The organism is Streptomyces sp. NPDC054757, assembly GCF_053612185.1.
The window spans coordinates 1-54,077 of the sequence record NZ_JBSHBW010000011.1; the positions used below are offsets into that span (position 1 = coordinate 1).

Sequence of the window (54,077 nt, forward strand, 5' to 3'; positions counted from 1 at the left end):
GGGGGGGCGGGGGGGGGGGGGGCGCGGGCCCCGGGCGCCGCCCCCCGCCCACCTGCCGCATCAACGTTCGTCCTCGTCTTCTCCTTCTTCCTCGTCCTCGTACTCGTCTTCTTCGCCTTCTTCGCCCTCCTCGCCTTCGCCCTCCTCGCCTTCGCCCTCCTCGCCTTCGTCTTCCTCGTCCTCGCCCTCTCCGTCCTCGTACTCCTCGTCCTCCTCCTCCTCGTCGGCGTCCTCGTCTTCGTTGTCGTTCTGGTCGTCGTCCTGCTCGTCGTCCTCAAGGCCCTCTTCGTGGCTGCGGACGACCTCGCCCTCGCGGATCTCCCCGCGCCAGCCCTCGACCTCGTCGTCGTCCCCGGTCAGGGTCACGTAGCGCTGGAAGTGTTTGAGGTCCAGACGCAGCCTGCGCCCCTGGGCACGCCAGATGTTGCCCGTCTTCTCGAAGAAGCCGGCGGGCGTGTACTCGACGACGGCGACGATCCGGGTCAGGCTCGGGGCCAGTTCGTGGAAGGTGATGGCGCCGCGGGTGGTCCCCTTGGCGCCCTCGGAGGTCCAGACGATCCGGTCGTCGGGCACCTGCTCCTGCACCGTGGCCTTCCAACTGCGGTTGGAGAAAGCGACCTTGAGCTTCCAGTCGCTCTCGATCTCGTCCGACTGCTTCACCCCGGTGACGCCCTTGGTGAAGGAGCTGAACTCCTCGATCTCGGTCCATCGGTCATACACCGTGCGCAGCGGCTTTCCGACATCGATCATCTCGATGATGTTGGTGACCTTGGGAGTCCCGGCCTTACTGCTGCCGCCACCCCCGCCGAAGGCGTTCTTGACCGAGTCCACGGCCTTGTCCTTCACCGCGCCGGCCTTCTCGCTCGCGAATGCCTTGACGGGGTTCTCGCCGCCCATGACCCGTTTTCCGACGTCGAGGAGGCCCCCGCCCCCGTCGCCGGAATCGCCCAGGCCCTCCGCCAGATCCGAGAGCTTTCCGGTGGCGGAATCCATCAGCCGCTGCCCCTTGGCGCCGACATAGGCGGAAAACTCGTCCTTGACCTTGTCGAGGGCGGACTTGTCCTGGTCCGCGGATGCGTCCTCCTGTTTGGCCATGAGAGCTACCTCCTACGGCTGTTGCGGCTCGACGTCTTCTTGGCGGCAGCCTTCTTCGATGCCGTCTTCCTGGCCGCGGGGGCCGCGGTCTTCTTGGCCGCGGTCTTCTTGGCGGCGGTCTTCTTCGCCGGTGCCTTCTTGGCCGGCTTCTTCCCAGGAGGCTTCTTCTCGGCGGACTTCTTCCCGTCGGGCGCGGACGCGCTCTTCCTGGCGGGTGCTTTTTCGGCCGGGGGCCGCTTCGCGGGACGACTACGGTGCGGCGGCTCTTCTTCCTCCCCGCCCTCTTCCTCCGCGTCCTCCTGCTCCGCGTCCTCTTCCTCCCCGCCCTCTTCTTCTGCCTCGTCCCCCTCGCCGTTCTCGTCCTTCTCGTCGTCCTCCTCGTCCTCGCCGTCCCCCTCGTCCTCGTCCTCGCCCCCGCCCTCGTCCTCCGGAGGCTCTTCCCCGTCCTCGTCGCCCGGTGGTTCGCTGAGGGCGCTGGTCCGTTGCTGGAGTGCTCCGGCCAGGGATTCGAGGCGGCGGTTGGCCGTCGCCGACAGGGCGGTGCGGCCCGCGTTCAGCACTTCACTGCGGGCTTGTTCGATGAGGGGTGCGACCTGCGGGTTCTCCGCCAGCTTGCGGACACAGAAGCCCACGAGTTCGCGTGGATTCAGCGGCAACTGCTGGCCGGCCACCAGGGAGGCGGCACCGAGGGCCAGCTTTCCCTTCTTCGTCCGGCCCAGGACATATCCGGCCGCCACGGCCGCGGCGAGAGAAACCTTCGTGCTGTTTTCCATGAGTGCCTCTCAGAGCGAGAGAGAAGCGGTCCGGGCAGGCCCCGGCAGGGCCGGGCGCCTGACTCCTTCACCGCCATGGGCTCCCCGGTGCACGGGCCTTCTCAGGGTTCGCAGCCGCAGCCCAGTGCCGCCCCTGGAGCCACGAGAAGGTCCGGACCGTCATCGGGGTCATCGGACGCGGGCGCTGCGGCCGCTGTCCTCGTCGTCCTCGTCCTCGTCGTCGTCCCCGGCCAGATGGACGTCGGACACCTTGATGTTGATCTCGACGACTTCCAGTCCGGTCATCGTCTCCACCGCGTCCGTCACCCGGTTGCGTATCTCCTTCGCCGCGTCCGAGATGGGTTCGCCGTACTCCACGATGACTTCCAGGTCGATCGCGGCCTGTGTCTCGCCGACCTCGACCTTGACCCCCCGGCTGGGCGAGGGAGCCCCGGACACCCGGTCGCGAACCGACCCGAGGGCCCGTGAAGCGGCGCCGCCCACGGCGTAGATCCCGTCGGTCTCGCGTACGGCGATACCGGCGATGGTCGCGACGACCGTGTCGGCGATGGTGGTGGTGCCTCGCGTTCCGCCACCGCTCTCGGTGGTGCTGCCGGTGCTTTCGATGCTGGCCATCGGAGATCCTCCAGTACGAAGAAGGCTGTGTCGGCGAGCGGCACCGGATGCTTCAGCGACGGGCGCACCCGGCTGATCCACGCATCGCGGCGCGCATCTCTCCTTCCAATGTCCTCCCGCCACCGGGAAGCCGCCATTCGCGTGGTTTCCGGTCGGCCGCTGCGGGCGGAATGCGCTGCTCGGGGCGGGTGCGGCGCAGCCGCTCACCGTTCGGCTCACCCGGAGTGCGGGACCGCCGGAGCGTCAACAGAATGACGAACATGTCAGAGCAGCGAACCCGGGAGGCCAAGACCTCCTCTCGCACGTCCGCCCCTGCCGCGGACGGGAAGAAGCGCGTCAGGGGAGCGGAGGACGCTGCCGAACGCGCTTGCGAAAGCCTGAACCGACTGATCAATCACCACACCGAAGGCGTCTCCGCTGTGTCACGGACCGACAAGGGCTGGCAGGTCGACGTGGATGTGCTGGAGCTCTCGCGCATCCCCGACACGACCAGCCTTCTCGCGACGTACGCGGTGGATCTGGACGAGGGCGGATCCCTGGTGCAGTACCACCGGGTCCGTCGCTACCGCCGTGGTCAGGCGGACACATGAGCGCCCACCGCCCACCCGGAGAGACGGTCATCCCCTTGAGCACATACAGCGAGGAGGTCGTCCGCGTCCCGCGGGCCGGCACTCTTTACGACGTCCTGGAACTCATCCTCGACCGCGGCATGGTCATCGACATCTTCGTGCGTGTCTCGCTGGTCGGCATCGAGATCCTGAAGATCGACGCACGGATCGTGGTCGCCAGCGTCGACACCTATCTGCGCTTCGCCGAGGCGTGCAACCGGCTCGACCTGGAGCACGACGCGACCAGCAGGACCGTCCCCGAGCTCTTCGGCGGCGGCATGGCCAAGAGCGCAGGGAAGGCCGGCGCGAAGAAGGCCGCGCACTCCGTGGGCGACAAGGTGAAGAAGGCCGTCGGAGCCGGCGACGACGACGACGATGACGACGACGGGGAGGACCGCCCGCGCCGGCGCAAGGCCCATTCCAGCAGCGGACGCACCCGCCGTCACGAGGAGAGCTGACCGATGTCCGCATCAGCACCGGCATCAGCGCCGGGCATCTATGTGTACGGCGTGGTGGGCGGCGCCCACCCGCTGCCCTCGGGCGCCAGCGGCGTCGGCGACCCGCCCGCCGAGGTCCGGCTGCTGCCGGCCGGGGACCTCGCCGTCGTGGTCAGCGGGACGTACCCGGGGCTCAGGGCCCGGCGCCGCGATCTCCTGGCCCACCAGGAGCTGCTGCTGACCCTGGCCGCGGGCGGGCCGGTACTGCCGATGCGCTTCGGGGTGGTCGCACCGGACGAGGCCACGGTCCTCGCCGATGTCATGGCACGGCGCGGCGAGCACACCGCCGTACTGCAACGCCTCGACGAGCGCGTCGAGATGAACGTGAAGATCACGCCGGTGCAGGACTGTCTGGAGGCGCTGCTCCGGGAGGACCCCGTGGTCCGGCAGGTCCGCGAGGAGACCCGCCGGCACCCCGGTTACGAAGCCAGCATCCGGCTGGGCGAGGCCGTGGCGGCGGGTCTCCGGCGCAGAGCCGCGGTGGCGGCGGCCCGGCTGCCGGTCGAGTTCGCGGAGATCGCCGACGAGATGCGTCCGGGTCCGGAGGTCGACGGCTGTGTCCTGAACGCCTCGTTCCTCGTACCGCGGGCCAAGGAGACGCTCTTCCGCGAGGTCGCCGAGCGGTTCGCGGCGGCCCACCCGGACCGGCTGGAGCTCCGGCTGACCGGGCCGCTGCCCTGCTACAGCTTCGTCGGCGCCGAACCCGCCCCGGCCAGGGGCTGACATGGGTCTGCTCTCGGGCGTCCTGCTCCTGCCGCTGGCGCCGGTACGCGGCGTGGTCTGGATCTCCGACCGGCTGGTGGACGCCGCGGAGCAGGAACTGCACGACCCCGGGGTGATCCGCGCCCGGCTCGCCGCGCTCAACCGGTCCCTGGACGACGGTGAGATCGGCCTGGCGCAGTTCGAACGCGAGGAGGAGCGGCTCCTCGACCTCCTCGACCGGAGGCCGGCGGCGCCGGCGCGGAGTGTCCACGGACCACCGGGAGCGCGGAGATGAACGAGACCGCAGGGCCAGCACGGAGACGGCCGAGAACAGAGGGAGCAGAGGGAACACCGTGACGGATGTGGACAGTTGGGACTCACCGCCCGAGACCCATGCGCCCTCGACGGCCAATCTGGCCGAGATCCTCGAACGGGTCCTGGACAAGGGCATCGTCATCGCAGGCGACATCAAGATCGACCTGCTCGACATCGAGCTGCTGACCATCCGGCTGCGGCTGTTCATCTCGTCCGTCGAGACAGCGCGGAAGGCCGGCATCGACTGGTGGGAGACGGACCCGGCACTCTCATCCCGCGCCGCGCAGAACGCCCTGACCGAGGAGAACAAACTGCTCCGCGAACGCCTCGACGCACTGGAGGGCGACAGCGCGGGCGAGTCCGGGAGGCCGAGGGAAGTGCGCCGCCGATGACTCCCACCCCGGTTCCCCCCTCGCACCTGCCGCCCGGCCCGGCCGACGACAGCGGCGCCCCGGTCACCTACGTCTTCGCGGTCTGCGGGCCGGACCGTCCCGCGAGCCTCGGCCCCGCCCCCGGACACACCGGGGGCGGGCCCCTGCGCTTCCTGCCCTTCGGCCCGTTGCGGGCCGTGGTCCAGGACGTACCGGCGTACGCCTTCTCGGAGGCCGCCCTGCGCGAGCGGCTCACCGACCCCGCCGAGCTCGAACACTGCGCACGCGCCCACCACGACGTCGTCACCGCGGCCGCCGCCGGAGGCCCCACGGTGCCGCTCCCGCTGGCCACGCTCTACCTCGGGGACGAGCGTGCCACCGCCGCTCTCGACGCCGGCCGGGAGCGCTTCCGTACGGCGCTCGACCGCATCGCGGGACGCGTCGAATGGGCCGTCAAGGTCTACCTGGCGCAGCCCCGCCCCGGGGCCGGGCCGACCGCGCCCGCCGGGCCGACGCCCGCGGGGCCGCCCGCGGACCCGGCCCCCGGGCAGGAGCGCGAGACCGGCCGCGCCTATCTGAACCGGCTGCGCGGCGCCCGGCAGCAGCGGGAACTGCGCCAGGAGAGCGCAATGTCCGCGGCCGAACAGGTGGACAGCGCGGTACGGGAGCTGGCGGTGGGTTCGGTACGGCGCAGGCCGCACGGCCCCGAGGCCACCGGCCGGGGCCGCACCCAGATCATGAACGCCGCCTATCTGCTCGCCGAGGAGCGAAGCGGTCAACTGGCGCGCACCATCGGGCGGTTGCGTACCGCCACGGGCCTCGACGGCATCGAGATCGAGGTCTCGGGCCCGTGGGCCCCCTACTCGTTCACCGACGGAGGCGTTCATGCCGGGCACCCGTAACCCCGTCCCCTGGCAGGGCCCGGAGGCCGCGGCCCCCATCGGCGTCCCGCTGGTCGACCTGCTCGACCGGGTGCTCGGCACCGGCGTCGTCATCAGCGGCGACCTGGTGATCGCCATCGCCGAGGTCCCGCTGGTCAGGCTCTCGCTGCACGCACTGCTGGCGTCCGTCAGCGAACGGGTCCCCGCACCCTGGGCCGACGGGGGACCACTGTGAGCGACGCCCGGATCGACATCGACCCCGAGAGCGCGGGCCGCGACCTGGCCTCGCTCGTCCTGACCGTGGTCGAACTGCTGCGGCAGCTGGTCGAGCGCCAGGCGCTCCGCCGGTTCGACAGCGGCGAGCTCACCGAGGAGCAGGAGGAACGGGTGGGCACCACCCTGATGCTCCTGGACGAACGGATGACGGAACTCTGCACCCACCACGGGCTGCGCCGCGAGGACCTCAACCTGGACCTCGGCCCGCTCGGCACCCTGCTCTCCCACGAACCCCGCTGACCGGGCTCTCCCGCCGGTGTCGCTGACGGCCGCACGCCCCCGCCCCGGGTCCTCCCGCTCTTCCAGGCGGGCGAGCAGGGCCACATACCCCGCCTGGGGCCCACCCCTTCCCAGCCGGGCGCCCCCGGTGCCAGGCTGGGATCATGAATGATCTGCTCGAACGCCTGCGTACCGGGCTCCCGGCCGAAGCCCTGATCAGCGACCCGGACGTGATGGCTTCGTACGCCAGGGACACCGCCGGTTTCTGCGACGCCGGGGCGCCCGCCGCCGTCGTCCTGCCGCGCACCACCGAGCAGGTCCAGCACGTCATGCGGACGGCGACGGCCCTCCGTACACCTGTCGTCCCGCAGGGCGCCCGCACCGGTCTCTCCGGCGCCGCCAACGCCGTCGACGGCTGTATCGTCCTCTCCCTCACCAAGATGGACCGGATCCTGGAGATCAGCCCCGTCGACCGGATCGCCGTCGTCGAGCCGGGCGTCGTCAACGCGGTGCTCTCCCGGGCCGCGGCCGACCAGGGGCTGTACTACCCGCCGGATCCCTCCAGCTGGGAGACCTGCACCATCGGCGGGAACATCGGCACGGCGGCGGGCGGCCTGTGCTGTGTGAAGTACGGGGTGACCGCCGAGTACGTACTCGGCCTTGAGGTGGTACTCGCCGACGGACGGCTGCTGACGACCGGCCGCCGCACCGCCAAGGGCGTCGCCGGATACGACCTGACCCGGCTCTTCGTCGGCTCCGAAGGCAGCCTCGGGATCGTCGTGAAGGCCGTGGTCGCGCTGAAGCCGGCCCCGCCGCGCCAGCTCGCCCTGGCCGCCGAGTTCTCGTCGGCCGCGGCCGCCTGCGACGCGGTCTGCCGGATCATGGAGCGCGGTCACACACCCTCACTCCTCGAACTCATGGACCGTACGACCATCAGGGCCGTCAACGCGATGGCGCAGATGGGCCTCCCCGAGACCACCGAGGCCCTGCTGCTCGCCGCGTTCGACAGCGCCGACCCCGAGGCCGATCTGGCGGCGGTCGGTGAACTCTGCGCGGCGGCAGGCGCCACCGAGATCGTCCCCGCCGACGACGAGGCCGAGTCGGAGCTGCTCCTCCAGGCGCGCAGGCTCTCGCTGACCGCGCTGGAGACCGTCAAGTCCGCGACGATGATCGACGATGTCTGCGTACCGCGTTCGAAGCTCGGTGCGATGCTCGAAGGCACCGCGGTCATCGCCGAGAAGCACGATCTGACCATCGGTGTCTGCGCCCACGCCGGAGACGGCAACACCCACCCCGTCGTCTGCTTCGACCACGACGACGCCGACGAGTCGCGGCGGGCGCGCGAGTCCTTCGACGAGATCATGGCGCTCGGCCTCGAACTGGGGGGCACGATCACCGGCGAACACGGCGTGGGCGTACTCAAGAAGGAGTGGCTGGCGCGCGAACTGGGGCCGGTGGGTGTCGAGATGCAGCGCGGTGTCAAGGCGGCCTTCGACCCGCTCGGGCTGCTCAACCCGGGCAAACTGTTCTGAGCCCCGGCCCCGGTGTGATCTCCGGCCCCGGTGTGTCCTCCGGCCCGGCGCGTCCGAACCCCGGCCCCGGCGCGCCCCGCGGTCACCGGCCGTCTTCGTCGGACTCGTCCGAGGGCCACGGGTCGCACATCCACAGATCGTCGGCGGGCAGCGGGGTGAGCAGCTCCGCCAGGCCGTCGTCGATCGCCAGATGGGTGCTCTCGGAGCCGGGCGGCACGGCCCGCAGGGTCCGCTCCAACCAGGCGGAGACCTGGGCGGTCGGGGCTTCGAGCAGGGCGTTCCCGTCGGGTGAGGAGAGCGCGATACAGACCACGCTCTTCGCGTTCACCTTGGTGGGCCAGATCCGTACGTCGCCGTGGCCGCACGGCCTGAACACCCCCTCGACCATCAGCTCACGGGCGAACGACCAGTTCACCGGCGTGTCCGATGAGATGTGGAAACTGACGTGCACGGCGTAGGGGTCCCCCGTGCTGTAGGAAAGCCGGGCAGGGACAGGGATGCTTCGCTCGGGCGACAGCACCAGCTTGAGCTCCAGTTCACGTTCCACCACGGTGTGCATGGCGTGCGCTTCCTCTCCTCGTACGTACGCCCAACGGCGGGCCGTACAGGGTGAGAGCACCCTGCCCGGCATTCATTACGCGGGTTTCGAGGATGATTTGGCGATGACCGGAAAGTGGTCGATGCGACAGGACCGGTCCGTGGGCCCACGGCGGTCTGATAGATGTGGAGCCTTGAATTGCGGCTCTCAAGGAGATACGGGACCACGGTGATGAGCGCCCCAACCCCGGCAACCGGCGACGGCAGCCCCACCCCTGGCTATTACCCAGATCCATCGATTCCCGGATATGTGCGGTACTGGAACGGTGCTTCGTGGGTGCCGGGTACGAGCCGTCCGGCCCCCGCCGACGGCGACCAGCCCATGCCGGTACCGCCAGGCGGCACGGCATCAGCTCCCGCCGCACCGCTGCCCGCCGTGCACAGACCGTCCGGCGCGTCCGACGCCTCCGATGTTCCGCAGGCCGAACAGACCGGGCCGGTCTTCTTCGACGAGGAGCCGGAGTACGGCGGTCCGCAGGAACCGGCGTCCGCCTGGCAGGCCGACGCCTCCCGCCAGGGCGGCTTCGGCGGCGACCGCGACCGCCGGGTCTCCTGGGGCGGCCCCGACCCGCGCACTCCGGCCGAGGCACCGGCCAGGCCCGGTGGCCCCGAGCAGCAGCCCGGCGGCACCGCGCAGCCCGGGAGCGCCACGCACTCCGGCGGCACCGCGCAGCCCGCGGGCCCGTCCGAGCCCGGCCGGCCGGTGCCGGAGCCGCGCCGCGCCGAGCTGCCCGCCGGACAGGAGGCGTCCCGGCCCGCACTCCCCAGGGGCCGCCAGGACCCGCCGTCGGACACGGTGACCCTGCGGGCGCTGCGCCCGGGGGACGGATCGCGGGGCGGTCCCGGAAGCGGCCCCGCCGACGGCGCGAGCGCCGGGGCGGGTGGGCGTACGGGTGGCGGAGCGGCCCGTACGAACAGGACGGACGGCACCCTGTCGATCCGCGCCGTGTCCCCGAAGTCCCAGCCGCCGCAACAGCCCGTGCAGCAACAGCCCCAGCCGCAGCCGCAGTTCCAGCAGCCGCCCCACCTCCCGCAGCAGGGCCTGCCGTCGGCCCAGGCCGTTCCGACGCAGACCCCGCAGCCGCAGCCCCCGCAGCTCCAGTCCCCGCCGGTCCAGGCCCAGCCGTATCCGGAAGCGGGCAGTCCGCAGGCCCCCTCCTGGCCGCAGCAGGTGCAGCAGCTCGCCCGCTCCGGCGAAGGGGCCGACCAGGAGCGGCTGCCGCCCTGGAAGCCTCCGGTCGAGGACCCGTTCCAGGCGGCGGCCCGCGCGCAGGCCGCCGCCCGTCCGGCGGCCCTGGGCAGGCGGTTCGCTGCCCGGCTGATCGACACCGTGGTGCTGGGGGCGGTGGCCGGGGCCATCGCCGTACCGTTCCTGACGAAGGCCGCCGACCACATCAACAGCAAGATCGACGAGGCGAAGCTCTCCGGGACCACTGTCACGGTCTGGCTGCTCGACGGGACCACGGCCGGATATCTGGGCGCCGTCATCGGCGCGTTCCTCGTCCTGGGCCTGCTGTACGAGGCCCTGCCGACCGCCAAGTGGGGCCGTACCCTCGGCAAACGGCTCTGCCGGGTCCAGGTCCGCGACCTGGAGTCGTACGAGCCGCCGTCCTTCGGTGGCGCGGTCGTCCGCTGGCTGCTGTACGGGGTGCTGGGGCTGCTCGTGGTGGGCGTCGTCAACGTGATCTGGTGCCTCTTCGACCGGCCCTGGCGGCAGTGTCTGCACGACAAGGCCGCACGGACCTTCGTGGCGGCGGGCTGACGCGGCCTCACCCGTACGGCCCCGACCGGATGCGGGGCCCCGCCCGGCGCGGTCGACTCGGGAGATGAGTACCGATCAGCCGCCGCCCGGAGAGCCCCCCGAGGACGACCCGTTCCGCAAGAGGCCGCAGGACGACCAGCCGCCGCCCCCGCCCGGCGGCGGCAGCCCGTACGGATCGCCTCCGCCCCCGCCCGCCGGCGGCAGCGATCCGTACGGGGGCGGGGCGCCCCCGCCCCCGGGTGGTGGTGGCCCGTACGGCGGCGGGATGCCCCCGCCGTACGATCCGAACGCCTACGGCGGCGGCCGGGCCTACGGCGGTGACCAGCCGATCGCCGGGATGCCGCCCCTCGCGCCCAGCGGCAAGCGGGTGCTGGCCCGCATCATCGACATCGTGATCGTGGCCGTGGTGGTCTGGCTGATCTCACTGATCTTCGGCGGGCTGCGGTACAACACGGACCATATGAACTACGGCCGTTCGGTGGGCCAGAGCCTGATCGCGGCGGTTCTCTACATCGGCTACGACACGCTCATGACGGTCAAGCGCAACGGGCAGACCGTCGGCAAGGGGCTCTTCGGGCTGCGGACCGCCAACCTGAACGACGGCGCCGTCCCGACCTCCCAGGCGGCGTTCGTCAGGGCGGCCGTGCTGTGGCTGCCCGCGGTGTTCTGCTGCGCCTGTGTGTGGACCGCGATCTGCGGCGGCTGGAGCTTCTTCGACCGGCCGTACAAACAGGGGCTGCACGACAAGGCGGCGAAGACCGTGGTGGTGGTCACGACACCGTAGGCAGGGGGTCGGTCGGTAGCCGGCCGGTGGGCGGTCGTCCGGACCGGTAGTCCGTCGCCCGGCCGATCGGGCGGCCCTGGGGTTCAGCGGCTCAGCCGCGCAGTGAGTGGCCGCCGACCCGTTCGGCGGTGGCGGTCCGGCCGGTCGCCCGCGGTCCGGGCGGCGTGGCCGCGGAACCGGCAGCGGTGGCCCGGTCCGTACCGGACTCCGCGGCTCCGGCCCGGTCGGCCGGATGGGCCGTCCTCGGCATGGGCACGGTCACCGCGACCAGCAGACCGAGGACCAGCGCCGCCACGACGATGACCGCGACTCCGATGCCCGACGAGGTGCGCGAGAGCAGCAGCATCGCGAGGGTCGAGAAGACGACGGTGGCCGAACCATACAAGTACTGTGCGGCAGTCGGACGCGTCATGGCGATTTCCGTCCTAGGGACAGCGATGGGTGGTCGACTCGGCGGGGCGTGTCGGCGGATACGTCGAGCGCGACTCTAATCCGACGGATGCCCGAGCGGAACCATCAGTAAGCGTCGCCTAACCCACGGTGCCGGTGCACGGGGGGCGCACGGAGTCACGCCCCCACCGCACCGGCCGGGCCGACGCGCCTGTTGACCCTCCGTGAGGTTCACCGCAGAACGTAGGGCTCAGGTGTGCGGCTGCTGTGTGGACGCTGTGAGCCGTCCGGATACCGGAAACGGCGCTCTGCATAATGCAGTTGCTATGTTCAAGTCAAGATCTGTCTTTTCTCTTGCACCTCCGGTCGAATGTCGTCACTTGCGACGCGTTCGGGGAGGACAGCACCAAGTGAATATCAAGAGACGGGCAACGACCCGTGTGGCAGCCGTACTCGTGGCCATCGCCGCGACCACGGCCACCGCTTCGGCGTACGCCACCGCCCAGGCCGACACCAAGGCCCCCACGGGCAGCGCGGCATCGAAGAAGATCGACCGCCGCGACCCGGCGACGCAGCCCAAGGGCCAGAAGCACAATCTGGACGGGCCGTTCTCCAAGCAGCAGAACAAGGAACGCCAGTCGGCGCTGCAACAGGTCATATCCGGCCACAAGAAGGTGCAGTCGCACGGCGGTTCCCGGGTGGTGCGCCTCGACGACAAGAAGTACGTCGAGCTGGGCCGCGAGAAGACCGACAAGATATTCACGATCCTGGTGCAGTTCGGCGACACGGTCGACAACAGCACCATGTACGACCCGGACGGCCCCGACGGGCCCAAGCCGCCGGTGAAGAAGTACGGCGGCACACCGGGACCGGCGCACAACAAGATCGCCCAGCCGGACCGCAAGAAGGACAACAGCACGGCCTGGCAGGCGGACTACAACCGCCAGCACTTCCAGGACCTCTACTTCGGTACCGGCAAGGGCAAGGACTCGCTCAAGTCGTACTACGAGAAGACCTCGTCCGGCCGCTACTCCGTCGACGGCGAGGTCGCCGACTGGGTCACCGTCCCGTACAACGAGGCCCGTTACGGCTCCAACTACTGCGGATCCAGCATCTGCGCCAACGCCGGTGACCTGGTCCGCGACGGTGTCACCGCGTGGGCCAAGGCCCAGAAGGCGGCCGGGAAGACCGACGCGCAGATCAAGGCGACCCTGGCCGGTTACGACCAGTGGGACCGCTACGACTACGACGGCGACGGCAACTTCAACGAGCCCGACGGCTACATCGACCACTTCCAGATCGTGCACGCCGGCGAGGACGAGTCCGCCGGCGGCGGCGCGCAGGGCGCCGACGCGCTCTGGGCGCACCGCTCGTACGTCTACGGCACGGACACCGGCAAGACCGGCCCGGCCGGAAACAAGTCGGGCGGCGCCCCGATCGGCGACTCCGGTATCTGGGTCGGCGACTACACCATGCAGCCGGAGAACGGCGGCCTCGGTGTCTTCGCCCACGAGTACGCCCACGACCTGGGCCTGCCGGACGAGTACGACACCACCAACACAGCCGAGAACAGCGTCGGTTTCTGGTCGCTGATGTCGGCGGGCTCCTGGCTGAGCACCGGGAACAACGCCATCGGCAACAAGCCGGGTGACATGTCCGCGTGGGACAAGCTCCAGCTGGGCTGGCTGGACTACGACACGGCGAAGGCCGCGAAGAAGTCGACCCACAAGCTCGGTGTCTCGGAGTACAACACCAGGAACAAGCAGGCGCTCGTCGTCTCGCTGCCGGACAAGCCCGTCACCACGACCATCACCAAGCCGGCCGAGGGCTCCAAGCAGTGGTGGAGCGGGATGGGCGACGACCTCTCCAACACCCTGACCCGCCCGGTCGACCTGACCGGCAAGTCCAAGGCCACTCTTGACCTTTCGGGCTGGTGGGACATCGAGAAGGACTACGACTTCCTCTACACCGAGGTCTCGACGGACGGCGGCGCCAACTGGACCGCGATCGACGGAAAGGCGGACGGAGCGCAGATCCCGCGCGACGGCGGTGACAAGCCCGCGCTGACCGGTACGTCCGAGGCGTACAAGACCCTCTCCTACCCGCTGGACGCCTACGCGGGCAAGAAGATCGACCTCCGCTTCCGCTACTCGTCCGACGGCGGTGTCGCGGGCAAGGGCTTCGCGGCCGACAAGATCTCGGTGAACGCCGACGGCGCCCCGCTCTTCACGGACAACGCCGAGACGGACGACGCCGGTTGGACGGCGAAGGGCTTCTCGCGGATCGGTGAGTCCTTCACCAAGGACTACCCGCAGTACTACATCGCGGAGAACCGCCAGTACGTGTCGTACGACCAGACGCTGAAGACCGGCCCGTACAACTTCGGCTTCTCGAAGACCCGTCCGGACTGGGTGGAGTACTACCCGTACCAGCGCGGCCTGATGATCTGGCAGTGGGACACCTCGCAGCCCGACAACAACGTCAGCGCCCACCCCGGCCAGGGTCTGATCCTGCCGGTGGACTCGCACGCCAAGCCGATGAAGTGGGCGGACGGCTCGCTGATGCGGAACAAGGTCCAGCCCTTCGACGCGCCGTTCAGCTGGTTCCCGACGCCCGGCTTCACGCTGCACAACGCGGATGTCGCCAAGCGGGTCCTGCCGCAGCTCGGCCGGCCGGTTTTCGATGATCACCAGGGTACGTACTGGTACAAGGAGAACGAGACCGGAAGCGTGAAGGTAACTGACACCAACACCCGGATCTCGATCATCCAGCAGCCCGTGGATGGCTCGACGATCACGGTTCAGGTCGGCGCCTCGCACAGCTGAGTCACATCTTCGCAGGTCAGAGCATGATCGGCCGTCGCCCTCTAGCGGGCGGCGGCCGATCGTGTTTAGGTGCCTCTTGCACGGCTCTTATTGACACAACGTCTCACGGGGGAGATGAACGGTATGCCTGGTGGCGGATTCAGCAGACTTCCGAACGGCAGCGTGGTGGTCGCACTCACCCTGCCGAGCCCGGACCGGATGACCCATGTCCGGATCCTCGTCCATGCCCTGAACCGGGCCCGCGCCCTGACCCGGGTGCGGAATCTGGGGATGCGCGCGGTGTATCTGCGGGGTAACGCGCAGCCACCGACGCCGGACGAGATCACAGCCGTCCTGCACCATCCGGACGGGCTCCTGTGGCGCGCGGCGCCGCAGGAGGAGGCGGAGCTCTGGCATCCGATCAGAGCACTGCTCGGCGAGGGCGTCTGAGTCCGGACAGGACGTGACCTGTACAGGAGATGACCTGGACCGGACGTGATCTGGGCGGGCTGTGAGGCGGGACGTGACCTGGGCGGGCTGTGACGTGGACCGCAGCAGCCTTCAGGCAGCCATCGGCTTGCCGGTCAGCTCCACACCGGCCGCCCGCATCTCCTCCAGCGCCCGGTCCGTCGTCGCCCCGGACACGCCGGCCGTCAGGCCCAGCAGCACATGCGTGCCGAACCCGGCCCGCACCCCGTCGAGCGCCGTCGCCCGCACACAGTGGTCCGTGGCGATCCCGACCACGTCGACCGCCTCGATCTCGCGGGCCCGCAGCCAGTCGGCCAGCGGCACACCGTGCTCGTCCTGGCCTTCGAAGCCGCTGTACGCCGCCGCGTAGGCACCCTTGTCGAAGACGGCGCTGATGGCGCCGGACGCCACGGCGGGCGCGAAGTTCGGGTGGAAGCCCACTCCCTCCGTGCCGGCCACGCAGTGCGGCGGCCAGGAGTGGACGAAGTCCGGGTTCCGGGAGAAGTGGTTGCCCGGGTCCACATGGTGGTCACGGGTGGCCACCACATGCCGGTAACAGGCCGTGGACTGGCCGATCAGGTCGGTGACGGCGGCGGCGACATCGGCGCCGCCCGCGACCGCGAGGCTTCCGCCTTCGCAGAAGTCGTTCTGCACATCGACGACGATCAGGGCGCGGTGCATGGCGGAATCCTTGTCCTGGGGGAGAAGGGGGGTGGCGGAAGGAGGGCGTGCGCCGGAGCGGGAGGCGGTCCCGACAGCCGTTCCATTCCCGCTCACCTGCGGTTCATGCGTACGGGAGTGGTTCATCCGTACGGTCTGTGCGGTACGGGACGGGTCCGTGGTTACCGGGCGCGCCCGTGATTACCCCCGCACCGCGGATCAGACGTACTCGGTCGGGATGACCGGCTCGCCCCGGGACAGCTGGAACGCCGACATGGGCAGGGTGGCCCGGACGGCCAGATGGCGTTCACGCACCGCGTCCAGCGGCTCGCGCTCGACGACCTCGCCGCCCTTCACCAGCTCCACCAGGAGCTGCTGGTCCTGGAAGTCCGCGGGCACCTCGCCGGTGCCGATCACCTCGGCCTCGGCGATCCCGTCGGCGTCGGTCCTGCGCGCCGCCCACTTGCGTCCGCCGCGCGACGTCTTGGCGCCCAGCGACTTCTTCGCCACGGGCCGGAGCGGCGCCTGCGGGTCGGCCGACGTGGCGCGGGCCACCAGCTTGTAGACCATCGAGCAGGTGGGGTGCCCGCTGCCGGTGACGAGCTGGGTGCCGACCCCGTACGCGTCGACGGGCGCCGCGGCCAGTGAGGCGATGGCGTACTCGTCCAGGTCGGACGTGACCACGATCTTCGTCCCGGTGGCGCCCAGCGCGTCCAGCTGCTGGCGGACCTTGTGCGCGACGAGCAGCAGGTCCCCGGAGTCGATACGGACGGCGCCCAGCTGGGGCCCGGCCACATCGACGGCGGTACGGACCGCCTCGGCCACGTCGTACGTGTCGACCAGCAGGGTGGTGTCCCCGCCCAGCGAGGCGACCTGGGCGGTGAACGCCTGCCGCTCGTCGTCGTGGAGCAGCGTGAACGCGTGGGCGCTCGTGCCGACGGTGGGGATGCCGTACCGGAACCCGGCCGCCAGATCCGAGGTGGTGGAGAATCCGCCGACGTACGCGGCACGGGCCGATGCGACGGCCGCCAGCTCATGGGTGCGGCGGGCGCCCATCTCGATCAGCGGCCGGCCGCCGGCCGCCGCGTTCATCCGGGAGGCCGCCGCGGCGATGGCCGAGTCGTGGTTGAGGATCGAGAGGATCACGGTCTCCAGCAGGACGCACTCCGCGAAGGAGCCCTCGACCCGCAGCACCGGCGAGCCGGGGAAGTAGACCTCGCCCTCCGGATAGCCCCAGATGTCGCCGCCGAACCGGTAGGACGCGAGCCATTCGGCGGTGGGTCCGTCGACGATCTCCTGCTCGCGCAGGAAGCGGAGCTGGTCCTCGTCGAAGCGGAAGTTCTCCACGGCGTCCAGGACACGCCCGGTGCCCGCCACGACGCCGTAGCGGCGGCCCTCGGGCAGCCGCCGGGTGAAGACCTCGAAGACCGACCTGCGGTCGGCCGTGCCGGCCTTCAGGGCGGCCTGGAGCATCGTGAGCTCGTACTGGTCCGTGAAGAGCGCTGTCGACGGCACATGCACCGGCAGGCCAAGGTCCGCAACGTTCACAACGGTCAACCTCGCACTTTCGTCCGGGCCGGTCCGGCTCTGCCGGCCGGGTCTCCCGGGGCTGTTCCCCTCTCGATGGGGCGTACGAAGGATGCTACCCCCTATTTCGTCAGAGTGACGAGATCTAGGGACCGGTGTGTGCGCCGCCACTCCACGGGTGGCAGCATGGGAGGCGTGAGTGTCGCCCCCGTAGAGATCGAACGTCCCGAATCGGCCGAGGAGACCTTCGAGGTCCCCGAGCCCGATGTGCCCTGGGTGACGCTCGTCCACAACGACCCGGTCAATCTGATGAGCTATGTCGCCTACGTCTTCCAGAGCTACTTCGGCTACTCGAAGGACAAGGCCCACAAGCTGATGCTCGACGTGCACCAGAAGGGCCGGGCAGTGGTCTCCAGCGGCAGCCGTGAGGAAATGGAACGCGACGTGCAGGCGATGCATGGTTACGGCCTGTGGGCCACTCTCACCCAGGACCGCAACTGATGGCCGGACAGTTCGACGCGGTGCCGGGCGGCGGTGCGGCCGTCGCGCTCGACGAGGTCGAGATGTCCATCCTGCGCTCGCTCGCGGTCCAGCTCCTGGAGCTGGTCGGCCCCGGTGAGGAGCCGGTCGACGGGGAGGACCCGCTGGCCTCGCTCTTCGCCGAGGGTCCGAGCAAGCCGCCGGACGACCCGGCGCTCGCCCGCCTCTTCCCGGACGCGTACGGCGACGAGGAGCCCGACTTCTCGTCCGAGTTCCGCCGCTTCACCGAGAACGACCTGCGCACCCGCAAGCGCGAGGACGCGCTCGCCCTCGTACGGACGCTCGATGAGGCAGGGGCAGGGGCAGGGGCAGGGGCAGAGGCCGCGGGTGCGGCAGGCGGTGCGAAGGGCGCGGACGGTGACCGCGAGCGCGCCCTCCCCGACGGCACTGTGCTGGTCACGCTCTCGCCCGACGACTCGCGCCACTGGCTCGGCGCGCTCAACGACCTCCGGCTGACCATCGGCACCCGCCTCGAAGTCTCGGACGACGAGGAGGCCGAATCCGCCGACGGGGGGCTGTACCGGCTTCCGGACGACGATCCCCGCAAGCCGATGGTGATGGCCTACCTCTGGCTCGGCGCGCTGCAGGAAACGCTCGTCGAGACGCTGATGCCGTAACGGGTCCTGAGCCGTCCGCCCCCGTCGCCCCCCGGGGGCGCGGTCCACCCGGTCACCACCTGATTGTCCGCCTGACCGTCCGCTCAAAGGACGCTCAAATCCGGATAACGATGACGTCACCGTGGCGGAATGCTTTGCTCCGCCCGGTGCTTTTCGTCCGGTTCTTCCAGTGGCGTGAGTCACATTTTCCCGGGAGGATCTCTTTCCCGGCCGTGTTAAATCTTACGACCACCCGGGGTCACCACCCCCCGCCCCCGGGGCCGCCACGTCAGGCCGACCGCCGACAGCACTCCACCATCCGCGGGTTCTGCCCTCCAGGATCGTCACAGTCGATCCGAGCCTCGTCAGGCCGGATCGGCATGGAGAAAGGCGCAACACCATGACCTCAGTGCAGGTCGACCAGGAGCACGACGGCATTGCGGCCGAGGACGCCGGATCGGGCGAGGGATACAAGCGGGGCCTCGGGGCCCGCCAGATCCAGATGATCGCGATCGGCGGTGCCATCGGCACCGGCCTCTTCCTCGGCGCCGGCAAGGCCATATCCAAGGCCGGACCGAGCCTCATACTCGCCTACGCCATCGCCGGCCTGGTCATCTTCTTCATCATGCGGGCCCTGGGCGAACTGCTCATGTACCGCCCGGTCTCCGGCTCCTTCTCGGAGTACGCACGCGAGTTCATCGGCCCTTTCGCGGGCTATGTCACCGGCTGGACGTACTGGCTCTTCTGGGTCGTCACCGGCATCACCGAAGTCACCGCGGCCGCCACCTATATGACCTTCTGGTGGAACATTCCCCAGTGGCTCTCCGCGCTGGTCTTCACGTTCATCCTCTACGGCGTGAACCTGATATCCGTGAAGCTCTTCGGTGAGCTGGAGTTCTGGTTCTCGATGGTCAAGGTCACCGCGATCATCGGCATGATCCTCATCTGTGCCGGGATCCTCACCGTCGGCTTCTCGGACGCGGGCGACACCGCGAGCGTCGCCCACCTCTGGGACCAGGGCGGTTTCTTCCCCAAGGGGATCACCGGCACCCTGATGACCCTGCAGATCGTGATGTTCGCCTTCCTCGCCGTCGAGCTGGTCGGGGTCACCGCGGGGGAGTCCAAGGAGCCCAGGAAGGTTCTGCCCAAGGCCATCAACACCGTGCCCTGGCGTATCGCGGTCTTCTACATCGGCGCCCTGATCATGATTCTCTCGGTCGTCCCGTGGACCGAGTTCCACCCCGGAGTCAGCCCCTTCGTCGCCGCCTTCCAGAAGATGGGCCTGGGCGTCGGCGCGGGCATCGTCAACTTCGTCGTGCTGACCGCCGCCCTCTCCTCCTGCAACTCCGGCATGTACTCCACCGGCCGGATGCTGCGCGACCTGGCGCTCAACGGCCAGGGTCCGAAGGCGTTCACGTCCCTGACGAAGAGCGGCACCCCGCTCCTGGGCACCACCGTCTCCGCCGCACTGATGCTCGTCGGTGTCTGGATCAACTACCAGTGGCCGGGCCAGGCGTTCAACTACGTCGTCTCCTTCGCCACCATCTCCGGTATGTGGGCCTGGATCGTGATCCTCATCTGCCAGATCCGCTACCGCGCCAAGTCCGAGCGCGGCGAACTCCCGAAGTCCAGCTTCCGGGCACCCGGAGCCCCCTGGACCAGCTGGTTCTCGCTCGCCTTCATCGCCCTCGTCATCGTGATGATGGGCATCGACAAGGACACCCGGGTCTCGCTGTACGCGGCGCCCTTCTGGGCCCTGCTGCTCGGCGTCACCTATCTGGTGCTGCGGGCCCGCAACCCGCAGGGCGCGGCCTTCGCCAAGCGCGAGAGCTGACCGGAAACGGCCTTCTCGCCACCCTTTTCCCAGCATGTGGGCAGGCTCGTACCACACTCCGGTACGAGCCTGCCCACCCGTCGCCCACCGCCACCCTGCCTGACGCGTGCCCGCGGCCCCTTGGTCCTGCTGCTTATCCTGACGGCATGCTGACCCTTACCCAGGCCCTGTACGACCAGATCGTGGCGCACGCCCGCGCCGACCACCCCGACGAGGCATGCGGCATGGTCGCGGGCCCGGAGGGCTCCGGCCGCCCCGAGCGGTTCATCCCGATGCTGAACGCGGCCCGCTCGCCCACGTTCTACGAGTTCGACTCGGCCGACCTGCTCAAGCTCTACCGCGACCTGGACGACCGCGACGAGGAGCCGGTGATCGTCTACCACTCGCACACCGCGACTGAGGCGTACCCCTCCCGTACGGACATCACATACGCGAACGAGCCGGGCGCGCACTACGTCCTCGTCTCCACCGCCGACACGGACGGCGCCGGGCCCTTCCAGTTCCGCTCGTACCGCATCGCCGAAGGCGTGGTCACCGAGGAGGAAGTGACCGTCGTCCCCTGAGACCTGCCGGGTCCGGCGACACCTGCGGTCACTGCGTGAGGGCTTCTCAGCGCACAGCCGAGATCTCTGCAGCCGGAGGATTGACATGTCCTCACGGCAAGCCGTCGTATGAAGGCTCGTCGGGCCCGGAGACAGGTCAAGGAGCTTTCTTGTGAAACGTATATGGCGGCCACTTGTCGCGGTGGCCGTAGCCTTCGGCGCGATGGCCGCCGCGCCTGCCGCGACGGGTGCCGGAAGACCGGCGGCCGGCACTCCGGTGAGTGCCGCGGCCGACGACGCGAAGGTCGTCCCGGTCCAGGTGACCGGCGACCCGGCCAATCGCTGGAACCTGGTGGTACTCGGAGACGGCTACACCGCGTCCGAGATGCCCACATTCCTCGACCAGGTCGACCAACAGCTGAACGTGCTCTGGAGCCTTGAGCCCTACAAGAGCTACCGGAACTACATCAATGTCTACGCCGTCGAGACTCCCTCCAAGGAGTCGGGAATCAGCTGCGACCCTCAGCTGAGCTCCCCGAAGCGCAACACCCCTCTGGGGATGAAGCTCTGGAGCGGCTGCTCCACGAGCGGAATTCAGCGGCTGCTCGTGATGGACGACAACGCGGCCAAGAAGTACGCGGCCCTGGCCCCGAAGACGGATCAGATTCTCGCGCTGGCCAACAGCGACACCTATGGCGGCGCGGGCGGCTCCTACGCCACCGCGACCGGCGGCAACGCCATGTCGGCACTGATCGCCCCGCACGAGCTCGGCCACTCCTTCGGCGGTCTCCAGGACGAGTACGACTACTACTCCCGGGGAGTGACCAGCGGAACCTACAGCGGTGGTGAACCCGACTCGGCCCACCACACCCTGCTGACCGAGCAGCAGATGCGTGACCAGAAGGCCAAGTGGTGGCGCTGGCTCGGGGAGAAGAGCGAATCGGGCGGCACCATCGGCCGGTACGAAGGCGGCATGTACTACACCGAGGGCGTCTGGCGGCCGAGCCAGCACTCGATGATGAAGACGCTCGGCTACTCCATGGACCAGGTGAGCCGTGAACGGATGACGGCGGGCCTGTCGGGGGCCGTCAACCTCATCGAGGACTCGACGTCCACCGATGGACCCGTGGGCCCCGCCGACGAGTTGTGGATCGACACCGTTCACCCGGTCCACCACGAACTCGACGCCATCTGGAGCGTCAACGGCAAGGTGGTCCACTCCGTCGCCGGCGCCCGCAGCGTCAAGGTGCGGGACCTCCACGCACGCGCGGGCGACACGATCGGCGTGAAAGTCGTCGACGACACGGACTTCGTCCGCGATCCCGCCCTTCGGGACAGCCGCAAGATGACGGCCACGCGCGAGTGGACGGTCGGGACACACGCTGCACCGTCCGCGCACTCCGCACCATCCGCACACTCCGCATCCTCCGCCGACGGTGCTCCGAAGATCTCCCTGGCGACGCCCACCGAGCGGCCCGTCGGAGCGACTGACGTCCTGTGGGTCGACCCGAGTCACCCGCGCGACCACGCTCTGAACGTGGTGTGGCGGCTCGACGGCCATGTCGTGGCGCATTCGACGAGTCTCGATCTCGGCGGCCTCCGGCTCAGGAAGGGCACCCACCATGTCAACGTCAGCGTGAGCGATGCACGCAAGCCCTCCTCGCCCGCGGCAACCGAGCGGTGGACCGTCGACAACACGGCGGCAACCACCAGCTACCTCGTGTCGGACCCGGTCAGCGTCTCGCGGAACAGCGACGGCACACCGCACTACACCGTCAAGGATTCCTTCAGCCTCGGCCTCACGGCACACGACGACCAGCCAGGGGCGCTGACCTCGGAATTCCGGGTCGACGGCGACGGGTGGTTCCACTACTTCGGCTGGCCTACGGACGGTTCCAAGCCCTTCCTGTTCACTCCCACCGGAACGAACGTGGACGACCTCATCTACGGCAACCTCGGCACGGGAGGTCTGTCCACCTCGCCGTTCACCAAGCGGCTGCCCGGATACGGCACCCACCAGATCGAGTACCGCTCCGTGGACGCAGCGGGCAACGTGGCACCGCTCAAGAAGTTCACCGTCACGGTGCTCCCCAAGGACCCGACCCCGCCGGGCTCCGTACCCGTCACATCGAGTGCGGTGACCCGCTGCGTCAAGGACCAGACACAGATCCAGGTGTCCGCCCGGAACCGGTCGGCACACAAGGCCACCCTCACCGTGAAGACGTCCTACGGCGAGCGGACCTTCAAGAACGTCCCCGCGAACGGCAGGGTCTCGGCGGTCTTCCGCACCGGCGAGCCGACCACCGAGACCGGCAGCGCGACGGTCACCGCGCACGCGAAGGCCAAGGGCTCCAGCAGCACCAACGCCCATGAGCTCGACGCCACCTACCAGGTCCCCTACAACCGGTTCGCCTGCGACTGAACACATCCCGCGGTTGGGCGGCGGTCCCCGGCGGGGGCCGCCGCCCAAGACCTTTCAGTGCAAAGTCAGGCTGAACAGCGCGAGCGAGTCTCCGTTCCTGCGGCCCCTCACGCTCTCGGGTTCCGGGTCGGCGGTGCTTGCCCCTGCGTTCGGTGCTCGCAGGCCGTGATCGTGGTCGGGCGGGCCGCGGCGGCACCGTGCTCGGCCTCGCCCTCGTCGGGCGTGGCGGCGCCGACCCGGCTGAGAGCTGTCGCGGAGCTGTGCACCGAGCGGTGACCGGTCGGTGCGGGCTCGGTCTACCGGTTCGCGGTTTCGCGAGAGGCGATCCGGTTCGTGCGGCCGACCGCGCCGGCCACCGTGTTGCGCACCGCGAGGCCCGGCCGGGTGCGGGGCACCATGAGCCTGGAGAGCAGACCGACGCGTCGCTGCCGCGGACCCACCTCACGGCGGAGCCGCGACTCGTAGGCGGCGAAGGCGCGGGCGTGATCACCGGGATGGGCGGCGAGCTCTTCCGCGAGGGCGTACGCGCCCGCCATCGCCATACTGGACCCGTCCCCCAGCAGGGCTGTCGCCGCCGCAGCGTCCCCGAGCAGTACGACCCGTCCGCGGGACCACGAGGGCACTCGGACGGTGGTCAGGGGGTCGAAGAACGGAGCGGGGTGGTCGAGGAACGCCGCCACGAGTTCCGGTGCCCGCCACCGCACGTCGGCGTAGGCGTCGGCCACGGTCTGCTTGTGAAGGGCGATGTTCTTGCGGTCGTGGGGGGCCGGCTGTGTGGCCCGGAAGGTGAAGATCGCGAGCGGAGTGGTCCGCGAGGGGTGGACGACCAGCATCCGGTTCGGCACAGTCAGCATCGTCATCTCGCTCGGGTCCTCGACGGCGCCGGGTTCCAGCGGGACGGTCGCGCCGTACAGGCCCAGGTCGCTCGCGAACTGCCGCTCGGGTCCGAATATCAGGCGCCGTACGGTGGAGTGCATCCCGTCGGCACCGACGACCAAGTCGAAGCGCCGTGGGGCGGACCGCCGGAACGTGACGTCGACCCCACCTCCGTCCTGGTCGAGGGCGGTGACCGTGTCGTCGAACAAGAACTCGGCCTCGGTCTGCGCCGACCGGTGGAGCACCTCGGACAGGTCGGCCCGGGTCACCTCGACCGTCGGCGCCTCGTCCGAGGTGAGCGGGAGTCGCAGGATTCGCCTGCCGCCGGGGTCGAGCAGGGTCAGTGACCGATTGCGGGTGGCGAGTCCGCGGAGCTGCGGGAGGATGCCCATGCGGTCGGCGACCGGGATCGCGGGCCCCTTCACGACGATGGCGCTACCGCCGGAGCGCAGCTGCCGGGCGTGTTCGACGACCGTCGGCCGGTAGCCGTTCCGGGAGAGCCAGTGGGCGAGTGCGGGCCCTGCGATTCCGGCACCGACTATCAGCACCTCGGGCTTCTTCATGACGATGACCTCTCGGAGTGTCGATGACCAGGTCCCCGGCGAGTGCGGAGGCCGGGTCTCAGGGAGTGGCGGCACGGGGCCGCGCATCCCAACCAAGGTAAAAAAGATTTGGTACCTCAGTGGAGCACATCTTTCAGGTACGATGCAAGACGTACTTAAAGGAGGTGCGGCATGGCCGGGAGGAACCTGGTCGGCCCGGAGGCCGATGCGCTCGATCTGGGGGCGGTGTTTCGCGCCCTCGCCGACAGACACCGTCGTTCGGTGATGACGGAGTTGGCCGCCGACCGCAGCGACAGCGAGCGGGGCTGCAACTCGTTCGATCTTTCGATCTCGAAGCAGAGCCAGACCCACCACTTCCGCGTCCTGCGCGAGGCGGGTCTCATCGACGAGGTCGACTACGGCAACCGCAAGGGCATCCGGCTGCGACGCGCGGACATCGAGAAGAGATTCCCCGGGCTGCTCGCCCTCCTGGGAGCAGAGCCCCCGGGCGGTACCGCTCCGCGCTGAGCACGGGCGGGCGCAAGTGTTCGCGCTGTGACCTCTCGGCTCCGGGGTCGTGTGCTTGATCCGTCTTCGCGCGGACAGTCAGGCGACAACCGTCCGGCTCGGGCTTCCCTCCGAGGGCCGCTCCGGTAGCGGTTACGCGGTTCCGGCAGCCGCCTTTCCCGTAGCGTTACGGCGGGAGAAGGCCCGGTCCGCCCGGCAGGGCCGGGCGCGGCAGACCGACGTGGAAGAGAGCGTATGGACGCGGACGACTGGGACGAGCGTTACCGGGCCGTGGAGCGCGTGTGGTCGGTCGAGCCGAACAGGTGGGTGGTGCGTGAGACCTCCGGTCTGAAACCCGGACGGGCCCTGGATCTGGCCGCGGGGGAGGGGCGCAACGCCCTGTGGCTGGCCGACCGGGGGTGGCGGGTGGACGCGATCGACTTCTCACCGGTCGCCGTCGGCCGGATCAGGGACGCGGTCGGCAGCGGCCAGGAGCCGGTGCGTGCCTCGGTGGCCGACGCCACCCGCTACACCCCCGAAAAGGCCGCCTACGACCTGGCCCTGATCTCGTATCTGCAACTGCCCCGGCAGGACATGCTTGCAGTGCTGGCGAGTGCCTGCCGGGCGGTCCGGCCCGGCGGCACGCTGCTGCTGGTCGGCCACGATGCCGGCAATCTTGAGTACGGCACGGGGGGTCCGCAGGACGCGCGCGTGCTGTCCAGCGTCGAGTTCGTACGCGAGGCGTGGGAGCCGTATGCCGACCTCGTCGTGGCCGAGGTGGTCCACCGTCCGGTCGGTGAGGCCGAGGCACTCGACACGGTGGTCCGCGCCGTGCGCCGATGAACCGGCGGTGAGCTCTGCGGTCCGTCCGGCGGTCCTCCCCGGAAGGTTGTCCGTGAAGCCTGTCCGCAGGGTGGACGGTTCAATCCCGTATGGCGAGATCACACCTCGGTCCGGGGGGCGGGAATCGATACGATGAGCCCATGGTTTCCCATGACGTGAGCGAAAAGACGCCGGGCGCGACGCCCGTCACGCTGCGCTCCGCGTCCACCCTCTTGCTGGGGGCCTTTGGATGTGGGGCCGCACGGCTGCACGTCGACCTGTGCCGCCTCGACAGCGCAATCTGTCCGTGCCGCGTTGCCGTCTGAGCCGCGGCCCCGCGTAAGCACCACGCACCACCACCGGTACGACCGGCACCACGCGCGCTGCCGCGCCCTCCGCCACACCATCCGACAGGAGCCCAGCCATGGCCATCGAGGTCCGCATCCCGACCATCCTCCGCACCTACACCGACGGCGCCAAGGCGGTCGAAGGCAGCGGTGACACCCTCGCCGCCCTGCTCGCCGACCTCGAAACCCGGCACAACGGCATCCGCGAGCGCATCGTCGACGGCGACCAGCTCCGCCGCTTCGTGAACGTCTACCTCAACGACGAGGACGTCCGCTTCCTCGACGGCATCTCCACCAAGCTGGCCGACGGCGACAGCGTCACCATCCTTCCGGCCGTGGCCGGCGGCATGGTCTGAGCCCGATGCGATACGACTCCCCGCTCGCCGCAGTGGGCAACACCCCGCTCGTACGGCTCCCGCGCCTGTCCCCGTCGGACGACGTGCGGATCTGGGCCAAGCTGGAGGACCGCAACCCGACCGGATCGATCAAGGACCGCCCCGCCCTCCACATGGTCGAACAGGCCGAGAAGGACGGCCGGTTGACCCCGGGCTGCACCATCCTGGAGCCCACATCGGGCAACACCGGCATCTCGCTCGCCATGGCGGCCCGGCTCAAGGGCTACCGGATCGTCTGCGTCATGCCGGAGAACACCTCCCAGGAACGCCGCGACCTGCTCACCATGTGGGGCGCCGAGATCATCTCCTCGCCGGCGGCCGGCGGCTCCAACACCGCCGTACGCGTCGCCAAGGAGCTGGCGGCCGAGCACCCCGACTGGGTGATGCTCTACCAGTACGGAAACCCGGACAACGCGGGCGCGCACTATGCGACCACCGGCCCGGAGATCCTCGCCGACCTGCCGTCCGTCACCCACTTCGTGGCGGGCCTCGGCACCACCGGCACCCTCATGGGCGCCGGCCGCTATCTGCGCGAGAACGTCCCGGACATCAGCATCGTCGCCGCCGAACCTCGCTACGACGACCTGGTCTACGGGCTGCGCAACCTGGACGAGGGCTTCGTCCCCGAGCTGTACGACGCGTCGGTGCTCACCACCCGCTTCTCGGTGGGCAGCGCGGACGCGGTCGCCCGCACGCGTGAACTGCTCCAGCAGGAAGGCATCTTCGCGGGTGTCTCGACCGGTGCGGCGCTCCACGCGGCGATCGGCGTCGGCAGAAAGGCCGTCAAGGCCGGCAGCCCGGCGGACATCGTCTTCATCGTGGCGGACGGCGGCTGGAAGTACCTGTCGACCGGCGTCTACACCGCCCCCACGACGGAAGCGGCCATCGAAACGCTCCAGGGGCAGCTCTGGGCCTGAGCGGCTGCCCGGCCTCTCGCCCGGCTCGTACCCGGCCCGCCCAGGGCCCGGTACGAGCCGGACGGCAGACCTACCCCGCCAGGTGCCGCACCCGGTCCCACACCGCCGGGTCCACATCCCCCGCCCACCTGCGGAACTCCCGCACCCGGACATCCCGCAACTCGTCCGTCTCCAGGAAGCTCCGCCGCTGCTGGGCATCGCCCACCGCCCCCGCGGGCAGCGCGATCACCCCGGGCCGCTCCTCGTGGTGCTTACTGGTGATCTTGGCGACCAGCGCCGCGTCACCCCGCACCGACAGCACCAGGCACGGCCGGTCCTTGCCGCCCGGCCCGTCCTCGTACGGCACGAGCGCCCACCAGATCTCGCCCGCCCGCGGCACCCGCCCCGGCCGCCCGGACCGCTTCGACGGCCGCCCCGCGGGCGACCGCGGCTCCCGGCCGGCCGGACGCCCCGGCGGCCGCCCGCGGCCCCGCGGCCGGCGCCCGCCCCGCGCACGCCCGTCGACGACCGACGCGACCAGGGCGATCACCACGACGGCCAGCAGCGCCAGCACCCACCTCGTATCCATACCGAGGACCGTACCGGTGGCCACGGACACCCGGCGCCCCACCGTCGGCGGGGCCGCAGAGCCGCACCGCCCACCCGAACCGGTGACAGCGCAGGTGAGTTCCCCCACAACGCCGTCCTGTGGAGGAGCGGCCACCGCTCCGGCGCCTTAGGCTCGACGGACCGCTTCGGCGTCCTGCCGGGCGCGCGGGGCCCGGCCCGTCCACGGAGGTTCCCACTCCATGAAGCTCACCGTCGTCGGCTGCTCGGGGTCGTTCCCATCCGCGGAATCGGCCTGTTCGAGCTACCTCGTAGAGGCCGACGGCTTCAGGCTGCTCCTCGACATGGGCAACGGCGCCCTCGGCGAGCTGCAGCACTACTGCGGTCTCTACGACCTGGACGCCGTCTTCCTCAGCCATCTCCACTCGGACCACTGCATCGACATGTGCGCGTATTTCGTCGCGCGCTACTACCGCCACGACGGCGGACGCTGCCCCGCGATCCCCGTGTACGCGCCCGAGGGTGCGGCGGAACGGCTCACCACGGCGTACGCGGACACCCCGTCCTCCACGTCGATGAGCGAGGTCTTCGACTTCCGCACCCTGAAGTCCGCCTCGTTCGACATCGGCCCGTTCGCGGTGCGTACGGAGAAGGTCTGCCACCCGGTCGAGGCGTACGCCATCCGGATCGAGCACGGCGGCAGCACACTCACGTACTCCGGGGACACGGGCGTCTGCGACCCGCTGCACGAACTCGCCGTGGGCGCCGACCTGTTCCTCTGCGAAGCGTCCTTCACCCACGGCAAGGAGGATGTCGCCGACCTCCACCTCAACGGCCGCGAGGCCGGAGCACACGCGGCGCGTGCCGGGGTGCGGCACATGGTGCTGACCCACATCCCGCCGTGGACGGACGCCAAACGCAATCTGGCCGACGCGCAGGCGGTGTTCGACGGCCCGGTGGAGCTGGCCAGGCCCGGCGCGGTGTACGAGATCTGACCCCGTACCCGGGATCTGACCCCGGGTACGGGATCTGACCCCGGGTACGGGATCCGATCCCGTGTACGGGATCTGGACCCCGCGGCACTCTCATCGCGGGCCCGGCAACCGCTGCGGTTCCCGGGCCCGCCGACTGTGCTCCCTCATGCCTTGGTGACGTCCTCGACGTCCTCTTCCGGCTCGCGCCCCGGTGTCATCACATTGAACTTGGTGATCACGAACCGGAAGACCACGTAGTACACCACCGCGAAGCAGAGCCCGATCGGGATGATCAGCCAGGGCTTCGTATCGAGGTGCCAGTTGATGACGTAGTCGATCAGACCGGCCGAGAAACTGAACCCCGCATGGACCCCCAGGGCCCAGGTGATCCCCATCGAAGCACCAGTCAGCAGCGCGTGCAGCCCGTACAGCAGCGGCGCGGCGAACATGAAGGAGAACTCCAGCGGCTCGGTCACCCCGGTCACGAACGACGTCAGCGCCACCGAGATCATCAGGCCCGTGACCTGCTTGCGCCGCTCCGGCCGTGCGCAGTGGGCGATGGCCAGGGCCGCGGCGGGCAGACCGAACATCATGATCGGGAAGAAGCCGGACGTGAACTGCCCCGCACTCGGGTCGCCCGCGAAGAACCGTGTGATGTCGCCCTGTACCCCGGTCCCGTCCGACTTGGTGTACGTACCGGCCTGGAACCAGAAGAAGGTGTTCAGGAACTGGTGCATACCGATCGGGATGAGGAGCCGGTTGGCCACACCGAAGATCGCCGCGCCCCAGGCGCCCAGGCCGATCAGATGCTTCGAGAACCAGGTCAGCGCATCGCCCACCGGCTGCCAGACGAGCCCGAACACCACGCCGAGGATGACGCCGAGGAAAGCCATCAGGATCGGGACGAGACGGCGGCCGTTGAAGAAGCCCAGCCAGTCGACCAGCCGGGTGCGGTGGAAGCGCTGCCAGACGATCGCGGTCAGCAGCCCGATCAGGATCCCGCCGAGTACACCCGGATTCTGCGGAGTGCCCTGGGGCATCGCCTTCGTCACCGACCCACCGATCGGGTAGGCGCCCAGGACGCCGTGGTACACGAGGAATCCGACGACCGCGGCCAGCGCCGTCGAACCGTCCGCCTTCTTCGCGAAACCGATCGCGACCCCGATGCAGAAGAGCAGCGGCAGACCGAACGCCCCGTCAAGGATCGCGTTGCCGCCCGCGAGGAAGACCTTGGCCGTCCTGTCCCAGAACGCGCCGTGCAGATAGGCGGTGAAGAGATTGCCGAGGCTGACGAGCAGACCCGCGGCGGGCAGGACGGCGACGGGCAGCTGCAGACTGCGGCCGACCTTCTGAAGACCCTGGAAGAGGCCGTTCCACCACTTCTTCGCCGGCGGGGTCTGTGGCACCGCCGCGCTGCTGGTGCTCATTCGGCGTCCTCCTGCGTCGGCCTGTTGGCGGCCGCCGTATATGGCTCCAGGCCACCCACGGCGCGGTCCGATGCCTTGCCCCCGGCGCCGCACCAGTGATCGCCATCTTCCGAGGCGGCACGGTTTCCCGCCCGTATAAGGCGCCCAATCGTGCGTTACCGTGACGAAACGGACCGGAGAGCCGGGCCGCCAGGAGACACTCAGGAGTCAGAGATGGCCACTAAGGCTGAGAAGATCGTCGCGGGGCTCGGCGGCCTCGACAACATCGAAGAGGTCGAAGGCTGCATCACCCGGCTGCGCACCGAGGTCAAGGACGCCTCGCTCGTGGACGACGCGGCGCTCAAGGCCGCGGGCGCGCACGGCGTCGTCAAGATGGGCACCGCGATCCAGGTCGTCATCGGCACCGACGCGGACCCCATCGCCGCGGACATCGAGGACATGATGTGACCGGCTGACTCGCGGGCACCCGCGAGTGCGGCGGATCAGCGGCGGGGCCGGCTCCGGGCGCGGCAGTGGCCGCGGCGGTGGCCGCCCCGCCTCCCGCCACCGGCCCCGGGCGCCCGCCCCCGCTCCGGCCGATAGGCTCGGCCCATGTCTCGTATCGACGGCCGCACCCCCGAAGAACTCCGCCCGGTCACCATTGAGCGCGCCTGGAGCAAGCACGCCGAGGGCTCCGTCCTCATCTCCTTCGGTGACACCAAAGTCTTCTGCACCGCCTCCTTCACCGAAGGCGTACCGCGCTGGCGCAAGGGCAGCGGCGAGGGCTGGGTCACCGCCGAGTACTCGATGCTCCCGCGCTCCACCAACACCCGAGGCGACCGGGAATCCGTCCGCGGCAGGATCGGCGGCCGTACCCACGAGATCTCCCGCCTCATCGGCCGCTCGCTGCGCGCGGTCATCGACTACAAGGCGCTGGGCGAGAACACGGTCGTACTCGACTGCGACGTCCTCCAGGCCGACGGCGGCACCCGCACCGCCGCGATCACCGGCGCGTACGTCGCGCTCGCCGACGCGGTCACCTGGGCCCAGTCCAAGAAGCTCATCAGGCCGGGCCGCAAGCCCCTCACCGACACGGTCTCGGCGGTCAGCGTCGGCATCGTCGACGGAACACCGCTGCTCGACCTCCGCTACGAGGAGGACGTCCGCGCCGAGACCGACATGAACGTCGTCTGCACCGGGGACGGCCGCTTCGTCGAGGTCCAGGGCACCGCCGAGGCCGAGCCCTTCGACCGCAAGGAGCTCAACGCCCTGCTCGACCTGGCCACCGGCGGCTGCGCCGACCTCACCGCGCTCCAGGTCGAGGCACTCGGCAAGTAGCCGGTGCGCCTGCCGGACGGTGGTGCTCCGGGGGCGGAAGGGTGCGCGGTGAGCCGCCCGCCCGCCCCCTGATACTGGACACATGACCCGTCTGATCCTCGCCACCCGCAACGCCGGGAAAATCACCGAACTCGAAGCGATCCTCGCCGACGCGGGCCTGCCCCACGAACTGGTCGGCACGGACGCGTACCCCGAAGTCCCGGACGTCAAGGAGACCGGCGTCACCTTCGCCGAGAACGCTCTGCTGAAGGCCCACGCCATGGCGCAGGCGACCGGCCTGCCCGCCGTGGCCGACGACTCGGGCCTCTGCGTCGACGTACTGAACGGCGCCCCCGGCATCTTCTCGGCCCGCTGGTCAGGCACCCACGGCGACGACGAGGCCAACCTCCGCCTGCTGCTGGCCCAGCTCTCGGACATCGACGACCCGCACCGGGGCGCCCACTTCGCCTGCGCGGCGGCCCTGGCCCTCCCCGACGGCACGGAACGCGTGGTGGAGGGCACCCTCCCCGGCACCCTCCGCACCACCCCGGCGGGCAGCGGCGGCTTCGGCTACGACCCGATCCTCCAGCCGACGGGCTCCACCCGCACCTGCGCGGAACTCACGGCATCGGAGAAGAACGCGATCAGCCACCGCGGCCAGGCGTTCCGTGCGCTGGTACCGGTGGTGCGGGAGCTGCTGGGCTGACAGCAGAAGGCGTGGCCCCCTGTGGAGGCCACGCCTTCTGTCGGTGCGCCCGATCGGATTCGAACCGATATACACGACCACCTAAAGATCGTCGCTCACCGGGTGGCGTACGGGCGCAGACCTGAAGAACTCTACTTTGTTCCTCGGAGTGATGGGGAGCGGTTCGCGAACGTGACCGTCTGGCTGTGACACGACGGGCACAAGTACCTGAGGTTCTCCCGGCGGTCGTCCAGTCTGTCGCCGTTGATGTGATCGATCTCCAGCACCAGCAGCCGGCCCTGCCAGCTGTCACCCGTGCCGCAATCGGCGCAGATGTGCGGGACAGCCAGGTCGTCGAGTGCGCGCCGCAGTTTCACGGTCCTGGTCCGGGGTGAGCCGGGCGGCCGTTGGCGGAGGATGTCGTGGGCTGCTACCCGGCGGGGTGAGACCGTGCCACGGGCGTGTCCTTGACCGGTGAAGTGCCCGGTGGAGATCCCATGGGCGTCCAGGCTCCTACGGAGGCGCGCCCTGGCAGCGCCCGAGTCCCGCTCCCCGAGCGCTCTGAGCACGCCTGCATGGCTGAGGCAGCGGGCGACCACGGTGGCGAGCGGCTCGCGGGGAAGTACGGACGGACCGTGTCCGCGTCCGCGGCGGAAGTGCGAGGTGTCGATACCGAAGCGGTCGAGCTTGGTCCTGATGAGCCCGTAGGGGCTGTCGTCCGGCGGGTAGCCCAGGTACTCCATCATTTCCCGGATGCTGGACGAGTGGGCGGCCGCTTCTGCCAGCAACTCCCGCGAGTAGCTGCGTCTTTCACGGGCCGGGAGGGGCTCGTCGCCGAAGTGCGACGTGTCGATGCCGAGGTGCTCCAGCCTGAGGCGCAGACAGCGCAGAGGACGGGCTCCCATCGGGGCGCCCAGCCGGCGCATCAGGTCCACGAGGCTTGCGGAGTCGGCCGCCGTGCGGGTCAGCAGTTCCCGGGGGTACTTCGCCCTGCTCACGCCTTCGTCCCCCGCCTGCGTCCGCGGTAGGTGTCGGTGACCGTATGACAGTTGGGGCACATGAGCCGGAGGTTCCCGGGGGTGTTGTTCCACCAGTCGCCGTTGATGTGATCGACTTCGAGGCGGAGAGGCCGGCCGTTCCACTCCGGGCCGGTACCGCACATCGCGCAGCGCTCAGGGCACCCCGTCCGCAGCAGTTCGCGGCGCAGCCGTTCCCCGGGGACTCTGCCCTCGCCGGGGGACCGGACCGTCAGGATCCCGCCGCCTCGTGAGCGCTGAGGGCCACCGGACGGGCGCCGGGTGAAGTGTGAGGTGTCGATCCCGGACGCCTTGATACGGCGCCCGATGTGCGTGTGGTTCCCGCCGACCGGGTTGATCCCCAGCTGGCAGAGGACCTCCCGGATGCTTGTCGATGCCGCGACGGCCTCGCGGAGCCGCGCGTCGGTGTGACGCACCCACCGGTCGGGGAAGTGCGAGGTGTCCACCCCGGCCTCGGCCATCTTCCCGCGCAGATACCGTCTGCTGCCCGGCGTCGCGGTGCCCCCGCACCAGCGCACCGCGTCGTCCCAGTCGCTCGTCCGGCGAGCTGCTTCCGCCAGCAGCTCGCGGGTGTACCTCTTCGGCATGCGTGCCCCCTCCACCCCGGTCACACGTTCGTCACCTCGTACGGAGTAACGAACCACCGGCCCGGCCGTCACGTACGGGAAGCGGAACGGCCCGTACCGGGTGGGGTACGGGCCGTTCCGCGAGCCGGGGTGGCTTCGGGGGGTGGGGGTCAGAAGCGGGGTTCCGGGGCCTGGGACTCGACCATTTCGGCGGCCTCCTCCTTCGTCTCCACCGACGGGGGCGAGCCCTCCAGGGGCTGCTGGGCGGTCTCCTTCATGCAGAGGACCGCGATCACGCCCACCAGCGCCGCGCCCATCGCGTAGTACGCCGGCATCAGATTGGTGCCGGCCAGGCTGATCAGCGCGGTGATCACGAACGGGGTCGTACCGCCGAACAGGGACGTCGAGAGGTTGTAGCCGACCGACAGCGACCCGTACCTGACCTGGGTCGGGAACAGCGCCGGGAGCGCCGCCGACATCGTGCCCAGCATGCACACCAGCGAGAGGCCGAGCATCGCCATGCCGATGATGATCGCCGGGACGGAGCCCTGGCGGATCAGGAGGAAGGCCGGGAGCGACAGGACGAGGAAGCCGAGCATGCCCGCCATCAGGAGCGGTTTCCGGCCGAAGCGGTCGCTCAGCTTGCCGACCTGGTTGATGACCAGCATCAGGGCGACCATGACGCCCAGCAGGACCAGTAGGCCGTGGGTGTCGCCGTAGTCGAGTTCGTCCGAGAGATAGGTCGGCATGTACGACAGCAGCATGTAGTCGGTGATGTTGTACGCACCGACCAGACAGATGCAGAGCACCAGCGCGCGCCAGTGGTCCCGGAAGATCGCCTTGAGGTCGCCCTTGGCGGTGGTCTCGACCGCGTCGGCCGCCTCGCCGGCGCCCACGTTCTCGCCGGTCAGCCGCTGGAAGGCGGGGGTCTCGTCCAGCTTGAGCCGCAGGTAGAGACCGACCAGGCCCAGCGGGCCCGCGACCAGGAACGGAATGCGCCAGCCCCAGCTGTCCATCCCGCCGGAGCCGACGACCGAGGTCATCAGCGTGACCAGGCCGGCCGCGCCCACGTATCCGGAGAGCGTGCCGAACTCCAGGAAGCTGCCGAAGTACCCGCGGCGCTTGTCCGGTGCGTACTCGGCTATGAAGGTCGAGGCGCCGCCGTACTCACCGCCGGTGGAGAAGCCCTGCACCAGGCGGAAGAAGATCAGCAGGACGGGGGACCAGAAGCCGACCGTCGCGTACGAGGGGAGCACGCCAATCGCGAAGGTCCCGATCGCCATCATGATCATGGTCATGGCGAGGACCTTCTTGCGGCCGATCTTGTCGCCCATCGGGCCGAAGACCATGCCGCCGACCGGCCGGATCAGGAAGGCGACGGCGAAAGTGGCGAACGAGGCGAGCAGCTGGACCGTGTCGCTTCCGCCGGGGAAGAACACGCGGCCGATCGTCGCCGCCAGATAGCTGTAGATGCCGAAGTCGAACCACTCCATGGCATTACCGAGGCTGGCCGCCTTCACCGCCCGCTTGATCGCGGCCTCGTCCGTCACCGTGATGTCGGTGCGGCGCAGCCGCGGGTTCTTCCGCCGGTCGATCGCGCGGAAGAGACCGCGGTGGCGTTTGACCGCCTCGGGGTCGGCGGCGGTCTGGTGGCCGGGGTCCGCCATGGTGGTCGTCCTCTCTGTGGGCATACAAAAACACGCAGGAGGCTCTTCTGCACAGCGATGGCGATCGCAAACCAGGGCTCCGGAGAAATGGGACCTTGGTCACGTATTTTCCGCGGATACCGGCCACTCTCGCAACTTCTCGGACCGCCCCGGAGTTCCTCAGAGGCCGAGGTCCTTGATGATTTTGGCTACGTGACCGGTGGCCTTGACGTTATAGAAAGCGCGTTCGACCTTGCCGTTCTCGTCGACGACGACCGTCGACCTGATGACGCCCGTCACCGTTTTGCCGTAGAGCTTCTTCTCCCCGAATGCGCCGTACGCGGCGAGTGTCTCCTTGGACGGATCGCCGACCAGCGTCACCTTCAGCGATTCCTGCTCGCGGAATTTCGCGAGCTTCTCCGGCTTGTCCGGCGAGACCCCGATGACGTCGTATCCGGCGTCGGCCAGAAACCCCAGATTGTCCGTGAAGTCGCAGGCCTGCTTGGTGCATCCAGGGGTGAGGGCCGCCGGGTAGAAGTACACGATGACCTTGCGGCCCCGGTGCGCGGCGAGTGAGATCTCGTTGCCGTCCGCGTCGGGCAGGGTGAAGGCGGGGGCGGTGTCGCCGGGCTGCAGTCGCTCGCTCATCAGGTTCTCCTCGGAGGGATCGGTCACCGTGAGGTACGGATGGGGCAGAGCGTAATAGGGGTGCCGCGGGGTGCGTTCCCGCTGGAGCTGACAGACTGTCGGGCAACGACTACCGGACACGACCACGGAGGCAGCGCAGTGTCGGATGCCACGGATGCCAGGACCCCGGCGCAGATCGAGGCGGACATCAAGACCCGGCGTGCGGATCTCGCGGACACGCTGGACGAGATCGGTGTGCGGCTGCACCCCAGCACGATCGTGGGAGATGCCAGGGCCAAGGTCACATCGGCCGTCGACCAGACGGCGGGGCGCGCGTACGTCGTGCTGAACCGCACGGCGAACGGCGTACGGGCGCAGTTCGTGACGGAGGACGGCGCACCGCGTCTGGAGCGCGTGATCCCGGTGGCGCTCCTCGCGGTGGGCCTGGTGGGCCTCTGGGCCGTCTCTGCCACATCTTCCACATCTGCCAAATCCGTCAAGCGGCGGCGGTGCTGACCCGGTACTGACCCGTTCGGCCCCGCAGCCGGCCGTGGTCCGTGGCGTGGACCCTTCGGTGAACGCCGCGCCCCGGGCCAGGTAGGTTCGAGCCCGTGAGCGAGAACACCCACGACGACAAGCTGCCCATCCGGATGCTGCACGACCGCGTGCTGGTCAGGTCCGACAGCCCGGAGGGCGAGCGGCGCTCCGGCGGCGGCATCCTGATCCCGGCCACCGCCGCCGTCGGCAAGCGGCTGGCCTGGGCCGAGGTGGTGGCGGTCGGGCAGAACGTACGGACCGTGGTGCCGGGCGACCGGGTGCTGTACGACCCCGAGGACCGGGCCGAGGTGGAGGTCCGGGGCGTGGCGTACGTCCTGATGCGGGAGCGCGACCTGCACGCGGTGGCTTCCGAACGGGTTTCCGAGGACTCCACCGGGCTCTATCTGTAGCCCTGCCCGGCTCCGGATCTGTAGCCGTGGCCCGGCTCCGTCCGCCGCGTCCCGCGCGGGTTTGCTACGGTGGAACGACCCCGACGAGACGCGCCGTACCGGGCAGATCGACCGCAAAGACGACGCACCCTGCTGATCCGTCTCGCGGAGGTGCCGTCATGGCCTGGATTCTGCTCGTCGTCGCCGGTCTGCTCGAAGTGGCCTGGTCGATCGGGATGAAGTACACCGAAGGTTTCACGAGGCTGTGGCCCAGCCTCTTCACCGGCGCGGGCATCGTCGCGTCCATGCTGTTGCTGTCGCAGGCGGCCAAGACCCTGCCCATCGGTACGGCGTACGGCGTCTGGGTGGGGATCGGCGCGGCCGGTGCGGCGGTGCTCGGCATGGTCGTACTGGGGGAGCCGGCCACCGCCGCCCGGATCTTCTTCGTCTGTCTGCTCCTTGTGGCGGTCGTCGGCCTGAAGGCGACGTCCGGACACTAGACACCAGGTCCTGCCCTGGGGACTTCCGTCCGCCTCAGGCGCTCCGGGCCGCGAACGGTCCGGTGGCGCCGAAGGCCAGTGCGGCGAAGCGCTCGCCCATCCGGCGGTGGGTCGCGGCGTCCGGGTGCAGTGCGTCGGGGAGCGGCAGTTCGGCGAAGTCCGCCTCGCCGTACAGCTCGTTGCCGTCGAGGTAGTGCAGCTGGGGGTCGTCCGCCGCCCGCTGCGCCACGATGCGGGCCAGCTCCGCCCGGATGACCTGGAGCGTCAGCTTCCCGGCGGCTCGCTCGGCCGGGTCGCCGGTGGCCCGGAACCGGACCGTCCCTCCGCCGAACTCCGGGGCGCAGGGTCCCGGCGTCTCCTCGTGGATGGGGCAGTGGATCGGTGAGACGACCAGCAGGGGTGTCGTGGGGTGCCCCTCGCGGATGGTGTCGAGGAAGCCGTGCACGGCCGGTCCGAAGGCACGCAGCCGCATCAGGTCGGCGTTGACGATGTTGATGCCGATCTTGACGCTGATGAGGTCGGCCGGGGTGTCCCGCAGGGCGCGGGCCGTGAACGGGTCGAGCAGGGCGCTCCCGCCGAGACCGATGTTGATGAGTTCCACGCCGCCGAGCGAGGCGGCCAGCGCAGGCCAAGTGGTCGCGGAACTCTCGGCGTTCGAGCCGTGGCTGATCGAACTCCCGTGGTGCAGCCACACCTTGCGGCCGCTGTCGGGGGCGGGCTCGACGGGGGCGTCGGTGCGCAGGGCGACGAGTTCGGTGACCTCGTTGTACGGCAGCCAGATCTCGATGTCCTTCTGTCCGGCCGGCAGCCCGGCGAACCGGACGGTTCCGACCGGTCCCGGGTGGGTCTCGGCGGAGCCGGTGGCCAGGTCCACCAGCCGGGTGTTGCCGCCGGTCACGCTCGCCCGCCCGGCCGGGCTGCCGTCGACGAACAGGTCGTACAGCCCGTCCGGCCGGGGCGGGGCCCCCTGGTAGGCCATCTTGGTGCGGAGCGTGTCCAGCTCGACGGTGGTGGCCCGGGTGCGGATGACCAGCCGTACGCCGGAGGGCTGGGCCTCCACCATGGCCAGCTGTCCGTCGGAGCACTGCGCGCGGGCGCGGGCGGGCAGCCGGTGCGGGAGGAGACCGTGCTCGGTGCGTTCCAGATCGAGGGCGCCTCGGAGGAGAGCGGCGGTGATCGGCGTGCTGAGCGGGGCGTCCGCCGGGGTGCTGGGCGGACTGCTGGGCGCGGCGGCGTCCTGGTGCGGGGAGTTCATGGGTTCAGCCTGTCGAGCGGCCCGCTGATCCGCATGCTTTTTTCGGCCACCTTTTTCGGCCGCTCTTCACGGCCACTTATTACGGGTGCCGGGCGCCGGGTGCCGGGAGCTGGGCGTCGGGCGCCGCGAGCCCCGAGCCGGGGGCCGAGGACCCCACTCCCGCCGAGCCCGCTCCCGTCGGCCCCCCCTCACCGCTCCCCCCCCCGGTCAGCCACCCGTCATACCGCCCCCGGTCCCGCCACCGGTGTCCCCACCGTCCCCACCGTCCCCACCGTCGTCTCCGCCATCCCCGCCGTCCCCGCCCGTGTCGGTGCCGCCGTCCGTACCGCCGCCGGTCGCGCCCGGGTTCTCGCTGCTGGGGGCTCCCGACGGCTCCGACGAGGTCGCGGAGGGCCCGGTGCTCGGTGGCGCGGACGACGGTCCGGTCGATGCCTTGCCCGACGAGGAGGGCGACGCCGTAGTCGACGGGGACGCCGAGCTGCTGTCCGGGCTGGGCAGCGGGTCCTGGTGTGCGCCCGACTGGAGGTCGAGGTGGAAGGGCGTCCGCGGGGTGCCCGCGAGTGCGGCCGCCGTGTACTGGCCCCAGATCTGGGCGGGCGCGCCCCCGCCGTTGACGCGGGCCAGGCCCATCGCCCCGTACAGCGGCTTGTGCACGCCGGTCTTCGGGTCCTGGCCCATCACCGAGATCACGGTGGAGAGATCGGGGGTGTACCCGGCGAACCAGGCCGCCTTGTCGTCCTCCGCGGTACCGGTCTTGCCGGCCGCCGGGCGTCCGGCGGACTTGGCCGCGGTGCCGGTGCCGCTCGCGACGACGCTTTTCAGGATCGACGTCGTGGTGTCCGCGGCCTGCCGGCTGACGCCCTGGACGGTGGGCCGCTTCGGCAGGGAGCGCTGATGGCCGTTCTTGGTGACCTTCCCGACGATGGTGTACGTCCCGTGCTTGCCGTGGCCCGCGAGTGTCGCGTACGCCTCGCTCATGTCGAGCACGCTGGCGGTCGCCGGGCCGAGCGCGATGGAGGGGTACGGGTTGAGGTCGGGGGTGTTCTTCGGGATGCCGAGATCGACGGCGGTCTGCTCGACCTTGGCCGGGCCGACGTCCTCGGCCATCTGCGCGTACACCGCGTTGACGGACTTGTCGGTGGCGGTGGAGACGGGGATGCGGCCGTACGACTTGCCGTCCTCGTTGCCCGGTGCGTAGCCGGTGGATCCCTTCGGGCCCTGCACCGTGCGGTGGTTGGTGCCGTCGTAGACGGTGCGCGGGGTGATCCTGTGTCCGTCCTGGGTGGTCGAGTGGTTCTCCACGGCGGAGGCGAACACGAACGGTTTGAAGGTGGAGCCGACCTGGTAGTCCCGCCGGGTGGCGTTGTTGACGTACTGCTTCGTGTAGTCGACGCCGCCGTACATCGCGACGACCTTGCCCGTGTCGGGTTCCACCGAGGCGCCGCCGACGCGGACGTTGCGGTCGGCGCTGTTGCCCTTGCTGAGCTTGCTGGTCACCTGGTCGTCCACCGCCTTGGCGAGCGCCCGCTGCTTGCTGCGCTGGAGGGTGGTGGTGATGCGGTAGCCGCCGGTGGCGAGGGTGTCCTCGTCGAGGATCCTGTTGCGGGCGAGGTCGTCCTTGACGGCCTGGACGAGATAGCCGCGCTGTCCGGAGAGACTGGACGAGGGCCTGGCCTTTCCGGGGACCGGGAACTTCTCCCTGGCGCGCGCCGCGGCGCTGAGCCATTTCTTCTTGACCATGCCGTCGAGCACGTAGTTCCAGCGGGACTCGGCCCGGCCCCTGTTCCCGGGGTGCGCCACGACGTCGTACGCGCTGGGGGCGTTGAGCAGGGACGCGAGGTAGGCGCCCTGGGCGATGTCGATGTCCTGGATGTTCTTGCCGTAGTACGCGCGGGCCGCGGCCTGGATGCCGTAGGCGTTGCGCCCGAAGTAACTGGTGTTCAGATAGCCCGCGAGGATGTCGTCCTTGCTCTCCTCGCGGTCGAGCTTGACCGAGATGAAGAACTCCTTGGCCTTGCGGCTGATGGTCTGTTCCTGGCCGAGGTAGTAGTTCTTGACGTACTGCTGGGTGATGGTCGAGCCGCCCTGGGTGCCCTTGCCGGTCGCGGTGTTCCAGGCCGCGCGGACCATGGCCTCGGGGTCGACGGCGCTCTCCGAGTAGAAGTCGCGGTCCTCGGCGGAGAGCACGGCGCGCTGGACGCCGATGGGGATCTGGGAGAGCGGTACGTTCTCGCGGTTGACCTCGCCGTCGCGGGCGATCTCGGTGCCGTCGGCGTAGAGGTAGACATTGCTCTGTGCGGTGGCCGCGGTGTTGGCGGCGGGGATCTCGACGAGGTTGTAGCCGGCGATGAACCCCCCGACGATCACGACGAGGAGCACCAGAACCGCGCCGAGCATGAACCGCCAGGTGGGGACCGCCCGGCGCCAGCCCTTGCGCCGGGGGCGCTTGCGCTTCCTGGCCGGCTTTTCGGCGGGGCCGGAGGCGGAACCACCGTGGCCTGCGGAATCTCCCGCGCCTGCCGGTTCTCCGGCGCCTGCGGGGTCTCCGGCGTCTGCGCGCTCGTCGCTCACTGTCTCTCCTGCGTCCGGCCCAAGGTGCCATACGAGGTATATGGGGCGAATTGTTAGGTATGCCCATAAAACACTGTTGAGTGGCCCGGTTCGGACTGCGCGGAATATTCGGTCGCGGCGCACGCTCCGCTGGACTAAGGTCGTGCGCTTTGGTGCCCGTGCCCTCCGGCGTCCGGGCGGGGTGGGACGACGACAGGCGAGGGGGTCCCAGAGATGCGGCTGTACGCGGTCGTGGCCGCGGGAGGATTCCGGCGCTTCGCGACCTACCGGGTGGCGACGGCCGCCGGGGTGTTCACCAACACCGTCTTCGGTTTCATCATGGCGTACACCTACATCGCGCTCTGGGACGAGCGCCCGCACCTCGGCGGATACGACCAGGCGCAGGCCCTCACCTATGTGTGGCTCGGCCAGGCGATGCTGACGACCATGGCGCTGCTGGGCGGCGGCCTGGAGGACGAGCTGATCGAGCGTATTCGCACCGGCGACATCGCGATCGACCTCTACCGCCCCGCCGACCTGCAACTCTGGTGGCTGGCGAGCGACTTGGGGCGTGCCGGGTTCCAGCTCATCGGACGCGGCGTGGCGCCCATGGCGTTGGGGGCGCTCGCCTTCCGTCTGGCGCTGCCTGCCGACCCCTTCGTATGGCTCGCGTTCCTGGTCTCGCTGCTCCTCGGCCTGGTCGTCAGCTTCGCGATCCGCTATCTCGTGGCGCTCTCCGCGTTCTGGCTGCTGGACGGGGCGGGCGTCGCGCAGATCGCGGGGATCGCCGGGATGTTCTTCTCCGGGATGCTGCTGCCGCTGAACCTCTTCCCCGGCCTGCTGGGCGAGGTGGCCAGGGCGCTGCCCTGGTCGGTGCTGCTCCAGGTGCCTGCCGACATCGTGCTGGGCCGGCGGACCGGCTGGCACCTGGTGACGGCGTACGCCTTCCAGCTCGGCTGGGCGGTGGCGCTGCTCGGCGCCGGGCGGCTGCTGCAGTCCGCCGCGACCCGGCGGGTGGTGGTGCAGGGTGGCTGAGGGGCTGCGCGCGTACTGGCTGATCGCGGGGATGTGGATCCGCTCGACGATGGCGTACCGGGCGTCGTTCCTGATGACGGCCCTGGGCAACTTCGCGGCGACCGGGCTCGACTTCGTCGCGATCCTGCTGATGTTCTCGCACGTCGACCGGCTCGGCGGCTACTCACTCGGCGAGATCGCCTTCCTGTACGGGACCGCCACGACCGCCTTCGGCCTCTCCGACCTGGTGATGGGCTCGATGGACCGGCTGGGCCGCCGGGTGCGCGACGGGACACTGGACACGCTCCTGGTGCGCCCCGTCCCGGTGCTCGCCCAGATCGCGGCGGACCGTTTCGCCCTGCGCCGGCTGGGCCGGATCACCCAGGGCCTGCTGATCCTCGGGTACGGGCTGGCGGTCGTCGATGTCCACTGGACGCCGCTGAAGGTCCTGATGGTGCCGGTGATGGTGGTCAGCGGCGGGGCGATCTTCTGCGCCGTGTTCGTGGTGGGGGCGGCGTTCCAGTTCTGGGCGCAGGACGCGTCGGAGGTGCAGAACTCCTTCACGTACGGAGGGGTGACGCTGCTTCAGTACCCGCCGACGGTCTTCGCGAAGGACCTGCTGCGCGGCGTCACCTTCGTGATCCCGCTGGCCTTCGTCAACTGGCTGCCCGTGCTGTACGTACTGGGGCGGCCCTACCCGCTGAACCTGCCGGAGTGGCCGGCGTTCCTGCCGCCCGTGGTGGCCGCGGGGTGCTGCGCCGTGGCGGGGGCGGCCTGGCGGGCGGGGCTGAGGTCGTACCGGAGCACGGGGAGCTAGGCCGTGTCGGCCCGGAGCACGGGGAGCCTTGCCGTGTCCGCGACGTCGCGTGCCGGTCACGGCTTTGCGGACACGGCCTGGGCTCACGCGTCCGGCGGCTCCGCTTCCGCCCCCGCGCGTTCGCCGACCGGCCGCCTCCGCAGTGCCGGATCGGTGAGGGCGGGCCGGGTCCAGGCGCCGTCCGGTGGATAGAGATCGGTCCCGGGCGGCACGATCGCGTCGATCCGGTCCAGCGTCCCGTCGTCCAGGACGAGCTGCGCCGCCTTGAGCGCCGACTCCAACTGCCCCTGCGTACGCGGCCCGATGATGACGGAGCTGACGGCCGGGTGCGCGAGCGGGAAGGCCAGGGCCAGTTCCGGCAGCGTACGGCCGAGGTCCCGCGCCACCTCGGTGAGCCGCTCCACCGCGTCGAGCTTCACGGCCGTCAGCGGGCGCTCCGGATCGAACCGGTCCGGGTTGAGCGCGGCCCGCCCCCGGCCCAGGTCCACCGGCTGCCCCTTGCGGTAGCGCCCGGTGAGGAAGCCGGAGGCGAGCGGCCCCCAGGTCAGCACGCCCATCCCGTACCGCCGTGCGGTCGGCAGCACCGCGGCCTCGGCCCCGCGCGCGAGCAGCGAGTACGGCGGCTGCTCGGTACGGAAGCGGTAGAGACCGCGCCGCTCGGACACCGCCTGCGCCTCGGCGATGTCCTCGGCCGGGAAGGTCGAGCAGCCGAAGGAGAGGATCTTCCCGGCCCGTACGAGATCGGTGAGGGCGGCCAGGGTCTCCTCGATATCGGTGTGCCGGTCGGGCCGGTGCACCTGGTAGAGATCGATACGGTCCGTGTCCAGCCGCCGCAGGCTGTCCTCGACGGCCCGCACGATCCAGCGCCGCGCATTGCCGCTCCGGCCCGGCCCGTTCCCCATGGGGAAGTGGAACTTACTGGCCAGCACCACCCCGTCCCGCCGCTCGCCGCCGCCCAGCGCCTTGCCGACGATGGTCTCGGACTCGCCGGCCGAGTACATGTCTGCGGTGTCGACGAAGTTGATCCCCCGGTCGAGCGCGGAGTGCACGATACGGACACACGCGTCGTGGTCCTTGTTCCCGACCGCCCCGAACATCATCGTCCCGAGGCAGTACGCACTCACCTCGACACCCGTCCCGCCCAGCACCCGATACCGCATGGCCGTACCCCCAACTCCGCTGTGTGCAACCCACCGTGGCCCGCCTCCCTGGTACGCGGAGTGCTCTCCGGGAACCGAACCGTACGAGCTGGACCCGGCTCCAGCTCAAGCCCCAAGCTGTACGCATGATGACGGACCACACGGTGGGCAGCTCCCCCCCCGGGGCCGGGCCACCGAGGGGACCGCCCCGCTCAGGCGTGCCGGCCCCAGTGCCCACGGTGGATGACCTCATCCGTGCGACGTCGGCGTTCTTCGACGCCGGCACCCTGCGGCGGCAGGTCGTCAGCGCGGTAGCCGACCGTGATCCCGCCGATGGGCGCGTACTCGTCAGGTATCCCGAACTCGGCGCGGAAGGGCTGGAGATGTTCGGGCATGATGCCGAAGAAGCACGCACCGAGGCCCTCGTCGACAGCGGTCAGCAGCATGAGCAGGGAGGCCATCCCGGTGTCGATGTACCAGTAAGGGGCGGGCCAGCGGGCCTCGGCACGATCCTCCCACCCCTTGTCGGGCTCCGCGTACCGTTCGAGATAGGCCGCCTTGTGCGCAAGAGGCACCACAACCAGGGGCGCATCCTGCATCGTCGGCGTGTTCTCGACCCGGGTGGGTACGAACGGCCAGAAGCGCGCACGGTCGGCGGGGTCGGTCAGCGCGAGGAACGCCCAGCCCTGGGAGAAGCCCGCTGAAGGGGACCGCAGGGCCGAGGCGAGGACCCGCTCGACCACCTCGGGGGCCAACTGCTTGTCGGAGTAGTGCCGGACCATGCGCCGCCGCCGGATCACCTCGGAGAATTCCATGGGAGCGGATCCTGCCACGAAGGCCCGGCCGATGTCCGTGCGAGCACGCCGTGGACGGTCAGCGGAAGAGGCGGAAGAAGCCGCGCACTTGCCCGACCAGCGACTCCGGCTGCTCCAGCGCGGCGAAATGGCCGCCACGCGGCATCTCCTCGAACCAGCGCAGGTCGGTGAAGCGGAGCTCGGCCTCGCGCCGTGACGGGCGGGTGATGTCACGCGGGTAGACGGACAGCCCCGACGGCGCCGTGACCTTGTCCCTGAAGCGGGCGAAGCTCTCCCAGTACAGCCGCGCCGATGACGTGGCCGATGCGGTGAACCAGTAGACGGAGATCTCGTCGAGAAGCTTCTGCCGGGACACCGCATCCTCGATCCGGCCGTCGTGGTCGGTCCACGCCCAGTACTTCTCGGCGATCCAGGCCGCCTGGCCCGCCGCGGAGTCGGTGAGGCTGTAGCCGAGCGTCTGCGGCCTGGTTGCCTGGATCGCCGAGTACCCCCGGCCGGTGCGGCGCATCTCCTGTTCGGCGTGCAGGTTCGCCCGCTCCGCGGGCGTCGGGTCGTCGAAGGTGCCGGCGGCGACGGATCCCAGGTTCAGGTGCACGGCGGCCACCCGCTCGGGTGCGACTTCGCCCAGCGCCCCGGAGACCGCGGAACCCCAGTCGCCGCCCTGCGCGCCGTACCGCTCGTAGCCGAGGGAGGCCATCAGCGTGTCCCAGGCGCGCGCGATGCGCATGACACCCCACCCGGTTGTGGGCGGCTTGTCGCTCCAGCCGTACCCGGGCAACGACGGCGCGACCACGTGAAACGCGTCCGCCGGGTCCCCGCCGTGCGCGCGCGGGTCGGTCAGCGGGCCGAGGACGTCCAGGAACTCAAGTACCGAACCGGGCCAGCCGTGCGTGAGTACCAGCGGGAAGGCGTTCGGCTCCGGCGAGAGGATGTGCAGATAGTGGATACCCAGCCCGTCGATCGTGTCGCGGTACTGGGGGAAGGTGTTCAGCCGTTCGGCGAACCCGAAGTCGTAGTCCTCGGCCCAGCTGCGGCACAACTCCTGTACGCAGGCCAGCGGGATGCCCTGGGACCAGTCCTTCACCGGCTCGGGCTCGGGCCAGCGCGTACGGCGCAGGCGGTCACGCAGATCTGCGATTTCGGCTTCGGTGACACTGGCCTCGAACGGCTCGGCGGCCATGACGGGGCTCCTTTCTGTCAAGGCGTCAACGGATCGGGGGTGGGTGCACCGTCGACTCCGGCTTCGGCGCAGGGCACCGCGTTCGGGACGACGGGCCGGCGCCCGGGCGCCGGAGGAGGCTGAGCACGGCGCCCGCCAGGGGAAGCGCCGCGAGTACGGCGAGGGAAACCGGTACCGGCACGATGCCGGACAGGCCCGCGACCGCGGCCGGACCGATCCCGCCCCCCAGGGCGTTCATGAAGTTGAGCAGGCCCTGTGCGGTGTCGCGGTCACGCGAGGCGACCAAGTCCGTTGCGACGCCCACCAGTACAGCCTGGGCCCCGGCGAAGCCGCACACGGTCAGCGCGGTACCGGCGATGACCGGCGCCGGCCCGGAGAACACCGCGACCACCAGCACGCCGACCAGAGTGATCCCCGCGAGCCCGGCCGATATCCGCCATCCGGCGAACCGGCCGGTCAGGACGCCGACCAACCGGCCGGACAGCACCGAACAGACGGCGGCCGGGGCGAGAAACAGACCGGCTTCGAGGGCTCCGCCTCCCGTGGCCCGCTCGATCAGGGACGGGGCGAGAAACAGAACGCCGTAGTAGCCGGCGAAGACCGCGCCGCCGATGAGGCCGAGCGCCGGGAAGCCGCGGACCGCGATCACCCTCCGAGGTACGAACCCGTCGGGCCTGCGTCGGACACACCACCTGAGGCCGGCAGCGGCCAGCACCCCGGCGGCGGCCACGACGCACGTGACCGGAGCGGGCAGGCCGACCGAGTGCGCCTGCAGCAACGTGATCACCGACCCGGCGAGTACCGAAAGGACGGCCGCGCCCAGGAAGTCGAATGGTTCGGCCCGGTCGTCCGGCCCGTCGGCACCGGTCCGCGTCAGCAAGCGCCTGCTCGGCATCGCGGCCAGCAGGAGAGGCAGCGCGAGCGCCGGGATCGCGAGCACGGCACGCCATCCCAGCCATGCGGTGACCGTTCCGCCCAGCAGCGTTCCGCAGCCCGATGCCGTCGCGCTGGCGGCGGCGACGATGCCCAGCGCGCGGGTCCGCTCCCGACCGGGCAGGGCAGTGGCCACGGCGAAAACGGCGACCACGGTCACGCCCGCACCTGCGCCACCGATGAGCCGACCGACGATCACGACGGCCAGAGTCGGCCCGGCCCCCGCGAGCGCGGAGCCCGCGACGAGCCCCGTGACGCCGGCGACGAGAAGGTGGAACGGGCCCCACCGCGACAGCAGTCGGCCCGCGACCGGCATGGCGAGCGCGGACGTGAGCGACCACGCGGCGAGGATCCAGGCCGTCGCCCCGAACGGCACCCCGAGCGCCCGGCCGACGGCGGGCAGAGCCACCGCGGGTGCCCCCAGAGCCACGTACATCGGCAGCACCAACATGCCCAGGACCAGTCCGAGTCGACGCCCGTCCGTGGGGCGTCCCGACCCTCCGCCGCCTGATCTCCCGAGCGTGACCGCCTGCGACACCATCCTCTCCTCACCGGATCGTGTGACACGTGAAGCGTATGATGAGTGTCACCGTATGAGTGAAGTGGAGACACGTCAAATGATTGACGCGTGTTACGACTCGTCGGCTGTCCAGACGGCCGTCGACCTGGCCAACACCCTGAAGCCGGTCAAGGGCGAGGACGCGCTCGGGACCGTGGCGCAACTCCGGGATTTCCTCGCCGGCCATCCCGGCATCGGACCGGCCGAGCGGGCGAGTACGGCCGGAACACCACGCCCTGATCCACGGTCACGGATCAACCGCACCGATCTGGCAGAGGTCCGAGCGGTGCGCGCGACGGTGCGTGCCGTGCTGGAACAAGCGGCCGCCGACCCAGCCGGAACCGCTGTCCTGATCAATGACGAGCTGCGTCGAAGCCGCGCCACCCTGGTTCTGCGCAACGACCACGACCGCTGGTGGACGGAGGCCGTCTCGGACACCGATCGCTGTTCCGCGCACCTCGCCACGACCACGCTCGGCGCGCTCGCCTCCGTGATCGCGGCGCTCGGGCCGGCCCGACTCGGCATGTGTGCCGGACAGGCATGCCGCGGCACCTTCGTGGACCTCTCACGCAACGGCTCGAAGCAGTTCTGCACCCGCACCTGCGCGCACCGGGCCAGCGTCGCGGCCTACCGGAGCCGACGCGGCCGGAGTTGAGTATCGACGCGCGGCTGAGTCGGGTAGCCGAGTCACGGCAACGTGACCCGGCTACCCGACTCAATGGGTGGTCGACTTAATGGGTGGTCGACGTCTCGTGACGCCGGGACAAGCTGCCGGTGGACAAATCACATGCCCTCGTGGATCGAGCTGGGAAACACTGTGCGGATGAGCTTCGCAGCCTCTTGTACAGCACAGGAGCGGGCCCTTCGGCGTGCCGCGGAACTGGCGTCCGGTCCTCCTGTGGACCCGACGCTGCGGGTGACCCTCAACTTCCACCCGGACCGTCTGCTGTACGGCAAACCGATCCTGGGGGCCCTGGCCGAGGATGGTGTCTACCGTTCGAGGACTTGACCCCGTCCAGTCTCGTTGCGGAAGCTGACTCGATTTACGACGTCATGGTCTTATTCCATTTCCTTTATCGCGTCCATGATGAGTGCCCGTGACTTAGAGCTTGTCTCACGTGGTGTGAGGTTGATGCGGCATTGAGCCGAGGCGCGATAGGTGTCACCAAGGCAGGCTTGTTGTCACTTCGCGTCAGAGCTTGGCTCGGAGTGCTGTTGGCCGGGGTGTCTGCCACCGTGCGCTTCCTGATGGGGCGCCATGGATTCGGGGCGGGCGCGGGGCTTCAGTTGCCGAGCGCCGCCTTGCGCAGGGATCGCTCCGCGATCCGGGCAGCCGCTGACGCGGGCAGCAGGCGCCCGAAGACGAAGGTCTGGAAAGTGTTGAGACGGCCGTCGATGACTGTCGGGCCCCGGCCGCGCAAGGCGGACATGACGGTGTCCGCGACGGAACCGGGCCCGCGCTTGCCCGGCATGCGCCGTGTGTTCATCGCAGTGTCGGTCGGACCGGGGCTGACCGCCACCACCCGTACCCCCGTCGCCCTCGTCTCGGCCCACACCGCCTGGGTGAAGGACAGCACGAACGCCTTCGAGGCCGCGTAGGCGGCCACATACGGAGCGGGCACGTACGCACCGGTGCTCGCGATGTTGACGATCGCCCCCGACCCCCGCGCGACCATGGCGGGAAGCAGGAGCGCCGTCAGCTCCGCCACCGCTCCGGCATTGAGGTCGACCAGGCCCCGCACGCGCGCGGGATCGATGTCGGCGACCGGCCCCATCAGGCTGACGCCGGCATTGTTGACCAGTACGTCGACCTCGGTTCCCGAGCCCGCCAGCCACTCGGCCAGCCGGGAAGGAGCGCCCTGGCGTGACAGGTCCAGCACGAGCGTCGACACCTGGCTCCCGTGCTCGGCGCGCAGCCGCTCGGCTGCTGCCTCCAGGCGTGCGCCGTCCCGTGCGACCAGGACCAAGTGCATGCCCTGCCCGGCCAGCCGCTCGGTGATCGCGGCCCCGATGCCTGTCGCGGCGCCGGTCACGACCGCAGTTCGCCGCCGCGTCTCTTCTTTTCTCTTCATGCGCAGAACGGTAAACTCTGACATTAACGTGAATGTCAAGCTTGGATCGGTGGAGGAGACGGAGTGCGCATCGGAGAACTCAGCAGGGCCACCGGGGCCAGCGCCCGTTCACTCCGGTACTACGAGGACCAAGGGCTGCTCTCCAGTGACCGCCGCCCCAACGGGTACCGGGAGTACGGTGAGGAAGCCGTACGCCAGGTCGCCTTCATCCAGGACCTTTACCGCGCGGGACTGCCCTCTCAGATCATCCGGGGCATCCTCCCCTGCACCGGAACGACACCGTCCGCAGGCGAGTGCACGCAACTCCTGGCCCGCGTCCGGCAGGTCCGCGACGAACTCGCCCGCCAAGAGCAGCAGATCGCTCAGCGCCGTGAGATGCTCGACCGGTACCTCTCGGGCACCGCGTCCCCCGCCGGCCTTGGCGGCCGACCCCGCTGCTCCGCCAGAGACAACTGAAACCTGGCGTAAGCAGTCGGTGCCATTCCAACCGGTTCAGGAGATCCGGCACTGGTGCGTCATCCCGGCGAACTGCGAGACGGCTGAGCGTCGGAGCCGGTGGCAACCGTCACGCTTCGCACGCTGCTGCTTGGCTATTGAGGTCTCAGCGGGAGTCGTTTCGACACGTCGACGGATGTCACTTGGTTGCTCTGACCACGAACCGCGACGAGACCGGATGTCACCACAAGTGGCAGCGCCGCCGGCGGAGCTGCAATCGCAGTGACTCCCTTTCAGTGACATTGATCTTGGGCGCGGCGCGTAGTGGACTCCCGCTTCCATCGCGGCACGACATCCGTAGAGACCTGCACAGCCACCGGTGGCAGGCAGCGCGCCGATCTGGTGACAATCACCGTGCTTCACCCGACCAAGAACGCAGGTCACCACGTGCTGCCGGTGACAACTACCGTGCCTCGGCTCAGGCATGATGCCATGCCATGGGTGTTGGTCTGTCGCAGCGGTTGGTTCCTGACGAACTCTGGTCGCCCGTCGCGCCGTTGCTGTCTTCGTTTGCTTCCCGTCAGCAGGGGCAAGAAGGGCAGCAAGCTCCACATTTTGTCCGACGCGCAGGGCCTGCCTCCGGCCCTCGGTGTCTCCGGCGCGAACGTCCACGACAGCCAGGCACTGCTGCCGCTGGTCCGGGGCATACCCGCCATTCCCCCCGCCGGATCAGGCCGGACCCCGCGAGCCCGACCCGACTCGACCCGACCCGATCCGGACGACAGGCTCCGGCTAGCCAGCCACCTCGTACTGCCCGGTCAGCCGGAAGTGGCGCAGGGCCTCCGGGGAGCCGTCGTCGAGGGCCTTGTTGGCGGCGGCGCGCAGCGAGTCGCTGATGTTCGGGTCCGCGAGCATCCGGGAGATGTAGACGGCGTCGTCCTCGGCCTGGGCGAGCCGGTACCCGGTCGTCCGGAAGGCGCGTGCCGCATCGGGGTCGCCTGCGTCGAGTGCGGTGTTGCAGCCCTTGATGACTGCCCTGTCGCCGTTCTTCGTCGCCGTGTCGAGGAGACGGACGATGGCGACCCGGTCGTCCTCGAACTGCGCCTGCCGGTACCCGGTTTCCAGGAACGCGCGCATGTCCGCCACGGTGCCGTTGAGAGCCTCATTGGCTTCTCGGACGACCGCCCTGCCGCTGTTCTCCGCCAGGATGTCGCCTATCGCGGCGCGCAGTTCGGCCTCCGTCATCTCGTCCACCGGGGTGCCGGACCCGGCGGCCGTGACCGCCGACGTGGCTGCGGACGGTGCCGCCGGAGCGGCGGCGAAGGCCGGGGCGGTGAGAAGGAGGGCGGGCGTCAGGGCGGTGGCGGCGACGAGGAGCGCGGCGCGGTTCGGTCTCATGTGTATGTGCCTCCGTGGGCGTGCTGGGGGTGGGTGCACCTTGTGCACCGGAACCGCCAACCCTATCCAGAGACATGCTGATCGAACAGGAATTCTGACGCGCACCGACGGCCCCCGGCCCACCGTGAAGTCTCATCCCGCTGCGGCTACTTGTGTGGCGCGAGCGGAGCGGATGCCACGCCGCCGGTGCGGTCAGCGGGCGCAGCGCCGGGGGAGCGTGACCGTACCGGGCTTGTGCTGGAACGTCTTCATCACCAGCCACTCGTCCAGCTTCGGGTCATAGAGGTTCTGGACGCCGAACTGCAGCACCTGCCAGAACGTACTCCGGTCCTTCTGGTCGACATAGATGTCGCCCAGTGCGAGGGGGAAGCGCAGGAACTTCCCCGGCGGCCGCTTCGGCAGGACGACCCCGACCCTCCAGTGGTTCACCTGCCGGTCCGGGTTCCCCTGGAGAATCTCCCGCCCGACGAACCGTGAGCCCCGGAACGCCTGGTTCAACTGGTCGAGGCCGAAGCCCGGGATCCGCGAGCACGAGTGGTCGGTCAGACCGGGCCATTTGTAGGTCAGCGTGTAGAGCGTGCCGTGGTGGATCAGGTTGGTGAACCAGATCGGGTACTGCGGGCCGCCCGCGACCATCTGGCTGTCGCCGTTCCGCCCCTCCCAGGTGAACGGGACCGTGATGCCCAGGTCCCGGACCACCCACTTGCCCTTCCCCCGGAAGTCCCGGGGGAGCTGAGGGGGACGGGGCGCAGGCGAAGCGGACCGTCCCGCCGCCACGGTCGCGGAGGTCCGCGCGGGCGGGGCGGGGGTGCCGGCCTGGGCCGGCGGCAGCACCGTCGTGACGATGGCGATCGCTCCGGCGACAGCCGCTGACGCGGTCGCCCGGCGCGTGAGTGTCCAGCCCATGGTGTCCCTCGACTGTCGTGTGAGGCGCCGTCGCGGCGCGGGGTCCGAGCGCGGAATGTCCACCGGTCGCCGCGCCCGCTACGGGAGCAGGAGCGCACCGATGGGGAAATGTCATATCAGGCGACAGGAGGATCGACGCTCAAGCGAGTCGCACGTCCCTGGACTTTCCCCCGGACTTCCCCCGGCCCTTCCCCTGTACAGCGGGGCAGCAGGAGCACGGCGTGCGGTGCCTGCCGTGTCACCTGTGCGATCCCGCCGAAAAGCCCCGTGCCCGCGACCGCGTCCCCGGGCATGATGGCTCTTCCGCCTCCACGCCACGCGGAGCCGGTACGGGAGCGCACGACGGGAGTTGAACCGCAGTGACCAGCACGGATGCCGGCTTCATCGAACTCGAAGCCCTGGAGAAGGTCTTCGACGTACACCGCAAGTCCGGGCTGCTCCGCCGGGAGAAGCACCAGGTCCGCGCCGTCGACGGCATCAGCTTCCGGGTCGCCCGGGGCGAGATGGTCGGATACATCGGGCCGAACGGCGCGGGCAAGTCCACCACCATCAAGATGCTCACGGGCATCCTCACCCCCAGCGCCGGGCACATCCGGGTCGCCGGCCTCGACCCCTCCCGCGAGCGGACGAAGCTCGCGCAGCGCATCGGGGTGGTCTTCGGCCAGCGCACCACGCTCTGGTGGGACCTGCCGCTGCGTGACTCGTACCGGCTGGCCCACCGGATGTACCGCATCCCCGACGCCCGGTTCCGCGAGAACCTGGACCGCTGTGTGGAACTGCTCGACCTCGCGGAGCTGCTGGACGTCCCCGTACGTCAGCTCTCGCTCGGCCAGCGGATGCGCGGCGACATCGCGGCGGCCCTGCTGCACGACCCGGAGGTCCTCTATCTGGACGAGCCGACGATCGGCCTCGACGTCGTCTCCAAGGCCAAGGTCCGCGGCTTCCTGCGGGACCTGAACGCCGAGCGCGGCACCACGGTCCTGCTCACCACGCACGACCTGACCGACATCGAGCAGCTCTGCAAGCGGGTGATGGTCATCGACCACGGCCGGCTGATGTACGACGGCGCGCTGGCGGGGCTGCACGAGGTGGGCGAGAGCGAGCGGACCCTGGTGGTGGACCTGGCGCGGGAAATGCCGCCGATCGACATCCCGGCGGCGCGCAACGTCCGGGTGGAGGGCCCGAGGCAGTGGCTCGCCTTTCCGGCGTCGGCCTCGGCGGCCCCGCTCGTCGCGGACCTCGCCGCCGCGTACCCACTGGTCGACCTCGCGGTACGGGAACCCGACATCGAGGCCGTCATCGCGAAGATGTACGCGGACCGCGACTTCCGGTAGACCCGCTGAGGGCGGTGCGGTGCGGTGCGGGGCCCCTCCGGCAGGCGCCGCGGCGACGCACCCCGGGTCGGCCTGGTCAGGCTCACACCGGGCCGCAACAGCCCCGGTCAGGCGCGGGCCGGGGCGGACTTGGCCAGGGAGTCCAGGTCCAGGGCCATCGCCATCACGCGGTAACCGGCGTCGCTCGGGTGCAGATGGTCGCCCGAGTCGTACTGGGGCCGGAG

Annotated in this window: 59 protein-coding genes, 1 tRNA gene, 2 pseudogenes and 1 riboswitch (1 of these 63 running past the window's edge); of the genes and pseudogenes, 37 read left to right on the top strand and 25 right to left on the bottom strand. The window is 70.0% G+C overall.

Translation table 11 applies throughout. The features are described from left to right. Positions 1-60 precede the first annotated feature (60 nt). From ACWGKJ_RS15435 to ACWGKJ_RS15445, 3 genes are all read right to left on the bottom strand, one after another. Positions 61-1,095, bottom strand: a complete 1,035-nt coding sequence (locus tag ACWGKJ_RS15435; protein WP_385030892.1) for an SRPBCC family protein — start codon at positions 1,093-1,095, stop codon at positions 61-63. Positions 1,096-1,100: 5 nt separating this feature from the next. Continuing rightward, a complete protein-coding gene (locus tag ACWGKJ_RS15440) occupies positions 1,101-1,868 on the bottom strand; it encodes a histone protein (RefSeq protein WP_385030895.1) in 768 nt (255 codons plus the stop codon). 168 nt (positions 1,869-2,036) lie between these two features. After that, the gene (locus tag ACWGKJ_RS15445) at positions 2,037-2,483 is read right to left on the bottom strand and encodes an Asp23/Gls24 family envelope stress response protein (RefSeq protein WP_385030898.1); all 447 of its coding nucleotides are present in this window, start codon (positions 2,481-2,483) and stop codon (positions 2,037-2,039) included. A 260-nt stretch (positions 2,484-2,743) separates the two neighbouring features. Between ACWGKJ_RS15445 and ACWGKJ_RS15450 the strand changes: the two genes are divergently transcribed. The 9 genes from ACWGKJ_RS15450 (at position 2,744) to ACWGKJ_RS15490 (ending at position 7,884) form a co-directional block, all read left to right on the top strand. Next, entirely contained in the window at positions 2,744-3,073 is a 330-nt protein-coding gene (locus tag ACWGKJ_RS15450) for a gas vesicle protein GvpO (RefSeq protein WP_385030901.1), read from the top strand. 29 nt (positions 3,074-3,102) lie between these two features. After that, positions 3,103-3,549, top strand: coding sequence for a gas vesicle protein GvpJ (gene gvpJ, locus ACWGKJ_RS15455; RefSeq protein WP_385030979.1), 447 nt, complete (start codon positions 3,103-3,105; stop codon positions 3,547-3,549). Positions 3,550-3,552: 3 nt separating this feature from the next. After that, complete coding sequence (locus ACWGKJ_RS15460; protein ID WP_385030903.1) at positions 3,553-4,311, top strand: GvpL/GvpF family gas vesicle protein; 759 nt, start codon at positions 3,553-3,555, stop codon at positions 4,309-4,311. A 1-nt stretch (position 4,312) separates the two neighbouring features. After that, a complete protein-coding gene (locus ACWGKJ_RS15465) occupies positions 4,313-4,585 on the top strand; it encodes a gas vesicle protein GvpG (RefSeq protein WP_385030906.1) in 273 nt (90 codons plus the stop codon). A gap of 58 nt (positions 4,586-4,643) precedes the next feature. Next, positions 4,644-4,997 (top strand): gas vesicle protein, encoded by a 354-nt coding sequence (locus ACWGKJ_RS15470; protein ID WP_385030908.1) that lies wholly within the window; start codon positions 4,644-4,646, stop codon positions 4,995-4,997. Beyond that, positions 4,994-5,878, top strand: coding sequence for a GvpL/GvpF family gas vesicle protein (locus ACWGKJ_RS15475; protein ID WP_453315747.1), 885 nt, complete (start codon positions 4,994-4,996; stop codon positions 5,876-5,878). Before ACWGKJ_RS15470 ends, ACWGKJ_RS15475 begins: the two co-directional genes overlap by 4 nt. Next, on the top strand, positions 5,862-6,092 hold the full coding sequence (locus ACWGKJ_RS15480) for a gas vesicle protein (protein ID WP_385030914.1): 231 nt from the start codon (positions 5,862-5,864) through the stop codon (positions 6,090-6,092). Before ACWGKJ_RS15475 ends, ACWGKJ_RS15480 begins: the two co-directional genes overlap by 17 nt. Next, positions 6,089-6,373 (top strand): gas vesicle protein K, encoded by a 285-nt coding sequence (locus tag ACWGKJ_RS15485; RefSeq protein ID WP_385030917.1) that lies wholly within the window; start codon positions 6,089-6,091, stop codon positions 6,371-6,373. The genes ACWGKJ_RS15480 and ACWGKJ_RS15485 overlap by 4 nt, the downstream gene beginning before the upstream one ends. Positions 6,374-6,516: 143 nt before the next feature. After that, positions 6,517-7,884, top strand: a complete 1,368-nt coding sequence (locus tag ACWGKJ_RS15490) for an FAD-binding oxidoreductase (RefSeq protein WP_385030920.1) — start codon at positions 6,517-6,519, stop codon at positions 7,882-7,884. Between the two features lie 82 nt (positions 7,885-7,966). Here the strand turns inward: ACWGKJ_RS15490 and ACWGKJ_RS15495 are convergent, their stop codons facing one another. Continuing rightward, positions 7,967-8,443, bottom strand: coding sequence for an SsgA family sporulation/cell division regulator (locus ACWGKJ_RS15495; RefSeq protein ID WP_385030923.1), 477 nt, complete (start codon positions 8,441-8,443; stop codon positions 7,967-7,969). A gap of 210 nt (positions 8,444-8,653) precedes the next feature. Here ACWGKJ_RS15495 and ACWGKJ_RS15500 point away from each other — a divergent pair, with 210 nt between their 5' ends. Then, positions 8,654-10,243, top strand: coding sequence for an RDD family protein (locus ACWGKJ_RS15500; protein ID WP_385030926.1), 1,590 nt, complete (start codon positions 8,654-8,656; stop codon positions 10,241-10,243). 64 nt (positions 10,244-10,307) lie between these two features. Beyond that, positions 10,308-11,027, top strand: a complete 720-nt coding sequence (locus ACWGKJ_RS15505; protein WP_385030929.1) for an RDD family protein — start codon at positions 10,308-10,310, stop codon at positions 11,025-11,027. A 91-nt stretch (positions 11,028-11,118) separates the two neighbouring features. Here ACWGKJ_RS15505 and ACWGKJ_RS15510 read toward each other — a convergent pair whose 3' ends face one another. Continuing rightward, a complete protein-coding gene (locus tag ACWGKJ_RS15510; protein ID WP_385030932.1) occupies positions 11,119-11,439 on the bottom strand; it encodes a hypothetical protein in 321 nt (106 codons plus the stop codon). A 388-nt stretch (positions 11,440-11,827) separates the two neighbouring features. On the opposite strand from ACWGKJ_RS15510, the gene ACWGKJ_RS15515 reads away from it, so the two are divergent. Next, positions 11,828-14,242 (top strand): immune inhibitor A domain-containing protein, encoded by a 2,415-nt coding sequence (locus ACWGKJ_RS15515; protein ID WP_385030935.1) that lies wholly within the window; start codon positions 11,828-11,830, stop codon positions 14,240-14,242. Positions 14,243-14,365: 123 nt separating this feature from the next. Then, entirely contained in the window at positions 14,366-14,671 is a 306-nt protein-coding gene (locus ACWGKJ_RS15520) for a hypothetical protein (protein ID WP_385030938.1), read from the top strand. 111 nt (positions 14,672-14,782) lie between these two features. Here the strand turns inward: ACWGKJ_RS15520 and ACWGKJ_RS15525 are convergent, their stop codons facing one another. Next, entirely contained in the window at positions 14,783-15,370 is a 588-nt protein-coding gene (locus ACWGKJ_RS15525) for an isochorismatase family protein (protein ID WP_385030941.1), read from the bottom strand. A 198-nt stretch (positions 15,371-15,568) separates the two neighbouring features. Beyond that, positions 15,569-16,897, bottom strand: a complete 1,329-nt coding sequence (locus tag ACWGKJ_RS15530) for a nicotinate phosphoribosyltransferase (RefSeq protein ID WP_385030944.1) — start codon at positions 16,895-16,897, stop codon at positions 15,569-15,571. A gap of 165 nt (positions 16,898-17,062) precedes the next feature. Between ACWGKJ_RS15530 and clpS the strand changes: the two genes are divergently transcribed. The 5 genes from clpS (at position 17,063) to ACWGKJ_RS15555 (ending at position 22,810) form a co-directional block, all read left to right on the top strand. Continuing rightward, positions 17,063-17,377 carry an ATP-dependent Clp protease adapter ClpS gene (gene clpS, locus ACWGKJ_RS15535; protein ID WP_385030947.1) on the top strand — a complete coding sequence of 105 codons (315 nt, stop codon included), beginning with the start codon at positions 17,063-17,065 and terminating at the stop codon, positions 17,375-17,377. Further along, the gene (locus ACWGKJ_RS15540) at positions 17,377-18,033 is read left to right on the top strand and encodes a DUF2017 domain-containing protein (RefSeq protein WP_385030950.1); all 657 of its coding nucleotides are present in this window, start codon (positions 17,377-17,379) and stop codon (positions 18,031-18,033) included. The genes clpS and ACWGKJ_RS15540 overlap by 1 nt, the downstream gene beginning before the upstream one ends. Before the next feature lie 379 nt (positions 18,034-18,412). Continuing rightward, positions 18,413-19,846, top strand: coding sequence for an amino acid permease (locus ACWGKJ_RS15545; RefSeq protein ID WP_385030953.1), 1,434 nt, complete (start codon positions 18,413-18,415; stop codon positions 19,844-19,846). Between the two features lie 146 nt (positions 19,847-19,992). Next, a complete protein-coding gene (locus tag ACWGKJ_RS15550; protein WP_385030956.1) occupies positions 19,993-20,409 on the top strand; it encodes a Mov34/MPN/PAD-1 family protein in 417 nt (138 codons plus the stop codon). Between the two features lie 151 nt (positions 20,410-20,560). Next, entirely contained in the window at positions 20,561-22,810 is a 2,250-nt protein-coding gene (locus ACWGKJ_RS15555) for a M64 family metallopeptidase (RefSeq protein ID WP_385030959.1), read from the top strand. 296 nt (positions 22,811-23,106) lie between these two features. Here the strand turns inward: ACWGKJ_RS15555 and ACWGKJ_RS15560 are convergent, their stop codons facing one another. Then, the gene (locus tag ACWGKJ_RS15560; protein WP_385030962.1) at positions 23,107-24,249 is read right to left on the bottom strand and encodes an FAD-dependent monooxygenase; all 1,143 of its coding nucleotides are present in this window, start codon (positions 24,247-24,249) and stop codon (positions 23,107-23,109) included. A 171-nt stretch (positions 24,250-24,420) separates the two neighbouring features. Here ACWGKJ_RS15560 and ACWGKJ_RS15565 point away from each other — a divergent pair, with 171 nt between their 5' ends. The 5 genes from ACWGKJ_RS15565 to ACWGKJ_RS15585 all read left to right on the top strand — a co-directional run bounded on the left by ACWGKJ_RS15565 (position 24,421) and on the right by ACWGKJ_RS15585 (position 27,216). After that, positions 24,421-24,756 carry an ArsR/SmtB family transcription factor gene (locus ACWGKJ_RS15565; protein WP_385030965.1) on the top strand — a complete coding sequence of 112 codons (336 nt, stop codon included), beginning with the start codon at positions 24,421-24,423 and terminating at the stop codon, positions 24,754-24,756. A 234-nt stretch (positions 24,757-24,990) separates the two neighbouring features. Continuing rightward, positions 24,991-25,578 carry a class I SAM-dependent methyltransferase gene (locus tag ACWGKJ_RS15570; protein ID WP_385030968.1) on the top strand — a complete coding sequence of 196 codons (588 nt, stop codon included), beginning with the start codon at positions 24,991-24,993 and terminating at the stop codon, positions 25,576-25,578. Between the two features lie 140 nt (positions 25,579-25,718). Next, positions 25,719-25,883 (top strand): putative leader peptide, encoded by a 165-nt coding sequence (locus tag ACWGKJ_RS15575; protein WP_453315748.1) that lies wholly within the window; start codon positions 25,719-25,721, stop codon positions 25,881-25,883. 98 nt (positions 25,884-25,981) lie between these two features. Further along, positions 25,982-26,260 carry a MoaD/ThiS family protein gene (locus tag ACWGKJ_RS15580; RefSeq protein ID WP_385030971.1) on the top strand — a complete coding sequence of 93 codons (279 nt, stop codon included), beginning with the start codon at positions 25,982-25,984 and terminating at the stop codon, positions 26,258-26,260. Between the two features lie 5 nt (positions 26,261-26,265). Continuing rightward, entirely contained in the window at positions 26,266-27,216 is a 951-nt protein-coding gene (locus ACWGKJ_RS15585; protein ID WP_385030973.1) for a PLP-dependent cysteine synthase family protein, read from the top strand. Positions 27,217-27,286: 70 nt separating this feature from the next. Here the strand turns inward: ACWGKJ_RS15585 and ACWGKJ_RS15590 are convergent, their stop codons facing one another. Beyond that, positions 27,287-27,784, bottom strand: a complete 498-nt coding sequence (locus ACWGKJ_RS15590; protein WP_453315749.1) for a type II toxin-antitoxin system PemK/MazF family toxin — start codon at positions 27,782-27,784, stop codon at positions 27,287-27,289. Between the two features lie 220 nt (positions 27,785-28,004). On the opposite strand from ACWGKJ_RS15590, the gene ACWGKJ_RS15595 reads away from it, so the two are divergent. Then, entirely contained in the window at positions 28,005-28,757 is a 753-nt protein-coding gene (locus ACWGKJ_RS15595; RefSeq protein ID WP_385026817.1) for an MBL fold metallo-hydrolase, read from the top strand. Between the two features lie 143 nt (positions 28,758-28,900). Here the strand turns inward: ACWGKJ_RS15595 and ACWGKJ_RS15600 are convergent, their stop codons facing one another. Next, the gene (locus tag ACWGKJ_RS15600) at positions 28,901-30,163 is read right to left on the bottom strand and encodes a PTS transporter subunit EIIC (RefSeq protein ID WP_385026820.1); all 1,263 of its coding nucleotides are present in this window, start codon (positions 30,161-30,163) and stop codon (positions 28,901-28,903) included. 150 nt (positions 30,164-30,313) lie between these two features. Between ACWGKJ_RS15600 and ACWGKJ_RS15605 the strand changes: the two genes are divergently transcribed. The 3 genes from ACWGKJ_RS15605 (at position 30,314) to rdgB (ending at position 32,165) form a co-directional block, all read left to right on the top strand. Next, the gene (locus ACWGKJ_RS15605; protein WP_385026823.1) at positions 30,314-30,610 is read left to right on the top strand and encodes a glucose PTS transporter subunit EIIB; all 297 of its coding nucleotides are present in this window, start codon (positions 30,314-30,316) and stop codon (positions 30,608-30,610) included. 144 nt (positions 30,611-30,754) lie between these two features. Next, positions 30,755-31,480, top strand: a complete 726-nt coding sequence (gene rph, locus ACWGKJ_RS15610; protein WP_385026826.1) for a ribonuclease PH — start codon at positions 30,755-30,757, stop codon at positions 31,478-31,480. A gap of 82 nt (positions 31,481-31,562) precedes the next feature. Next, a complete protein-coding gene (rdgB, locus tag ACWGKJ_RS15615) occupies positions 31,563-32,165 on the top strand; it encodes an RdgB/HAM1 family non-canonical purine NTP pyrophosphatase (RefSeq protein WP_385026829.1) in 603 nt (200 codons plus the stop codon). Between the two features lie 44 nt (positions 32,166-32,209). Here the strand turns inward: rdgB and ACWGKJ_RS15620 are convergent. The 5 genes from ACWGKJ_RS15620 to bcp form a co-directional block, all read right to left on the bottom strand. Continuing rightward, positions 32,210-32,282: transfer RNA gene (locus ACWGKJ_RS15620), tRNA-Leu, on the bottom strand. Between the two features lie 14 nt (positions 32,283-32,296). Beyond that, the gene (locus ACWGKJ_RS15625; RefSeq protein WP_385026832.1) at positions 32,297-33,142 is read right to left on the bottom strand and encodes an HNH endonuclease signature motif containing protein; all 846 of its coding nucleotides are present in this window, start codon (positions 33,140-33,142) and stop codon (positions 32,297-32,299) included. Further along, a complete protein-coding gene (locus ACWGKJ_RS15630) occupies positions 33,139-33,768 on the bottom strand; it encodes an HNH endonuclease signature motif containing protein (protein ID WP_385026835.1) in 630 nt (209 codons plus the stop codon). Before ACWGKJ_RS15630 ends, ACWGKJ_RS15625 begins: the two co-directional genes overlap by 4 nt. A gap of 149 nt (positions 33,769-33,917) precedes the next feature. Beyond that, positions 33,918-35,414 carry a glycine betaine/L-proline transporter ProP gene (proP, locus tag ACWGKJ_RS15635; protein WP_385026839.1) on the bottom strand — a complete coding sequence of 499 codons (1,497 nt, stop codon included), beginning with the start codon at positions 35,412-35,414 and terminating at the stop codon, positions 33,918-33,920. Between the two features lie 159 nt (positions 35,415-35,573). Then, positions 35,574-36,041: a thioredoxin-dependent thiol peroxidase gene (gene bcp / locus ACWGKJ_RS15640; RefSeq protein WP_385026842.1), complete on the bottom strand. Its 468-nt coding sequence runs from the start codon at positions 36,039-36,041 to the stop codon at positions 35,574-35,576. Between the two features lie 138 nt (positions 36,042-36,179). On the opposite strand from bcp, the gene ACWGKJ_RS15645 reads away from it, so the two are divergent. The 3 genes from ACWGKJ_RS15645 to ACWGKJ_RS15655 all read left to right on the top strand — a co-directional run bounded on the left by ACWGKJ_RS15645 (position 36,180) and on the right by ACWGKJ_RS15655 (position 37,446). Beyond that, positions 36,180-36,536, top strand: a complete 357-nt coding sequence (locus ACWGKJ_RS15645; protein ID WP_385026845.1) for a DUF3618 domain-containing protein — start codon at positions 36,180-36,182, stop codon at positions 36,534-36,536. Positions 36,537-36,631: 95 nt separating this feature from the next. After that, on the top strand, positions 36,632-36,967 hold the full coding sequence (locus ACWGKJ_RS15650) for a GroES family chaperonin (RefSeq protein ID WP_385026848.1): 336 nt from the start codon (positions 36,632-36,634) through the stop codon (positions 36,965-36,967). A gap of 58 nt (positions 36,968-37,025) precedes the next feature. Next, positions 37,026-37,096, top strand: a riboswitch (guanidine-III (ykkC-III) riboswitch). A 29-nt stretch (positions 37,097-37,125) separates the two neighbouring features. Further along, the gene (locus ACWGKJ_RS15655) at positions 37,126-37,446 is read left to right on the top strand and encodes a DMT family transporter (RefSeq protein ID WP_266856623.1); all 321 of its coding nucleotides are present in this window, start codon (positions 37,126-37,128) and stop codon (positions 37,444-37,446) included. A gap of 34 nt (positions 37,447-37,480) precedes the next feature. On the opposite strand, the gene ACWGKJ_RS15660 is transcribed toward ACWGKJ_RS15655, so the two are convergent. Both ACWGKJ_RS15660 and ACWGKJ_RS15665 read right to left on the bottom strand, forming a co-directional pair. Beyond that, positions 37,481-38,701 (bottom strand): GDSL-type esterase/lipase family protein, encoded by a 1,221-nt coding sequence (locus ACWGKJ_RS15660; protein WP_385026852.1) that lies wholly within the window; start codon positions 38,699-38,701, stop codon positions 37,481-37,483. A gap of 207 nt (positions 38,702-38,908) precedes the next feature. After that, the gene (locus ACWGKJ_RS15665) at positions 38,909-41,272 is read right to left on the bottom strand and encodes a transglycosylase domain-containing protein (protein WP_385026855.1); all 2,364 of its coding nucleotides are present in this window, start codon (positions 41,270-41,272) and stop codon (positions 38,909-38,911) included. A 213-nt stretch (positions 41,273-41,485) separates the two neighbouring features. Between ACWGKJ_RS15665 and ACWGKJ_RS15670 the strand changes: the two genes are divergently transcribed. Together ACWGKJ_RS15670 and ACWGKJ_RS15675 are read left to right on the top strand one after the other, a co-directional pair. Then, entirely contained in the window at positions 41,486-42,286 is an 801-nt protein-coding gene (locus ACWGKJ_RS15670) for an ABC transporter permease (RefSeq protein WP_385026858.1), read from the top strand. Beyond that, positions 42,279-43,082 (top strand): ABC transporter permease, encoded by an 804-nt coding sequence (locus ACWGKJ_RS15675; RefSeq protein ID WP_385026861.1) that lies wholly within the window; start codon positions 42,279-42,281, stop codon positions 43,080-43,082. Before ACWGKJ_RS15670 ends, ACWGKJ_RS15675 begins: the two co-directional genes overlap by 8 nt. Positions 43,083-43,165: 83 nt before the next feature. Here ACWGKJ_RS15675 and ACWGKJ_RS15680 read toward each other — a convergent pair whose 3' ends face one another. The 4 genes from ACWGKJ_RS15680 to ACWGKJ_RS15695 all read right to left on the bottom strand — a co-directional run bounded on the left by ACWGKJ_RS15680 (position 43,166) and on the right by ACWGKJ_RS15695 (position 47,600). Then, positions 43,166-44,242 (bottom strand): aldo/keto reductase, encoded by a 1,077-nt coding sequence (locus tag ACWGKJ_RS15680; protein WP_385026864.1) that lies wholly within the window; start codon positions 44,240-44,242, stop codon positions 43,166-43,168. A 191-nt stretch (positions 44,243-44,433) separates the two neighbouring features. Next, positions 44,434-45,036, bottom strand: coding sequence for a nitroreductase family protein (locus ACWGKJ_RS15685; RefSeq protein WP_385026867.1), 603 nt, complete (start codon positions 45,034-45,036; stop codon positions 44,434-44,436). A 58-nt stretch (positions 45,037-45,094) separates the two neighbouring features. Next, positions 45,095-46,216 carry an epoxide hydrolase family protein gene (locus ACWGKJ_RS15690; protein WP_385026870.1) on the bottom strand — a complete coding sequence of 374 codons (1,122 nt, stop codon included), beginning with the start codon at positions 46,214-46,216 and terminating at the stop codon, positions 45,095-45,097. Between the two features lie 25 nt (positions 46,217-46,241). Further along, complete coding sequence (locus ACWGKJ_RS15695; protein WP_453315750.1) at positions 46,242-47,600, bottom strand: MFS transporter; 1,359 nt, start codon at positions 47,598-47,600, stop codon at positions 46,242-46,244. A gap of 166 nt (positions 47,601-47,766) precedes the next feature. On the opposite strand from ACWGKJ_RS15695, the gene ACWGKJ_RS15700 reads away from it, so the two are divergent. Next, positions 47,767-48,363, top strand: a complete 597-nt coding sequence (locus tag ACWGKJ_RS15700; protein ID WP_385026876.1) for a CGNR zinc finger domain-containing protein — start codon at positions 47,767-47,769, stop codon at positions 48,361-48,363. 168 nt (positions 48,364-48,531) lie between these two features. Continuing rightward, positions 48,532-48,711, top strand: a pseudogene (locus ACWGKJ_RS15705) (DUF3626 domain-containing protein); the annotation flags it as partial. Positions 48,712-48,991: 280 nt separating this feature from the next. On the opposite strand, the gene ACWGKJ_RS15710 reads toward ACWGKJ_RS15705, so the two are convergent. Next, positions 48,992-49,780 (bottom strand): SDR family NAD(P)-dependent oxidoreductase, encoded by a 789-nt coding sequence (locus tag ACWGKJ_RS15710; protein ID WP_385026879.1) that lies wholly within the window; start codon positions 49,778-49,780, stop codon positions 48,992-48,994. Positions 49,781-49,843: 63 nt separating this feature from the next. Here ACWGKJ_RS15710 and ACWGKJ_RS15715 point away from each other — a divergent pair, with 63 nt between their 5' ends. Then, a complete protein-coding gene (locus ACWGKJ_RS15715) occupies positions 49,844-50,236 on the top strand; it encodes a MerR family transcriptional regulator (protein ID WP_385026882.1) in 393 nt (130 codons plus the stop codon). A gap of 555 nt (positions 50,237-50,791) precedes the next feature. Then, positions 50,792-50,968: pseudogene (locus tag ACWGKJ_RS15720) on the top strand (transposase); the annotation flags it as partial. 39 nt (positions 50,969-51,007) lie between these two features. On the opposite strand, the gene ACWGKJ_RS15725 reads toward ACWGKJ_RS15720, so the two are convergent. Both ACWGKJ_RS15725 and ACWGKJ_RS15730 read right to left on the bottom strand, forming a co-directional pair. Next, positions 51,008-51,613, bottom strand: coding sequence for an ALF repeat-containing protein (locus ACWGKJ_RS15725; RefSeq protein ID WP_385026885.1), 606 nt, complete (start codon positions 51,611-51,613; stop codon positions 51,008-51,010). A gap of 192 nt (positions 51,614-51,805) precedes the next feature. Next, positions 51,806-52,519: a hypothetical protein gene (locus ACWGKJ_RS15730; protein WP_385026889.1), complete on the bottom strand. Its 714-nt coding sequence runs from the start codon at positions 52,517-52,519 to the stop codon at positions 51,806-51,808. A 359-nt stretch (positions 52,520-52,878) separates the two neighbouring features. Between ACWGKJ_RS15730 and ACWGKJ_RS15735 the strand changes: the two genes are divergently transcribed. Then, positions 52,879-53,853 (top strand): ABC transporter ATP-binding protein, encoded by a 975-nt coding sequence (locus tag ACWGKJ_RS15735; RefSeq protein WP_385026892.1) that lies wholly within the window; start codon positions 52,879-52,881, stop codon positions 53,851-53,853. 107 nt (positions 53,854-53,960) lie between these two features. Here ACWGKJ_RS15735 and ACWGKJ_RS15740 read toward each other — a convergent pair whose 3' ends face one another. Then, a protein-coding gene (locus ACWGKJ_RS15740) for an SGNH/GDSL hydrolase family protein (protein ID WP_385026895.1) crosses the window boundary here: on the bottom strand, positions 53,961-54,077 show its 3' end. 1,101 nt of this gene lie beyond the right edge of the window; 117 of the gene's 1,218 nt are visible here — the last part of the coding sequence; its start codon lies beyond the right edge, outside the window; its stop codon occupies positions 53,961-53,963.

Bases quoted from the DNA above. Each gene is read 5' to 3' on its own strand.
- ACWGKJ_RS15435 (WP_385030892.1), bottom strand. From the start codon at position 1,095: ATGGCCAAACAGGAGGACGCATCCGCGGACCAGGACAAGTCCGCCCTC.
- clpS (WP_385030947.1), top strand. From the start codon at position 17,063: ATGGGAGGCGTGAGTGTCGCCCCCGTAGAGATCGAACGTCCCGAATCG.
- ACWGKJ_RS15660 (WP_385026852.1), bottom strand. From the start codon at position 38,701: ATGAACTCCCCGCACCAGGACGCCGCCGCGCCCAGCAGTCCGCCCAGC.
- ACWGKJ_RS15565 (WP_385030965.1), top strand. From the start codon at position 24,421: ATGGCCGGGAGGAACCTGGTCGGCCCGGAGGCCGATGCGCTCGATCTG.
- ACWGKJ_RS15595 (WP_385026817.1), top strand. From the start codon at position 28,005: ATGAAGCTCACCGTCGTCGGCTGCTCGGGGTCGTTCCCATCCGCGGAA.
- bcp (WP_385026842.1), bottom strand. From the start codon at position 36,041: ATGAGCGAGCGACTGCAGCCCGGCGACACCGCCCCCGCCTTCACCCTG.
- ACWGKJ_RS15540 (WP_385030950.1), top strand. From the start codon at position 17,377: ATGGCCGGACAGTTCGACGCGGTGCCGGGCGGCGGTGCGGCCGTCGCG.
- rph (WP_385026826.1), top strand. From the start codon at position 30,755: ATGTCTCGTATCGACGGCCGCACCCCCGAAGAACTCCGCCCGGTCACC.
- ACWGKJ_RS15460 (WP_385030903.1), top strand. From the start codon at position 3,553: ATGTCCGCATCAGCACCGGCATCAGCGCCGGGCATCTATGTGTACGGC.
- ACWGKJ_RS15495 (WP_385030923.1), bottom strand. From the start codon at position 8,443: ATGCACACCGTGGTGGAACGTGAACTGGAGCTCAAGCTGGTGCTGTCG.
- ACWGKJ_RS15695 (WP_453315750.1), bottom strand. From the start codon at position 47,600: ATGTTGGTGCTGCCGATGTACGTGGCTCTGGGGGCACCCGCGGTGGCT.
- ACWGKJ_RS15510 (WP_385030932.1), bottom strand. From the start codon at position 11,439: ATGACGCGTCCGACTGCCGCACAGTACTTGTATGGTTCGGCCACCGTC.
- proP (WP_385026839.1), bottom strand. From the start codon at position 35,414: ATGGCGGACCCCGGCCACCAGACCGCCGCCGACCCCGAGGCGGTCAAA.
- ACWGKJ_RS15440 (WP_385030895.1), bottom strand. From the start codon at position 1,868: ATGGAAAACAGCACGAAGGTTTCTCTCGCCGCGGCCGTGGCGGCCGGA.
- ACWGKJ_RS15710 (WP_385026879.1), bottom strand. From the start codon at position 49,780: ATGAAGAGAAAAGAAGAGACGCGGCGGCGAACTGCGGTCGTGACCGGC.
- ACWGKJ_RS15670 (WP_385026858.1), top strand. From the start codon at position 41,486: ATGCGGCTGTACGCGGTCGTGGCCGCGGGAGGATTCCGGCGCTTCGCG.
- ACWGKJ_RS15505 (WP_385030929.1), top strand. From the start codon at position 10,308: ATGAGTACCGATCAGCCGCCGCCCGGAGAGCCCCCCGAGGACGACCCG.
- ACWGKJ_RS15700 (WP_385026876.1), top strand. From the start codon at position 47,767: ATGATTGACGCGTGTTACGACTCGTCGGCTGTCCAGACGGCCGTCGAC.
- ACWGKJ_RS15725 (WP_385026885.1), bottom strand. From the start codon at position 51,613: ATGAGACCGAACCGCGCCGCGCTCCTCGTCGCCGCCACCGCCCTGACG.
- ACWGKJ_RS15685 (WP_385026867.1), bottom strand. From the start codon at position 45,036: ATGGAATTCTCCGAGGTGATCCGGCGGCGGCGCATGGTCCGGCACTAC.
- ACWGKJ_RS15580 (WP_385030971.1), top strand. From the start codon at position 25,982: ATGGCCATCGAGGTCCGCATCCCGACCATCCTCCGCACCTACACCGAC.
- ACWGKJ_RS15490 (WP_385030920.1), top strand. From the start codon at position 6,517: ATGAATGATCTGCTCGAACGCCTGCGTACCGGGCTCCCGGCCGAAGCC.
- ACWGKJ_RS15590 (WP_453315749.1), bottom strand. From the start codon at position 27,784: ATGGATACGAGGTGGGTGCTGGCGCTGCTGGCCGTCGTGGTGATCGCC.
- ACWGKJ_RS15570 (WP_385030968.1), top strand. From the start codon at position 24,991: ATGGACGCGGACGACTGGGACGAGCGTTACCGGGCCGTGGAGCGCGTG.
- ACWGKJ_RS15475 (WP_453315747.1), top strand. From the start codon at position 4,994: ATGACTCCCACCCCGGTTCCCCCCTCGCACCTGCCGCCCGGCCCGGCC.
- ACWGKJ_RS15630 (WP_385026835.1), bottom strand. From the start codon at position 33,768: ATGCCGAAGAGGTACACCCGCGAGCTGCTGGCGGAAGCAGCTCGCCGG.
- ACWGKJ_RS15520 (WP_385030938.1), top strand. From the start codon at position 14,366: ATGCCTGGTGGCGGATTCAGCAGACTTCCGAACGGCAGCGTGGTGGTC.
- ACWGKJ_RS15585 (WP_385030973.1), top strand. From the start codon at position 26,266: ATGCGATACGACTCCCCGCTCGCCGCAGTGGGCAACACCCCGCTCGTA.
- ACWGKJ_RS15500 (WP_385030926.1), top strand. From the start codon at position 8,654: ATGAGCGCCCCAACCCCGGCAACCGGCGACGGCAGCCCCACCCCTGGC.
- ACWGKJ_RS15575 (WP_453315748.1), top strand. From the start codon at position 25,719: ATGGTTTCCCATGACGTGAGCGAAAAGACGCCGGGCGCGACGCCCGTC.
- ACWGKJ_RS15730 (WP_385026889.1), bottom strand. From the start codon at position 52,519: ATGGGCTGGACACTCACGCGCCGGGCGACCGCGTCAGCGGCTGTCGCC.
- ACWGKJ_RS15445 (WP_385030898.1), bottom strand. From the start codon at position 2,483: ATGGCCAGCATCGAAAGCACCGGCAGCACCACCGAGAGCGGTGGCGGA.
- ACWGKJ_RS15480 (WP_385030914.1), top strand. From the start codon at position 5,862: ATGCCGGGCACCCGTAACCCCGTCCCCTGGCAGGGCCCGGAGGCCGCG.
- ACWGKJ_RS15450 (WP_385030901.1), top strand. From the start codon at position 2,744: ATGTCAGAGCAGCGAACCCGGGAGGCCAAGACCTCCTCTCGCACGTCC.
- ACWGKJ_RS15680 (WP_385026864.1), bottom strand. From the start codon at position 44,242: ATGCGGTATCGGGTGCTGGGCGGGACGGGTGTCGAGGTGAGTGCGTAC.
- ACWGKJ_RS15545 (WP_385030953.1), top strand. From the start codon at position 18,413: ATGACCTCAGTGCAGGTCGACCAGGAGCACGACGGCATTGCGGCCGAG.
- ACWGKJ_RS15690 (WP_385026870.1), bottom strand. From the start codon at position 46,216: ATGGCCGCCGAGCCGTTCGAGGCCAGTGTCACCGAAGCCGAAATCGCA.
- ACWGKJ_RS15600 (WP_385026820.1), bottom strand. From the start codon at position 30,163: ATGAGCACCAGCAGCGCGGCGGTGCCACAGACCCCGCCGGCGAAGAAG.
- ACWGKJ_RS15560 (WP_385030962.1), bottom strand. From the start codon at position 24,249: ATGAAGAAGCCCGAGGTGCTGATAGTCGGTGCCGGAATCGCAGGGCCC.
- ACWGKJ_RS15465 (WP_385030906.1), top strand. From the start codon at position 4,313: ATGGGTCTGCTCTCGGGCGTCCTGCTCCTGCCGCTGGCGCCGGTACGC.
- ACWGKJ_RS15525 (WP_385030941.1), bottom strand. From the start codon at position 15,370: ATGCACCGCGCCCTGATCGTCGTCGATGTGCAGAACGACTTCTGCGAA.
- rdgB (WP_385026829.1), top strand. From the start codon at position 31,563: ATGACCCGTCTGATCCTCGCCACCCGCAACGCCGGGAAAATCACCGAA.
- ACWGKJ_RS15550 (WP_385030956.1), top strand. From the start codon at position 19,993: ATGCTGACCCTTACCCAGGCCCTGTACGACCAGATCGTGGCGCACGCC.
- ACWGKJ_RS15655 (WP_266856623.1), top strand. From the start codon at position 37,126: ATGGCCTGGATTCTGCTCGTCGTCGCCGGTCTGCTCGAAGTGGCCTGG.